Below are 43,518 nucleotides of genomic sequence, written 5' to 3'. Positions count from 1 at the left end.
AAGATTTTGACAGCGGTCGATACCGTTCGCAATACCACGAACGGCATGAGGGGAATAATACAAGGTCGGATTAGCGCGGCAACGCCGCGCGTAATCCGACGACATTGTTGATGCTTGCGGTGGTGTCGGCTTACGCGCTTCGCGCTAAGCCGACCTACGCTTAAATGACCCCTTGCGCCAGCATCGCATCGGCCACTTTGACGAAGCCGGCGATGTTCGCGCCATCGACGTAGCTGACCGTGCCGTCGGCGCGCGTGCCGTATTGCTTGCACGCCGCATGGATGCCTTGCATGATCTGCAGCAAACGTGCGTCGACTTCTTCGCGCGGCCAGGAAATGCGGGCCGCGTTCTGGCTCATTTCCAGGCCGGAAGTGGCCACGCCGCCCGCATTGCTGGCCTTGCCCGGCGCGTACAGCACGCCGGCCGCCTCGAAGGCTTTGGCTGCCTCGATAGTGGTAGGCATGTTGGCCCCTTCGGCCACGCATTGCACGCCATTGGCGATGAGCAGGCGCGCATCGGCGATATCGAGTTCATTTTGCGTGGCGCAGGGCAGGGCGATGTCGACCGGCACATGCCATGGCGACACGCCCGCTTCGAAGCGCACGCCCGTGCGTTCTGCGTAATCGCTGACCCGGCCATACAGATGGTTCTTGACCTCCATCAGGATGGCCAGCTTTCCCGGCGTAAAACCGTCTTCGTCGATGACGGTGCCGCTGGAATCGGAGACGGTGATGACTTTCGCGCCCATGGCCATGGCTTTTTCCACCGCGTACTGCGCCACGTTGCCGGAGCCGGAAACGGACACGCGCATGCCTTCGAACGAGCGGCCCCGCGTCTTCAGCATTTCTTGCGCAAAATACACGGTGCCGTAGCCCGTCGCTTCCGGCCGCATCAGCGAACCGCCGAAGCTGGCGCCCTTGCCCGTAAACACGCAGTCGGCGCGGTTGCTGAGCTTTTTCATCATGCCGGCCATATAGCCCACTTCGCGCCCGCCCACGCCGATGTCGCCGGCCGGCACGTCCGTATCCGCACCCACGTGACGGAACAGTTCGCTGACAAACGCCTGGCAGAAGCGCATCACTTCGCCCGGGCTCTTGCCCTTCGGATCGAAATCGGCGCCGCCCTTGCCGCCGCCCATGGGTAACGTGGTCAGCGCATTCTTGAACGTCTGTTCGAAGGCAAGGAATTTCAGCACGGACAGGGTGACGGAAGGGTGGAAGCGGATGCCGCCCTTGTATGGCCCGATGGCCATGCTGTGCTGGATGCGGTAGCCGCGGTTGACTTGCACCTGCCCATGGTCATCGACCCACGACACGCGGAACATCACCACGCGCTCCGGCTCGATCAAGCGTTCCAGCAAGCCTTGTTCCGCGTATTTCGGGTGCTGTTCCAGGAACGGCCACAAGCTCTCCATGACTTCGGTGACGGCTTGCAGAAACTCGGGCTGACCTGGATTGCGTGCGGCGACATGCTGGACATACTCGTGAGCAGATGCGTATTTCATCAGAATTCCATGGAGGTAATCGGTTATTTGGGCAACTATCATCGCAGATTTCGCACAAAAATGGTGCAGAAATTTGGTTTTGAGGGGTTTCTGCTACATTGTGGGGAGTTTTCAGGACACTGCGGCCGATGCGAGCAGTAAACGACAACGCCAGCCCGAAGGCTGGCGTTGTCGTTGCAAGCTTGGCTGGTCAAGCCGGGATGGGCATCACCCCGCCATGCTGCGCAGGATCAAGCCCGTGATGTAGGCGCCATAGGTGCCCAGCGCGTAGCCGAGCACGGCCAGCAGGACGCCCACGGGGGCCAGGGCCGGGTGGAAGGCGCTGGCGATGACGGGGGCCGAGGCGGCGCCGCCGATGTTCGCTTGCGATCCGACGGCCATGAAGAACAGGGGCGCGCGGATCAGCTTGGCGACGAGCAGCATCAGGCCGCCGTGCACGGCGATCCAGATCAGGCCCAACAGGAACAGGAAAGGTTTGTCGAACAGGGCTTTCAAGTCCATGTGCATGCCGATGGTGGCCACCAGCACGTACAGCATGGCCGAGCCGATGGTCGAGGCGCCCGCGCCTTCCAGGCTACGCGCCCGGCTAAAACTCAGCAGCAGGCCGAAGGTGGTGGCGAGCACGACGATCCAGAAGAAGTTCGACGTCAGGCTGTAATCCTGCAGGCGCCATTCTGCCGGCAGGGTGGTGATCCAGCTGATGATGGGGCCGGCCAGGAAGTGCGACAGGCCCGTCACGCCCAGGCCCACGCCGAGGATGATCATGATGTCGGTCAGATTGGCGACGCGCGCGTGCTGGGCACGGTAGCTTTCGATGCTGTCCTTGAGCGCATTGATGGCGGTCAAATCGGCGCCCGTCCAGCGGTCGAAGGCGCCCGCGCGGCCGGCCAGGAACAGCAGCACGGCCGTCCAGACGTTGGCCACCAGCACGTCGACGGCGACGAACTGGCCGAACAGGGTGGCGTCCACTTCAAACACTTCCTTCATGGCCGCCTGGTTGGCGCCGCCGCCTATCCACGAGCCGGCGACAGTGGTCATGCCGCGCCAGGTGTCGCCCGCCACCGTTTCCGGGTGGATCAAACGCACGGCTTCGAACGAGACGAGGGCGCCCAGCATGACGCCCAGCGTTCCCGTGAGGAACATGATGATGGCCTTGGGGCCGAGGCGGATAATGCCGCCGAAATCGATGGCCACGCACAGCAGCACCAGCGCGCTGGGCAGCAGGTAGTCGCGCGCCACGGCGTACAGGCCGGAGGCGTTGCCGTCGATGATGCCAAAGGTGTTGAGCAGCGCCGGGATCAGGTAGCACATCAGCAGCGACGGGATATAGGTATAAAACTTTTTCCAGAAGCCGTTGGCGCGGGAGGCGGTCCAGAAGACGCCCCCCAGGGTCATGGCGAGCAGGCCGAGGACGACGGCGTCATTGGTGATCAGGGCAGAGGTGGCAGGTGGCATCGGGGATTCCGGTGAACGTGTCAGGGATGCCCGGGATGCCGATCAGGCCCCCGGGCGCAGGGTGGCCGTATCGTATAGCAATGTTGAAGCCTAAACAAATTATTTAGGCGCTAGCAATCGAAACTTCTCTTGTCAAATCAAACACTTGCTGACTGGTTTGCCGATGCCGCCGCCAGACTGGCGGTTACAAATAGCGCGCCAGCAAGGCTTTATTTAGCGCCCCGTCGAGTTCGATGCGCACGAAGTGGCCGCTGCCGGGCGCCACCTGGATTTCGCTGCCGTCGTCGGCCAGCATGCGGGTAATAGTGAAGTCGCGGTTGCCGCCCGGATGCAGGGCTTCGATGCGGTCGCCCACGGCAAAGCGGTTTTTCACGTCCACCCTGGCCCAGCCGTCCGTCACGTCCAGCACGTCGCCCACGTACTGGCTGCGGTCCGCTTCCGACGCGCCGCGCATGTAGTTCTGGTGCGTCTGCGTGTGGTGGCGTTGATAAAAACCGTCCGTGTAGCCGCGGTTGGCCAGGCCTTGCAGCTGTCCCAGCAGGCTGATATCGAAGGGGCGGCCCGCCACCGCGTCGTCGATGGCCTGGCGGTAGACTTGCGCCGTGCGCGCCGCGTAGTACAGCGACTTGGTGCGGCCTTCGACCTTCAGCGAATCGACGCCGATCTTGACCAGGCGCTCGATGTGTTCGACGGCGCGCAAGTCCTTCGAATTCATGATGTAGGTGCCGTGCTCGTCTTCGAGTATCGGCATCAGCTGGCCCGGCCGCTGCGCTTCTTCGATGAAGTAGGGCTGGTCGGCCAGCGGGTGGCGCGGCTGCTGGTGCAGGGCGGAAAAGGCATTGTTGTCCGCCTCGGCCAGCGCCTGATGAAATTCCAGCGGCACTACCTGCATGCCGCCCAGGTCGCCGCTGGCGTCTTCGGCGGCATTTTTCACCTTGTAATCCCAGCGGCAGGAATTCGTGCACGTGCCCTGGTTCGGGTCGCGGTGGTTGAAATAGCCGGACAGCAGGCAGCGGCCCGAATAGGCGATGCACAAGGCGCCATGGACGAACACTTCGAGTTCCATTTCCGGGCAGCGCTGGCGGATTTCCTCGATCTCGTCGAGCGACAGTTCGCGCGACAGGATCACGCGCGTCAATCCCATGCGGTGCCAGAACTTCACGTCGGCCCAGTTGACGGCATTCGCCTGCACCGATAAGTGCACGGGAATCTCCGGCCACTTGTCGCGCACCATCATGATCAGGCCCGGATCGGCCATGATCAGGGCGTCGGGGCGCATGGCGATCACCGGTTCCATGTCGCGCAAATACGTCTTCAGCTTGGCGTTGTGGGCGAAGATATTGCTGGCGACAAAGAATTGCTTGCCCCGCGCATGCGCGCCATCAATGCCCTCCTGCAAGGCTTGCAAGGTCGAAAAATCGTTATTGCGCACGCGCAAGCTGTAGCGCGGCTGGCCCGCGTAGACGGCGTCGGCGCCATAGTCGAAGGCGGCATGCATCTTGGCCAGGGAGCCGGCAGGCAGGAGGAGTTCGGGAGCGTGGCGCATGGGATGGGCAAAGCCGGCGATTGTAGGCGGGCTGGCGCCAGATTGCCTTGCCTTGGGTCAAGGGATTGACATCCGATACCCGGCAACGTCAGACGTAAGGCGTGCCCGCCAACGCTGCCTTCAGGCCGACATGCCCCTGGTCCACCAAGGACAGAAAGCAGGTCTTGGCCAGCTGTGTGTCGCCATGCTGGCGGAAGTGCCGGTGCGCTTCGATCAGGGCCGTGCTCCAGGTGGCCAGCAGCAGGCTGGCCGCCAGCCGGGCCTGGGGATCGTGCGCGTCGCGCCCCGTGCTGTCGGTCAGCGCCGTTGCCACCACTTGCGCCAACTCGTCGCGGATCGCCCGCGCCCGCGCTTTCAGGGTCTCGCTGGCCTCGATGGTGGCAATAAAACCCTGGCCGGCGGCGGAAAACGTGACGTAGGGACTGTCTTCCCGTACCAGGCGGTGCGCCAGCAGGCACAGCGTTTCGACCGGGGGCACCATGGGATCGCGCTGGCGCAAGGCGGCGCGCAGCAGTTCGCGTCCCTCTTCCTCGCGGTCGAAGAACATGTCTTCCTTGCGGGGGAAGTGGTTGAACACCGTCATGCGTCCCACGCTGGCAGCCGCCGCGATCTCGTCCACCGTCACCTGCTCGAAGCCGCGCACGAAAAACAAGCGCGTGGCGGCATTCGAGATGGCTTGCCGGGTGGCAAGGCGTTTGCGGGAGCGGAGGTCGGAAGGAATCGTCATGTTGCCCCGATCATACACGAAGTGTACTGAGTACAGATAAGGCTTGATGGTGCAGCCAGGCTGGGCGTACTATTTATGTACTGAGTACATATTTAGATTGAGTATATGAAAATAGCCATTCCGGCGACAGCGCTGCCTGTCATCTTTGCCACCGTCGTGCTCGATGCCATCGGCATCGGCCTGGTCTTCCCCATCTTGCCCGCGTTGCTGCGCGACGTCACGCGTGCCGATAACGTGGCGGCGTACATCGGCATCATGACGGCCCTGTATGCGTTGATGCAGTTCATCTTTGCGCCCGTGCTGGGCGCGCTGAGCGACCGCCTGGGGCGGCGCCCCGTGCTGCTGCTTTCGCTGGCGGGCGCGGCCGTCAATTACCTGTTCCTCGCGTTTGCGCCCAGCCTGTGGATGCTGCTGCTGGGGCGCGCCATTGCGGGCTTGACGAGCGCCAATGTGTCCGTGGCCACGGCCTACATCACCGATATTTCTCCCGAGGAAACGCGGGCGCGCCGTTTCGGCTTGCTCAACGCCATGTTCGGCGCCGGCTTCATCATCGGCCCCGTTCTGGGCGGCGCGCTGGGCGATTACGGGCTGCGCCTGCCGTTCATGACGGCGGCCATCTTGAATGCCGGCAACCTGCTGCTGGCGTTGCTGACGTTGCCAGAATCACGTCGGCCCACGGGCGAAAAAATCGACCTGGCGGCATTGAATCCATTGCGCCCGCTGCGCTGGGTGTTATCGCAGAAAAGCTTGCTGCCGATCACCGCCATCTTCTTTACCTTCAGCGCGGCGGGCGAGGTGTATGGCGTGTGCTGGGCGCTGTGGGGCCACGATGCGTTCGAATGGAACGGGCTGTGGATCGGCCTGTCGCTGGGCGCGTTTGGCGTGTGCCAGGCGCTGGCCCAGGCTTTTCTGCCCGGCCCGGCCGTGAAACTGCTGGGCGAGCGCGCCACCATCCTGGCGGGCGCGGCGTGCGCCTGCGTGGCCCTGGTCGTCATGGCCTTCGCCACCCGCAGCTGGATGATCTTCGCCATCATGCCCGTGTTCGCCCTGGGCGGCATCGGCGCGCCGGCCCTGCAGTCGCTGGCCACGCGGCAAGTTGCCGAGGACAGGCAAGGCCAATTTCAGGGCGTGCTGGCCTCGTCCGTGAGCCTGGCATCCGTGCTGTGTCCGCTGGTATTTTCCAGCATTTATTTTGGCGTCAGGGCGTACTGGCCCGGCGCCGTCTGGCTGTCGGTGATCGTCGTGTATGCGGCACTGGTGCCGCTCGTGCTGGGCTTGTCGTTGGACTCGACCACGCCGGCGTCATCGCGGGGATAGGCGTCCGGCGTTTCGTGCGCTGCGGCGGGCGCAAAATCGTCTACCTGGATCAAGCCGTCGACCAGGCGCGCATATTCCAGCAAGCTATTGTGCTCCTGGCAGTTGACGTTGCCTGTGGCCTTGGCCGCTGCCAGCCACGGCTGCATGGCGGACAGGCTTTGCGGCAGGTGCCGCAGGGCCGCGCCTTCGGGCGTGTCCTTCAGGCGTTTTTCGATGTGCAAAACCTCGGGCAGCAAGGCCAGCGCCCGCTCGGCGCAGGCGACGGGATCGTTGCCCTCGCTGGCGACATGGCCGTCGGCCAGCAGGCGTTCGCGGTCGGCGCCCGGCGTTTGCAGGGCCAGCGCCACTTCGCTGCCCAGCTCGTCGGACGGCGGGCGGTGGGGCAGGCCGAACGGGAACAGCAAGGTGCGCAGCAGCACGGCCAGCACGCGCGCGGGGAAATTGTCGAGCACGCCCGTCAAGCCCTGTTGCGCCTTGACCAGCGCATCCTGCAGCGACCAGTGCACGTAGGGCAGGTCGGCCTCGGGCCGGCCATCGTCCTCGTAGCGCTTCAGCACCGCGGAGCACAAATACAGCTGCGCCAGCACGTCGCCCAATCTGGCGGACAGCCGCTCGCGGCGCTTGAGTTCGCCACCAAGCACGAACATCGACATATCCGTCATGACGGCAAACGCCGTCGACAGCCGCGTCAGGGCGCGGTAGTAGGGCGCCAGTGCCGGGGCGCCGGCGTCGGGCACGGCCGCCAGGCGCGCGCCGCCCAGTCCGTACCACAAGCCCCTGGCCACGTTGCCCAGCACAAAGCCCACATGGCCGAAGAAGGCCGCATCGAAATCGCGCAAGGCCTTGCGGCCGTCGCTTTCGTTGACGGCGGCCATTTCCCTCAGTACATATGGATGCGCGCGGATGGCGCCCTGGCCGAAGATGATCAGGCTGCGCGTGAGGATGTTGGCCCCTTCGACGGTGATCGCGATGGGGATTTGCTGGTAGGCGCTGGCGAGGAAATTGTTCGGACCCACGCAGATGCCCTTGCCGCCGAGAATGTCCATGCCGTCGTTGACGAGCGCGCGGCCCCGTTCCGTCACATGGTATTTGACGATGGCGGAAATGACGGCCGGCTTCTCGCCCAGGTCGACGGCATGCGCGGCCAGGGTGCGGGCCGCATCCATCAGGTACAGGTTGGCGCCCATGCGGGCCAGCGCTTCCTGCACCCCTTCGAACTTGCCGATGGGCATGTTGAACTGGCGCCGCACGGCCGCATACGCGCCGGTGCCGCGCACGGCCATCTTGCCCATTCCCACGCTGGACGAGGGCAGCGAGATGGCGCGTCCGGCCGCCAGGCATTCCATCAGCATGCGCCATCCTTTCCCCACTTGCGCCTGGCCGCCGATGACCCAGTCGATAGGGATAAAGACATCGTTGCCGGACGTGGGGCCGTTCTGGAAGGCGGCGTTCAAGGGATGGTGGCGGCGGCCGATCAGCACGCCGTCGTGGCTGGCGGGGATCAGGGCGCAGGTGATGCCCGGCGTATCGTTGTCGGATAGCAAGTGGTCGGGGTCGCTGGTCTGGAAAGCCAGCCCCAGCAAGGTCGCCACGGGCGCCAGGGTGATGTAGCGCTTGTTCCACGTGAGGCGGAAACCCAGGGTGGGGCGACCTTCATGCATGCCCATGCACACGACGCCCAGGTCGGGGATGGCGGCCGCGTCGGAGCCCGCATACGGGCTGGTCAGGGCAAAGCAGGGAATCTCGGTGCCGGCAGCCAATCGCGGCAAGTAATGGTTTTTCTGTTCCTCGGTGCCGTAGTGCAACAACAACTCGGCCGGTCCCAGCGAATTGGGCACCATCACGGTCACGGCCAGCGCCGAGCAGCGGCTCGACAGTTTCATCACCACCTGCGAATGCATGTAGGCGGAGAACTGTTTGCCGCCGTATTGCTTGGGAATGATCATGCCGAGGAAACCCTGGCTTTTCATGTAGGCCCAGGCTTGCGGTGGCAAATCCTGCGCCTGTTGGGTTTCCCAGTCGTCGACCAGTTCGCACAAGCGCTCGACGTCATGGTCAAGAAAATGGCGCTCTTCGGCGCTGAGCGTGGCGCGGCCATAGCCCAGCAATTTTGTCCAGTCGGGCTTGCCGGAAAACAGCTCGGCATCCCACCACGTGGTGCCCGCTTCGAGCGCGTCGCGTTCCGTGTCGGACATCGTCGGCAGGATGCGTTTGAACAGGGCCAGCAGGTGCGGGGTAATCAGTGCGCGGCGCACGGGGCCGGGCGCGAACAGTACAACCAGGCCCAGCAGGGCCACCATCAGTATGAGCGTCAGCATGCGATATCTCCCTGTGTCATGACGACAGGGTAGGCCGATGCGGCCGATGTGACTGTGCGGTACAGCGCATACGCAGCAACGCCAACCGCAAGGGTTGGCGTTGTGGCTGAACAAGGTTGTCGCCGATAGCCGGCGCTAACGGTATTAGCGTTGCGGGACGACGATCACCGTGTCGCCCGTCTTGCCCTTGGCGCCGTCGTCGCCTTTGGCGCCATCGTTGCCTTGTGCACCGGTAGCGCCCTTGGCGCCATCGTATCCGGCGGCGCCGCTGTCGCCGGTCTGGCCCGTGGCGCCGGTGGCACCGGTCGCGCCGGCAGGGGCTTCAGCGCCCTTGGCGCCCGTGGCGCCGGCAGGACCAGGCGCGCCGGCAGGGCCGGGAACGACTTGGACGACGGTCGGTGCGGGTGGCGCTTCGCGCTGGCAAGCGGTCAGGGCGAGGGTAGAGGCGAGCGCGAGCAATATCAGGGTAGGTTTCATGATGCATCCTTTGGCAGTGAGCCGTAATGTACGGAACGGCTCGACGGCGTCGGGCGCGAGTTTCGCATGGCGGTGTGGCGGGGAGAGCTGACCAGCCGACCCGTCAGCCGTGTCGCGCAGGGCGCTGGCGGCGGGAGGGAAAGTGATGGTCTGCCTGCAGCATGGGCCCTTGGGCGGCTGCAGTCCGTTCGTTTGCGTACATAGCGGCGGGGTGGGGTGGAGGTTTTGTGCAAGGCAAACAAAAAAGCCAACCCGGAGGTTGGCTGAGGATGTTCAGAGCGGGCTGGCAGCTCCCTGATTGACCGTCTGGTGCTGCCTGGCGCGCTTATTTAACGGTGAAACTTTTGTCGTAGCCACCATTCGTACTTGTATATCCTAATGTGTCACGGAACGCTGTCCAGCCAACCGTCCAGGAGCCGGCTTTGGCGCCTGCGGGTATCGTCACCGTTGAACTGAAAGTAGCATGCTTCGCGTCGCCGGATGCCAGCACCCATTTGCTGTCGATGCGGGTGCCGCCGATATCGGCGCTGTTGTACCAATAGGGATTGGGCAGGGCGTTGAGATTGATCCCGGTGGCATCTGTCACGGTGACGGTGGTCGTCACCAGTTGACTTGTCTGCGAGACGTCAACGATGGCGGGGGTGACAGTGATGGCAGAAACGGCGGGCCCTGACGTGTCGCTGAGCCCATTGCTTTGCACGGTGAAACCCTGGCTGTAGCCGCCATTCGTACTCGTATATCCTAATGTGTCACGGAACGCTGTCCAGCCAACCGTCCAGGAGCCGGCTTTGGCGCCTGCGGGTATCGTCACCGTCGAACTGAACGTAGCATGCTTCGCGTCGCCGGATGCCAGCACCCATTTGCTGTCGATGCGGGTACCGCCGATATCGGCGCTGTTGTACCAATAGGGATTGGGCAGGGCGTTGAGATTGATCCCGGTGGCATCTGTCACGGTGACGGTGGTCGTCACCAGTTGACTTGTCTGGGAGACATCAACGGTGGTGGGATTGACGGTGATGGCTGACACGGTGGGACCCGATGTGTCGCTGAGTTCATTACTTTGCACGGTGAAACCCTGGCTGTAGCCGCCATTTGTACTCGTATAGTCTAATACGTCACGGAAGGCGAGCGAGCCGACCAGCCATTCGCCTGCTTTGGCGCCTGCGGGGATCGTCACCGTCGAACTGAAGGTGGCATGCTTCGCGTCGCCGGACGCCAGTTTCCATTGGCTGTTGATGCGGGTGCCGCCGATGTCGGCGACGTTGTACCAATGGGGGGCGGGCAGGGCGTTGAGATTGACGCCGGTGGCATCTGTCACGCTGACGGTGGCCGTCACCTGTTGACTTGTCTGCGAGACGTCAATGATGGCGGGGGTGACAGTGATGGCCGACACGTTGGGGCCGGAGTTGTCGACGGCGCTGGCGGTGACAGTAACAGTTGCGTCCGCACTGCTCGCCTTGCCATCGTTGACGATGAGTTTAGCTACATACAAACCGGTGGTATCGGCGGTAAAGGTGCTCTTGGCCGAGCTGGCGGAAGACAAGGAGGCCTTGCTGTTCGCCGGTTTTGTCGTCAGCTCCCAGGCAAAAGTCAAGACATCGCCATTGGCGTCCGAACTGGCGCTGCCATCGAGTTCCACCACACTGCCGGACAAGACATTTTGCGCGTAGCCTGCGTTCGCCACCGGCGCCGCATTGGCTACACTGGCCGTAATACTGACCGCTGCCGCGTTGCTGCTGACCTTGCCGTCGTTGACGATGATGCTGGCAACATAGGTGCCGGCCACATCCGCCGTAAAAGTGGGTCTGACGGAGGTCGGCGACGACAAGCTTGCCGTACTGCCTGCCGGTCTGGATTGCAGGGTCCATGCATAGCTGAGCGTACGGCCGGCATCGGCCGAACTGGCGCTGCCATCGAGCGTGACTACAGTCCCCGTCACCACGCTTTGTAGCGGTCCCGCCTGGGCGACAGGGGGGACGGCAGCAATATCGGCGATGATTTGCTTGATGGCGTCTGTATTGGTGATCTTGGCCAGCGCGGTGACGACCTGGGTGAGCCGGGCGGCGTTGATTTTTACTCTGAGCGCATCCAGAAGCCTGTCCTGCGCATCGCCGCCGGCCGGGTTGCCCTGTGTCGCGGCTTTCAATGGCGTGGCAAGGAAATCAACGAGGGGGCTCGTGTCGACGACACCGTTGAGTACCGTCCCCACATCAGCCTGCGCTGCCTTCACTGCAGTGGGAGTGACCTTGTTGTTGGCAATCGTGGCGTCAAACGCGGCAAAGAAGACCGTCGGTTCGCTCCCCAGTACCCGCGCCGTCAGCATTTCGGTTAGTGGCGTTATGTTGGCAGTGGCGGCGCTGCCGTTTCCCAGCACGAGCGTGTGTAATTTTGAGCCATCCGCCGGATCGGTGATCTGGAGCAGGCACGGTAGGTTGCCGCCGGCTACGGCAAGGCTGTAGCTGCCGTCAGCCAGCGTCGTGGCGTTGCCGGTGCCTGTCTGGCATTTGGCAGTAATAGTGGCGCCAGCAATGGCCTTCCCCGTTGCGGCAGTGCCGTTGACTGTTAGACTTGTTGGGGTGACAGGAACAGGTGACGAGCCACCACCGCCACCGCATGCAACGAGCATGCACGAACTAAGTACAGTTGCCAGTATCTTCATTGAATCTATCCATTTCTAATTTTTAAGTGATGCCTGTGCTTGCGTCGTACTGAAATGGCCTGGTGTGGCCAGAGTCAGGCTGCTGATGTAAATTATATATCTTTTGAGCAATATTGCTTGTTTCAAATCCAGCCGATGAATTTGACGAAGGCGTGCCCCGCCAGAGCGTTGGGCAAGCTATCGCTGTGCGTAACGCTGCGTGACTGGCGATGAGGCTGTAGCGAGAGCGAGCAACGCTGAAAAAAAAGCCAAGCCGAAGGCTGGCTTTTTGCTATGTAGTGCTGAATGGGTGCCAAGTACCGAATAAGCCTGCACTCTGATTTGAGGCGGTCGTCCTCCGCGGCGACGGAAGGCGTGGCGTGAATGAGCTTTAAGTCGACACGTTTGTATGGCGGAGCAAATAAACGCGAGCAAGGAGAAGAGCCGTCCGAAGTATGCTGGCCTACCGGACACCATGGATGGACCGGGGCAAAGACTTTTGAGCCGGTAAACAAAAAAGCCAACCCGAAGGTTGGCTTTTTGCTATGTACTGCTGAATTCTTGGTGGCCCGGGGCGGAATCGAACCACCGACACAAGGATTTTCAATCCTCTGCTCTACCGACTGAGCTACCAGGCCAAGGCGGCGAATTATAGCAGAAAGACTTTCCACCTGACCAGAGCTAGCTGTGTTCAAATGCAACAGATGGCCAAAACATGGTGTTTTGGCATCCTTGTATGAGCTGAAGGGATGTGGCGATGCGGCGACGTATTGGAGTGCAGGGCCTGGCGGCTGCAGGCTTGTTCAGTTTGTTTTGCGGTACGGCGCGGGCCGACGGGCTGGCCGATCTGAATGCGGCGCTGGCGCGCTTGCAGGGCCAGCTGCCCATCAAGGCGCAAGTGGAATCGAAAACCTGGCGCCGCGAGGGCGAGGGCAAGGCGGCGGAAGAGGATAGCGGCCAGGCGACAGTCACCGTCGAAGGCGGGCCGGCGGGCTTGCAAGTGCTCTACAGCAAGGATTTGCTGGCGAAAGTGGAGGCCGAGCAGCGCGCCAGGGTGAAGGATCCGAAGGTCAAGACGCCGATCGGCTTTGCGCTGGGGGAGATGAAGGCGGCGGAGTTGCGTTCCATGGTGTCGGCGGCCGATTCCCTGTCGCGCGAGATCGAGGAAGCCGTGTTCAGCGGGGAAAAGATCGATAGCTACAAGGGCAAGCCGGCGCGCCTGCTCAGCTTTACCTTGTCGCTCGACAAGGTGCCGGAGAAAGACCGCAAGTATGTGAAGAAGTTCGAAGGCGGCATCGAGGTGTGGATCGCCGCCGACGGCACGCCGCTGGCCAGCCATTTCCACTTTGATGTGAGCGGGCGCGCCTTTGTCGTCGTCAGCTTTACGCAAAAGACGGACGAGACGCGCCAGTATGGCGTCAGCGGCGACCATCTATTGTTGCTGCGCAAGGAAAGCAAGAATGCCACCTCGGGTGCGGGCGAGAAGGTGGAAAGCAAGATCGTCAAGACCTTGCAGCTGCAGTCCTGACTTGTTGCCGCATCACGCAAGCCGCTGATCCAGCGGCTTTTTTTACATCGCCGAGCTGCCGCCCATGGCGCTCTTTTGCAGCACGCAGCGTCCCGCCTCGCAGGTGGCGCCCGGGTCCGTGACGATGGAGCAGGTCGACATCATGCCGTCCGCCTGCTGCTGCTTGCGGCTGGCCTCGGCTTGCGCCTGGGCCAAGGCCTTGAGTTTTTTTCCGTCATTGTCCTTGCTGGACCAGGCCAGATAGCGCTCGGGACCGCCGCAGGCTTTGGCGCCGATGGCGATGGTTTGGCATTGCTGGGTGGAATCGCAGGCGGCGGCGCCCACTTCCGCCTGGATTTGCGCCAGCAAGCCGGCATTGCCGGGCGCGGGCGGCGCATCTTGTGCGGGGGCGCTGCCGCAGGCACTGGTGGCCAGCAGCAGGATGGCGGCGCACGCGGCGCGCAGGGCGGAGTAGGTAGGTGTATGCATGCCTTCATCATGTGCCACGCTTGCCCAAATGGCAAGCGCGATTCGCGCGCTGGACGATCCTTGACGCCGGTCATTTTCATTATCAAGCCGTCAAAGTTAATATAAATCAACATCCAATCAGCGATGGTCGGGTGGCGACCGGGCCGCCGCGCTGCATTCCCGCGCCGGCGTGCACCGCCGATTCGGGAATGCTTCCAGGAGTTAGACTATGCGCCGTACCCTCTCCCCCTTTGTCTTCATCGCCAGCCTCGCTTTCAGCGGCACGCTGCACGCCGCCAGCAAGGAGCCGATCCAGCCCATCACGGCCGCCAAGGTGGCCAATCCGGCCATGGTCGAACTGGGCAAGAAACTGTTTTTCGATCCGCGGCTGTCGCGTTCCGGATTTATTTCCTGTAATAGCTGCCATAACCTGAGCATGGGCGGCACGGATAACATCAAGACGTCGATCGGCCACAACTGGCAGCGCGGACCCATCAACTCACCAACGGTGCTCAATTCCAGCATGAACGTAGCGCAATTCTGGGATGGCCGCGCCAAGGATTTGCAGGAGCAGGCGGGCGGCCCCATCGCCAATCCGGGCGAGATGGCTTTTACGCACGAGCTGGCCATCGACGTGCTGGCCTCGATTCCCGCCTACCGCGCGGAATTCCGGCAAGTATTTGGCCAGGATAAATTGACCATCGAGCAAGTCACGCGCGCCATCGCCGCCTTCGAGGAAGTGCTGGTGACGCCCGGTTCGCGCTTCGACCAATGGCTGATGGGCAAGAAAAGCGCGCTGACGAAAGACGAACTGGCCGGCTACCAGCTGTTCAAATCCAGCGGCTGCATCGCCTGCCATAACGGCCCCGCCGTGGGCGGCAATACTTTCCAGAAGATGGGTGTGGTGGAACCGTACAAGACGGCGATGACGGCGCAAGGGCGCTCGGCCGTGACGGGCAAGGATGCCGACCGCTTCAACTTCAAGGTGCCGACCCTGCGCAACGTGGAATTGACGTATCCCTACTTCCACGATGGCGAAGCGGCCACCCTGACGCAGGCCGTCGATGTGATGGGCCGTTTACAGCTGGGCCGCACGTTTGCGCCCGATGAAAACGCGCAACTCGTCGCTTTCCTGAAAACACTCACGGGCAAGCAGCCGCACCTCGTGCTGCCGATCCTGCCGCCATCGAGCGACACGACGCCGCGGCCGGTGCCGTTTGACTGAGTGCTTGTGGTGGGTGTGGTGTCGGATTACGCCCTTGCGGGCTAATCCGACCTACACCTCAGCGAGTAGGTCGGATTAGCGGCGCAGCCGCGTAATCCGACATTTTTTGTTGATATCGCTTATTTCAACGTACGATTGAACAGCTGATAGATACGGCGGTACTGGTCATACCACGCTTCCGGCTGCACGAAGCCGTGGCGCTCCATCGGGTAGCTGGCCATTTCCCAGTTGTCCTTTTTGAGCTCGATCAAGCGCTGCGCCAGGCGCACGGAATCCTGGTAAAACACGTTGTCGTCGATCATGCCGTGGGCGATCAGGAGGTTGCCCGTCAGCTTGTCGGCATATTCGATCGGCGACGAGATTTTATACGCCTGCGGGTCGACGTCCGGCGTGTTCAGGATGTTGGCCGTGTACTCGTGGTTGTAGGTGGTCCAGTCCGTCACGGGACGCAGGGCGGCGCCCGACTTGAAGATTTCCGGGGCGCGCATCAGGGCCATCAGGCTCATGAAGCCGCCATAGCTGCCGCCATAGATGCCCACATTCTTGATGTCTCCCTGGTGCCGGGCTGCCAGCCAGTTGGCGCCATCGATGAAATCTTCCAGTTCCGGGTGGCCCATCTGCCGGTAGATGGCCGTGCGCCACGCGCTGCCGTAGCCGAGCGAGGCGCGGTAATCGACGTCGAGCACGATGTAACCCTGCTCCACCAGCAGGTTGTGGAACATCTGTTCGCGGAAGTACACGGGGTAGCGCTGCGTCACGTTTTGCAGGTAGCCGGCACCGTGCGCGAACATGACGATCGGGTAGCGCTTGCCCGCTTCCAGCTGCGCCGGGCGATACAGCTTGGCCCAGATGGGCGCCGCGCCATGCGTGGACGGCACTTGCACCAGTTCCGGCATGACCCAGTTGCGCGCCTTGAAGGCGTCGCTGCGCGTATCGGTCAGGATAGTCGCCTTGCCGCCAGAGACAGAAACCGTGGCCAGCTGGGCCGGCATATAGCTGGTCGAATAGCGCAGCAGCAGCTTGCCGCCATCGGGCGACAGGCCGAAGTTTTCCACGCCTTTCAGACTGGTGACTTCGCGCGCGCCGCCATCCTTGGCCGTGCTGGCACACACTTCATACGTGCCTGGCGCTTGCGGGTTGCACATAAAATAGGCGGTCTTGCCGTCGCGGCTCCATTCGACGGCGCTCACTTCCCATTGCCCGCTGGTCAAGGCGCGCGCGGGTGCGGTGCCCGTTTTCGTGTACAGGTGGGCGTAGCCGCTTTCCTCGGACAGATACCACAGGGTGGCATTGTCGGGCAGCCAGCCGAATTCCTCGGCGCGGCGGTTGACCCAGGCCGTGTCGCTGATGCGGTGCGCGGGCACGAGGGCGCCGTTGGCCAGGTCGACGGTGGCGAGCCAGCCGTCCTTGTTGTCGATGGCGCGCACGCGCACGGCCGCTTTGGAACCGTCATCGGTCCAGGCGATGCCGTCGCGCTGGGCGTCGACGCGCACGGCACGGTTGCCTTTCAGCGGCGGCAGCTTCTGTTCGGCGCGCAGGCTGGCCAGCGGGTCGGTGGCGATGCCGGGCAGGCTGTCGAACGGTATCTCGCGCACCTGGCCCGTGCGCAGGTCGGCGAGTTTCAGGCTTTGCGCGATCGGCATGTTGCGGCCCACGCGCGTGCGCTCGTCGTCCGCTTCCGGATAGCCCGTTTCCGTGACGTAGCGGGCCAGTTTGCCCAGCTTGCCCTTTTCGGCGGCCTTGTCTTGCGTGACGAACAGCAGCCAGCGGCCATCCGGCGACAGGGCACTGCCGGAAATCGTCACTTTGTCGCCCAGGTAGATCGGTTCCGGCGCACGCGTGGCGTCCAGGCGGCGCTCTTCGTGGCGGCGCTCGCGGCTCGCGTCGCGGTCGTCCTTCTGGCGCGCCAGGTTGACGATCAGGCGCAGCTGCAGCTCGCGCAGGGCGTCCGCTTCCGGCTTGGCGTCCGGGTCCTTGGCCGCGCGCAGCAGGGCGACGGGGGCGCTCAGGCGGTCGGCACGGCTCCAGCTGAACCAGTCGGTGCCGCTGCGGTACTGCACAGCGCCGCCGTCGGCGGAATACTGCGGGTCGCTGATGGCGGAGACGCCCCGCGTGATCTGGACCAGAGCGCCGTTTTTCAGGTCGCGCTCGAACAAGTCGCCGTTGCGCAGCAGGATGGCGCGCGTGCCGGCCCGGTTGACGACCATCTGCTGGCCATCGAGGTTCGCCAGTTGCGCATCGTCGACCTTCTTGCCGCTATTGAGTTTCGCATGCGCGCCAGATACGTGAAACGTGTCGCGCAGGGGCGAGCCGAGGCGTTTTTGTTTGTAGTAGAGCTGGCCGTTCCAGCCCCACCACGCCGCTTCGACGGGTGTGCCGATCCAGTCGGGATCGGCCATGGCCTGGTCCAGCGTGATCGGCGTGGGCGCGGTGGCAGAGGGGGCCGCGTTGGCGGCGGGCAGCAGAGATAGCAGCAGGAGCGGCAGCAGGGGAAGAACCAGACGCATCGGAGATCACTTTAACGAGAGGGGATGGTGAAGGTACAGGCTATGAGGCCGGTATTCTAGCGGAGGAGTTTCGTGCAGGAAATGTCGGAAAGCTAAGCTTGATGCCGGGCCAGCCAGACGAGAAAGTCATCGAGCGGCATCGGCCGCGCATACAGGAAGCCTTGCAAGCCGTCGCAATCGTGGGCGACGAGGAAGTCGGCCTGCTCCCGCGTTTCCACGCCTTCGGCCACGACGCGCAAGCCCAGGTGGCGCGCCATGGCCAGGATCGCCTGCACGATGGCCGTGTCGCGCGCATCGCGCGGCGTGTCGTCGATGAAGCGCTTGTCGATTTTGAGTTCGTACAGCGGCATCGAGGTCAGGTAGGCGAGACTGGAATAGCCGGTGCCGAAATCGTCGATGGAAAAGCGGATACCCAGGTCCGCCAGTTCGCGCATGCGCGCCAGCGAGGCGTCGCGCTGGTCGATCAGCAAGCCTTCCGTCAGTTCCAGGATCAGGGCGCCGGCCGGCGTGCCGTGTTCGGCCAGCGCCGCCTGCACGCGGGACGCGAAATCGGGCTGGCGAAACTGCGCCGGACTGACGTTCACGGACAGGGGGACGGGCCGGCCCGCTTGCGCCAGCAGGCTGGCGGCGCGGCACGCTTCGCGCAGGGCCCAGTGCCCGAGCTTGACGATCAGCCCAGATTCCTCGGCAATCGGAATGAAGATATCCGGCGCGATATGGCTGCCGTCCGCCTGCGGCCAGCGCATGAGCAATTCGGCGCCCGTCACCCGGCCATGGCGGTCGACCTGCGGCTGTAAGTGCATGCACAATTGCCCCAGGTCGAGGGCGCGCGCCAGCGCCCGTTCCAGGGTCAGGCGGCGCTCCACGCCCGCCTGCATGGCCGCTTCAAAGAAGGCGATGCCGTTGCGTCCTTCCGCCTTGGCGCGGTACATGGCGATGTCCGCTTCGCGCAGCAGGTCGTGCGCCTGCTGGCCCGCTTTCGGCAGCAGGGTCACGCCGATGCTGGCGCTGCAATGATAGGACTGCGCGCCGATCTCGAAGTCGCGCGCGATGGCGGCCCGGATTTTCTCGGCCACCTGGGCCGCCGCGCGGGCGGCGCTGTCCAGGTCATCGGCCAGGTGCGCCAGCAGCACGACGAATTCGTCGCCGCCGATGCGCGCCACCGTGTCGGCCTTGCGCATCAGCTGCGCCAGCCGTTCGCCCGCCAGGCGCAGCAGCGCGTCGCCCGTGGCGTGGCCGCGCGCGTCGTTGATGTGCTTGAAGTGATCGAGGTCGATGAACATCAGCGCGCTGATGGTCTGGTTGCGCGGCGCGGCGGCCAGCAGGTGGCCGATGCGGTCCGTCAGCAGGCGCCGGTTGGGCAAGCCCGTCAGCACGTCGTAGAAGGCCAGGCGGTGGATGTCCGCTTCCGATTTCTTGCGCTCGTCGATTTCCCGCTCGACAGCCACCCAGTGCGTCTGCCTGCCTTCCGCATCCGTGAACGGCACCAGTTCCGCTTCGACCCAGTACGCCTTGCCCGCCTTGTTGTAGTTCAGTAATTCCGCCCTGGCCGGCTGGGCACGGGCCATGGCGGCGGCGATGCGCGCCAGTTCGTCCGTATCGGTGGCGGGGCCTTGCTGGAACAGCAGGCTGCGGCCCAGCACCTCGGCGCGCGCATAGCCGCTGCTGCGCTCGAAGGCGTCATTGACGAAGATGATGCGCGTGGCCGATACCGTCCCGGCGCCGGGGGCGGGCGGGCCGTCCAGCACTTCGGCGATCATCACCATGTCGTTCAGGCGGGCCAGCGCCGTGGCCGTCAGGCGCAGCTCGGCGTTCAGCTGCGACAAGGCCTGGCTGCTGTCTTCCAGGTGGCGCAGCAGAAAGGCGCAGGACAGGGTCAGCACGGCGGCGATGAACAGGAAGTTCAGTGCCACGATCAGCGCGCGCAGCACGGGAGAGTCGGGCGTGCCCGGCAGGCGCAGGGCGACGTCGGGATGCAGACCGAGGAAAAAGATGGTCAGCGTGGTCAGGACCAGGGTCGACATGGCTGGCCGCATGCCCAGCAGCAGTGCCGCCAGCACGGGCATGAGCATCATGTAGATCTGGCTGACGGGACCGATTTTCAGCAGCAGGCCCACGCCCACCAGATAGGCGACGATGAGGAATTGCCACACGCGCCAGCGGTAGGGCATGGCGCGACTATGCCAGATGAGGCCGATCCAGCCGATGGCCAGCAAGTCGAGGACGACGATGGACCAGATCGCCTCGCTCGCGGCCAGCAGCGCGCTGGGAATGGCCGTGACGATGCCAAGCAGCAGCACCACCTGCAACAGGCGGGTAAAGACCAGGCCGCGCCAGTGCGCGAGATCGCTCGATATCGCCACGCTGCCATCCTTCCCCTGGGGTAAGCTGCCGCCGCGCCGTGCATTACTGCTGAGTAAATATTACGCGCTATCAATCCTCTTGTCATCTTGATCATTAATCATGATTGCCGGCGTTCCGCGTGGCTGCCTCATTCATCGGCCCTTTGGCGGGGATGGTCATTCTGCCCTGGGCGCCGCGCCGTTTGATGGGAGCAAAAAAAAGCCAGCCTGTCGGCTGGCGCTGTGGGGTGAAGCGCACACGGGCGCTTCGAAGCGGCGCTTATTTCTTGGGCGCGCTCAGGCATTCTTTCATGAACGCCTTGCGCGCGTCGCCCTTCATGTCCTTGGCGTCGACATTGCACGCCTTCATCTTGTTTTGCTGCGTCATGGCCGGCGCCGGCTTGGCGCTCAGGCATTCCTTCATGAAGGTTTTGCGTTCATCGCCTTTCTTGCCGGCGGCATCCGCATTGCAGGTGGTCATTTTCGACTGTTGCGCCGTCTTGGCGACGGGCGCCGCTTCCGGTGCGGCGGCAAAGGCGGTGCTGGCAAACGCGGCGGCGATGCAGAGGGCGATTAATTGTTTCATGGCAAATCCTTTAGACGCAAACGATGGAAGGGGCATGCAACCGGCTGGAAACTGCCGATATGCAGAACGTAACTAACTATATGACATTTATCAACAAAATTTCCACTCGAGTGTGTCTTTTTGTTACTGTCCGGCGCCAGGCCCCCGCCGGCTGGCCCGGGCAGCCATGTTGCGGCGGCAGCGGCCCCGTTTTTTGCTATGCTAGCGTCTTTCCACCGGCCGATGCCGCTGCCTTGGCCGGCGCACACTCATTACGGAGTAGTTATGGTCTCGTTGCAAGAGCAGTTTTTAAAGGCCGGCCTGGTCGACAAAAAGAAGGTCAAATTGGCCAACCAGGACAAGAGCAAGCAAAAAAAGGACGAGCGCAAGAGCGGCACGCAAAGCGTCGACGAGGTGCGCCTGGCCGCGCTCGAGACCCAGCGCAAGAACGCGGAACGCGCGCGCGAACTGAACGCCCAGCGCGACGCGGCCGCGAACCAGAAAGCCATCGTGGCGCAAATCGCGCAAATGGTGCAAAAGAACCGCCAGAGCAAGGGTAACAACGGCGACGTGCCGTATAACTTCACGTTCAACAACAAGATCGAGCGCATCTACGTGACGGCCGCCGTGCAAGCCCACCTGGTGGCGGGCCGTCTGGTGATCGTCTGCCTGGGCGGCGCCGTGGAGCTGGTGCCGCGCATCATCGCCGACAAGATCGCCGAACGCGACCCCGCCATCGTCGTGCGCGTGAAGCAGGCCAGCACGCAAGTGGACGAGGACGATCCGTACGCGGCGTTCCAGATTCCGGATGATTTGATGTGGTAAGAGGGCGATTGCCCGGTGCCGACGGTACCGGACTGGCGTAACTGCGGGCCGGAAACGGCCCGTTTTTATGTGGACTACAAACAAAAACGCCACCCGAAGGTGGCGTTTTTGAACGTGAAACGAATTCTTGGTGGCCCGGGGCGGAATCGAACCACCGACACAAGGATTTTCAATCCTCTGCTCTACCGACTGAGCTACCAGGCCAAGGTGGCGAATTATAGCAGACCAAAACGGGAATGCAAGAGCCGGCTGCGACTTTTCCTGCATTTCCAGGATTCGCACTCCATTACTTGCGCATGGGTCAAATATGATTTGATGTAAACGGTATTTTTCTCAATAAAGGAAGGGCGCATAGTGTGGCCATCGTTACTGACTTGAGAGGATTACCGCATGCACGCCATTACCCAACACACCGCCATCCCTGAAATCGGTCTGGGCACCTTCCGCCTGCAGGGCCAGGTCGTCATCGATTCCGTCACGACGGGCCTCGACGTCGGCTACCGCCATATCGACACGGCGCAAATCTACGGCAATGAAGCCGACGTGGGCCAGGCGATCGCGGCCAGCGCCGTCCCGCGCGACGAGTTGTTCGTCACCACCAAGATATGGATCGACAATCTGCAGCGCGACAAGCTGATTCCCAGTTTAAAAGACAGCCTGCACAAGCTGCAGCTGGAGCAGCTGGATTTGACGCTGATCCACTGGCCGTCGCCGCAGGACGCGATTCCCGTGGCCGAGTACATGGCGGCGCTGGCGCAGGCCAAGGCGCAAGGGCTGACCAAGGCCATCGGCGTATCGAATTTCACGAATGCGCAGCTGCGGCAAGCCATCGATACGGTGGGCGCGGCGGAAATCGCCACGCAGCAGGTCGAGATCCACCCCTTCCTGCAAAACCGCAAGGTCATCGAGTTCGCGCGCAGCCAGGGCATCCACATCACGGCCTACATGCCGCTCGCGTACGGTAAGGTGGTCGTCGATCCGGTCATCATGGCGATTGCGGCCAGACACGGCGTGACGTCGGCGCAGGTGGCTCTGAGCTGGTCGCTGCAGCAGGGCTTTGCCGTGATTCCGTCGTCGACGAAGCGCGCCAACCTGGAAGCGAACCTGCATTTCCAGCGCATCACCCTGTCGCCGGACGAGATGGCGCAGATGGCGACTCTGGAACGGGGCGAGCGCCTGGCCAACCCGGACGGCCTGGCGCCGCAGTGGGATTGAGATGGGCGCCATGACGAAGCTGGGGCAGGGCGGTTTCAGTATCGGCCTGGAACTGCCGCTCGATAATGACTGGTCGTCCACGGGACGCCAGGCGCATGCGGCCTGCGGCCGCGTGCCGGGCGAGCCGGACATGCAACAGCATGCGGCGCTGGCAAAGCTGGCCGACCGCCTGGGTTTCCGGGCCCTGTGGCTGCGCGACGTGCCCCTGTACGATCCGTCGTTCGGCGACGCGGCCCAGGTCTTCGAGGTATTTACGTATCTGGGCTACCTGGCCGGCATCACCGAGAACATCTTGCTGGGCACGGCCGCCGTGGTGCTGCCGCTGCGCGAACCGGTGCTGACTTTAAAAGCGGCGGCCAGCGTCGACCAGTTGAGCGGCGGGCGTTTGCTGCTGGGCGTGGCCAGCGGCGACCGGCCCGTCGAGTATCCCGTCTTCGGCCGCGATTTCGCGCAGCGCGGTGAGGCTTTTCGCGAGCAGGTGGCCATGCTGCGCGACTGGGGAGATATACGCCTGTCGCCCGGCATCCGTCTGCTGCCCAAGCCGGCCGCACCGTTGCCGCTGCTGGTAGCGGGGCTGGCGCAGCAATCGCCGGCCTGGATAGGCGCGCAGATGGACGGCTGGCTCGCCTATCCGGGCACGCCGGAAGACCATGCGCGGCGTGCGGCGCAATGGCGGGCCGTGGCCGGGGACGACAAGCCGTATGTCAGCTTCATCCACCTGGACCTGGACGACGATCCGACCTTGCCGCTGCAGCGTTTCCGCTTCGGCGGGCGCACGGGGCGCGATGGCCTGATCGCCGAGCTGCACGCCATGCGCGCGGCCGGCGTGCGGCATATTGGCCTGCAGCTGCGGCAGAACCGCCGCCCGCTGGCCGAGACGATGCAGGAGATCGGCGAATACGTGCTGCCCGTGTTTCATGGCGCCGCTTGACCTGGGGCATGCGTTCTGTACTTCCTGACTAGCTGAAACGGGGGCAGCAAACGCTATAATGACCGCATGAACAGTCCCACTCCCCCCACCATGCGGCGCTTCATGCATAGCCACAGCGACGTTTGCATCGTCGGCAACGGCGCCATCGCGAAAACCACGGCGCTGGCGTTTGCCCAGGCAGGACAAAGCGTCACCCTGTTATCCCCGGTGAGCCCTCCGGCGCCCACCGTCAAGCCGGTCGAAGCCAGCTGGGATGTGCGCGTGTATGCGCTCAATCACACGGCGCACCAGTTGCTGTCGTCGCTGAAGGTGTGGGGCGCCCTGGAGGCCGACAGGGTGGCGCCCGTCGATGCCATGCTGGTCAACGGCGACGGCGCGCAGGCGGGCGGACTCGGTTTCGACGCCTACGGCGCCCATGTGGGCGCACTGGCGTGGATCATCGAAGACCGCAACCTGGGCCAGGCGCTGGACGCCGCCCTGAAATTCGCGCCGAACGTCAGCGTGCTGCAGGGCCGCGCCAGCCGCCTGGAATGGACGAACGACTCGGCCATCGTGCACCTCGACGGCGGCGACACCATCACTTGCGCGCTGGTCGTGGGCGCCGACGGCGCCCAGTCGTGGGTGCGGGGCCAGTGCGACATCGGTCTCGATTACCGCTCCTACGGCCAGCGCGGCGTGGTCAGCAACTTCGCCTGCGAAAAGCCGCACCATGGCGCGGCCCACCAGTGGTTTAGGGGCAGCGAAGGCATCGTCGCGCTGCTGCCGCTGCCGGGCGAGCGCGTCTCTCTCGTCTGGTCGGCGCCCGATGCGCTGGCCGATACCTTGATGGCCGAACCGGCCGACGCCCTGGCCGCGCGCCTGGCCGCGTATTGCCACGACAAACTAGGTAAACTCACGCCGCTGCAGCCGGAGCTGGTGCGCGCGTTTCCTCTGACCCTGATGCGCCCGCACGCCATGGTCGCGCCGCGCGTGGCCCTGGTGGGCGACGCCGCCCACGTGGTGCACCCGATGGCCGGCCACGGCATGAATCTGGGTTTTGCCGACGTGGCGCAGCTGGTCAAGACGATCGGCGAACGCGAAGCGCACCGCGGCATCGGCGACGAGCGCGTGCTGGCGCGCTATGCGCGCGCGCGCAAGGAAGACGTGCTGTTGATGCAGCTGGCGACCGACGGCCTGGCGCGGTTATTCGGCGCCGATCTGGAGCCGTTGCGCGTGGTTCGCAATTTGGGATTAAACTTGCTGGATAAATTACCGGCCCTGAAGCGAAAAATGATCTCGCACGCATTGGGACATCCGTAAATATCAGCGTATCTTAAGATATCGCCGGATAATGGCAGCAGTGAAAATTCAAGGTCGCCGCAGCTGGTCTGCGGCGATCGTTTTGTCGAAGAGATAACGACGCCGGTCCAGAGGCCAGTCCCGCCGGGCGTTTCAAGTGGAGAAGTGATAGTGATCAAAATGAGCAGAATCGCATTGGTACTGGCCTCGGGCCTGATGATGTCGTGCGCCGGCGCGGAAACGCCGACGGAAGCGAGCATCAAAAAGCTGATCGAGCCGCGCCTGGGCGAAGGCGCCAAGGTGGACTCGGTCAAGGAAACCCCGTACGGCGGCCTGTACGAAGTGCGCACGGGCGGCGACATCCTGTACACGGACAAATCCGCGCAATACCTGTTCGTCGGCCACGTCTTCGACGCCAAGACGTCGCAGGACCTGACCAAGGTGCGCCTGGACGAAGTCAATCGCATCAAGTTCTCGGACTTGCCGCTCGATTCGGCCATGAAAACCGTCAAGGGCAATGGCAAGCGCGTGATCGCCGTGTTCGAAGATCCGAACTGCGGCTACTGCAAGCGCTTCCGCCAGAACGCGCTGAAGGAAATCGACAACGTCACCGTCTACACCTTCATGTACAACATCCTGTCGCCGGACTCCATCGTCAAGTCGCGCAATGTCTGGTGCGCGCCGGACCGCAACAAGGCCTGGGATGACTGGATGTTGAACGGCAAGGCGCCAGCCACGGTCGCCGCCACTTGCGCCAACCCGCACGAAAAAATCCTGGCCCTGGGCCAGCAATTGCGCGTCTCGGGCACGCCAGCCATCTTCTTTTCCGACGGCAGCCGCATTCCGGGCGCGGTCGATGCGAAGACGCTGGAACAGAAATTCTCGACCATTAAGTAATCCGGGCTGTCGCCAGGAAGGCTGGACGGCGCGCCCTCGCAAGGCGCGCTTTTTTTTGCGTTTTTTTCCGCTGTCGTATCATCAAGTGTAGTTCGTAGACGCCATAACAATCCAAAAAAGGGGAAGCAGCAGATGATTACCTTGAATATCAACGGACGCGACACGCAAGTCGACGCCGATCCTTCCACGCCCATCTTGTGGGCGCTGCGCGATAACCTGAACATGACGGGCACCAAGTTCGGTTGCGGCGCGGCCCTGTGCGGCGCCTGCACGGTGCACCTCGACGGCCAGCCGATCCGCTCGTGCATCACGCCCATTTCATCTGTGGGCGCGCAAAAGATCACCACCATCGAAGCGATGGAAAACGACCAGGTGGGCAAGGCCGTGCAGGCGGCATGGGTGCGCCACGACGTGCCGCAATGCGGCTACTGTCAAAGCGGCCAGGTGATGAGCGCCACGGCGCTGCTGCGCACGAACAAGGCGCCCAGCGATGCCGACATCGACGGCGCCATGAGCGGCAATATCTGCCGCTGCGGCACCTATCAACGGATCCGCGCAGCCATCAAGGACGCGGCCAAGACCCTGGCCTGAGGAGAGCGACATGCGTATCGAATGGTTGAATCAGGAAGCATTGCAGCATGGCGCAGTGACCTTGGGCACGGCGCTGGCATCGGCGCCGGTGGCCGATGGCGTCTCGCGGCGTGGATTCATGAAGGCCGGCGCGGCGGCGGGCGGCGGTTTGATGCTGGGATTTTTCCTGCCCGGCGCAGGCAAGCTGGCGCAGGCGGCCGATGCCGCTCCCGCCAAGCCCGTGTATGCGCCGAACGCCTTTTTGCACATCGCCCCCGATAACACGGTGACGGTGCAGGTGAACCGGCTCGAATTCGGCCAGGGCGTGCAAACGAGCTTGCCCATGCTGATCGCCGAGGAACTCGACGCCGACTGGAGCCTGGTGCATGGCGCACTGGCGCCGGCCGGCGAGCAGTACAAGGATGCCGCCTATGGCATGCAGATGACGGGCGGCTCGGGCAGCATCGCCCATTCGTTTACGCAGTACCGCGAAATCGGCGCCAAGGCGCGCGCCATGCTGGTGGGCGCCGCCGCCGCGCAGTGGAAAGTCAATCCCGACCAGGTACGGGCCGCCAAGGGCGTGCTGTATGGCCCCGGCGGACAAAAGGCGACGTATGGCGAGTTTGCCGACGCGGCCATGCGCCAGCCCTTGCCCGCCACCGTCAAGCTGAAGGACCCGCGCGAATTTTCCATCATCGGCAAACCCGTGAAACGCCTGGACGCGGCCGCCAAGTCCACGGGAAAACAGCAGTTCGGCATCGACTTCAAGCCGCCCGGCGCGAAAGTGGCCATGGTGGCGCGCCCGCCCGTGTTTGGCGCGAAGGTGGCGAAATTCGACGCCAGCAAGGCGAAAGCCATCAAGGGCGTGCTGGAGGTGCTGGAAGTGAAAACCGACCGTGGCGGCAGCGGCGTGGCCGTCATCGCCGACGGCTACTGGCCCGCCAAGCAGGGACGCGATGCGCTGGTGATCGAGTGGGATACGAGCGCCGTGGAAAAGGTCAGCAGCGACAAGCAGCTGGCCGCTTTCAAGGCGCTGGCCAGGACGCCGGGCACGGTGGCGCGCGCATTCGATGTCGCCGCACTGGCCAAGGCGCCGAAGAAGATCGAAGCCGTCTACGAATTCCCCTATCTGGCGCACGCGCCGATGGAGCCGCTCAATTGCGTGGTCGACCTGCAGGCCGACAAATGCACGATGTGGGTCGGTTCGCAATTCCAGACGGGCGACCAGGCGGCGATTGCCGCTACTTCCGGCCTGAAACCGGAGCAGGTGACCCTGCACACGATGATGGCGGGCGGCGGCTTCGGCCGGCGCGCCGTGCCCTCGTCCGACTACGTGGTCGAAGCCGTCAACGTCGCCAAGGCGTACCGGGCTGCGGGCAAGAGCGGTCCATTAAAGCTGATGTGGAGCCGCGAGGATGACATCAAGGGCGGCTACTACCGGCCGTCGCATGTGCACCGCGCGCAGATCGGCCTCGACGCCAAGGGCAAGATACTCGCCTGGGACCACACCATCGTGGGCCAGTCCATCATGGCCGGCACGCCGTTCGAAGCGTTCATGGTGAAAAATGGCGTCGACGGCACCATGGTCGAAGGCATGGGCGAGCCGTACACCTTGCCGATGAAGCTGTCCGTGCATACGGCCAAGGCGAACGTGCCCGTGCTGTGGTGGCGCTCCGTCGGCTCGACGCATACGGCCTTCGTCATGGAAACGCTGATCGACGAAGCGGCGCACGTGGCGAAGATGGATCCCGTCGCCTACCGCAAGCAGCTGATCGACGCCAAGCACACGCGCCACATCGCCGCGCTGGACCTGGCCGTGGCCAAGTCCGGCTATGGCAAGAAGAAGCTGCCGAAAGGGCAGGCCTGGGGCGTGGCCATGCACGAGTCGTTCAACTCTGTCGTCGCCTACGTGGTGACGGCCTCCGTGGTGGAGGGGGCGCCCAAGCTGCACCAGGTATGGGCGGGCGTGCATTGCAACCTGGCCGTCAACCCCTTGACGATCGAGGCGCAAGTGCAGGGCGCCGCGCTGATGGCGCTGGGCATGACCATCCCCGGCGCGGCCATCACGCTCAAGGATGGCGTGGTGGAGCAGCAGAACTTCGGCGACTACCCAGTGCCGCGCATGCCCGACATGCCTGTGATCGAGGTGCACCTGGTGCCGTCGGGCGATGCGCCGACGGGCATGGGCGAACCGGGCGTGCCGCCGCTGGCGCCCGCGTTTGCCAACGCGCTGTTCGCCCTGACGGGCAAGCGCCTGCGCAAGCTGCCGTTCGACCTGGCGGCCGCATGACGGCAGCGGCTTTTTGAGTACGGTCGGCATCTTGCTGGCAGCCGGAAGGGGACGCAGGTTCGACCCTTCCGGCGTACAGAACAAATTATTGCAACCGCTGGCCGAAGGCCCGCATGCGGGCTTGCCCGTGGTAGTGGCAGCGGCCAAGAACATGCTGGCGGCCTTGCCGCGCGTGCTGGCCGTGGTGCGCGCCGACGATACGCAGGTGGCGCGCGTGCTCGGCGCGCTCGGCTGCGAGGTACGCGTCTGCCATGACGCCGACACGGGCATGGCCGCCTCGCTCACCTGCGCCATCGATCACGTGCGCGGCGCGCCGGGTTGGCTGATCGCCCTGGGCGACATGCCTTTCGTGGAAGCGGCTACAATCGCCGCCTTGTCGCAAGCCGTCGGCGATGGTGCGCACATCGCCGTGCCCGTGTTCCAGGGACGGCGCGGCAATCCTGTCGCATTCAGCGCCTTTCACTTGCCGCTGCTGCTGGCGCTCGATGGCGACCAGGGCGCGCGCAGCATCGTCAACAGCCATGCCGTATGCGAAGTGACAGTGGACGACGGCGGCATCTTGCGCGATATTGATACCCCTGACGATTTGTCGCCGGTGCCTGGCGCGCCCGGGCGATTGTAGAACATCCATGCCAGACACGAGGAAAACATGAAGAAAGCACCGATTCAAAAAATCACCGCCAAGGCGGGAGCCAAGGCAAGCGGCAAAGCCACAAGCAAAGCCGCGGCGAAAACCGCAGTGAAAACCACGCCGGCCGCCGGCATTATCTACAGCATCGCCGCCGCTGATCTGGCTGGCCACATGTTCAAGGTGACGTTGACCGTCAAGTCGCCAGCCGCCATCGGCCAGGTATTTGCCTTGCCGGCCTGGATACCGGGCAGCTACATGATCCGCGAATTTTCGCGCAACATCGTCAGCATCCGCGCCGAGTCCGAGGGCAAGGCCGTGGCGCTGACCAAACTGGACAAGCATTCGTGGCAAGCCGCCCCGTGCAAGGGTCCATTGACGGTCGAATACGACGTCTACGCCTGGGACCTGTCCGTGCGCGCCGCCCACCTGGACCAGAATCACGGCTTCTTCAACGGCACCAGCGTGTTTTTGCGCGTGCTGGGCCAGGAATCCGACGCCCATGAAGTGCATATCGTGCAGCCCAAGGATGCGGCCTGCAAGACCTGGCGAGTCGCCACCACCCTGCCGGAACTGAAGGCCAAGCGCTACGGCTTCGGCAGCTACCAGGCGGCCAACTACGATGAGCTGATCGACCATCCGGTGGAAATGGGCGACTTCGCGCTGGCCACCTTCACCGCATATGGCGTGCCGCACGATATCGTCGTCACGGGCAAGGTGCCGAACCTGGACTTGCCCCGTTTGTGCCGCGACCTGAAAGCCATCTGCGAAACGCAGATCGCCTTCTTCGAGCCGAAGACGAAGAAAGCGCCGATGGACCGCTATGTGTTCATGACCATGGCCGTCGGCGACGGTTACGGCGGCCTCGAACACCGCGCCTCGACGGCGCTGATCTGCGCGCGCGCCGACCTGCCGACGACGGCCTCCAACAGCACGGAAATCGGCGACGGCTACCTGAAATTCCTGGGCCTGTGCAGCCACGAGTACTTCCACACCTGGAACGTCAAGCGCATCAAGCCGGCCGCCTTCGCGCCGTACAACCTGCAGGCGGAAAGCTATTCGCCGCTGCTGTGGCTCTTCGAAGGCTTCACCAGCTATTACGACGACCTGATGCTGGTGCGCGCTGGCCTGATCGACGAGGCGGCCTATTTCAAATTGCTGGGCAAGACCGTCAACAGCGTGCTGCGCGGCAGCGGACGCACCAAGCAAAGCGTGGCCGATTCGAGCTTCGACGCCTGGGGCAAGTACTATCGCCAGGATGAAAACGCACCGAACGCCATCGTCAGCTACTACACCAAGGGTTCGCTGATCGCGCTGGCTTTCGATTTGACTTTGCGCAGCAAGACGAATGGCGCAAAATCGCTGGACGACGTGATGCAGGCGCTGTGGCAGCGCTACGGCCGCGATTTCTACAAGGGTAAAGCGCGCGGCGTGACGCCGGCCGAAGTCGAAACCCTGTTCGACGAGGTTTCAGGCACGCGCATGAAACCGTTCTTCGAGCGCTACATCCGCGGCACGGACGACGTGCCGCTGGCGCGCCTGCTGGCGCCGTTCGGCGTGAAATACAGCGACGCGCGCAAGGCGGAAAAGGCCAGCCTGGACGTCAACCTGGGCCGCGACGGCAACGACGCCAGATTGGCGCAGGTGCACCAGGGCGGCGCCGCCCACGTGGCGGGCCTGTCGGCGGGCGACGTGCTGGTGGCCGTCGATGGCTTGCGCGTAACGGGCAACCCGGCGAACCTGGACACCTTGCTGGGCCGCTATGCCGTCGGTGCCAAAGTGACGGTGCACGCCTTCCGCCGCGACGAGCTGATGACATTCACCGCCGTGCTGCAGGGTGACCGCGTGCCCGGTGTCAGCTTGACCCTGCTGCCGGCGCCCAAGAAGGCCACGGGGCCGAAGCGTCCTAGCGCGGCATGATGCTGTTTGTCATGCAGTAAGACAGAAAACCGGCCTCACTGGCCGGTTTTCTATTTCAGGCAGCAATGTCTCAATGTAACGCCTCCCCTGAAATTGGCGTATTGCCATCATATTTACTGCAAATGAACTAATTTTTCTTTAACTAAACTAAAATTGCCGAACTGATTCTTTTCGACCGCGCCCAACGTGCAAACCCTCGATCCTCGAACGATTATGCTGATGACGACCCTGATGTGCGGGGCGATGAGCGTCGTCATGTTCTCGGTGTACCGCAGTTTCCGGCGCGAGGTGCATGGCCTCGGACATTGGGCGGCCGGTTTGCTGCTGCTGGTGTGCGCGTCCCTGCTGTTCGGCACCCGCGAAGTGCTGCCGCCGGCATTGTCCATAATCGCGGCCAATGCGGCGCTGGTGGCCGGCATCGGCCTGTCGATGCTGGGCACGGAGAAATTCTTTGGCCTGGCGCCCAGTCGCCGTGCCTATCTGCTGATACTTGTCCTGGCCATCGCCGGCAATTGCTGGTGGCTGCTGGCGCACCCCGACTTCTCGGCGCGCGTGGCGCTCTTCTCCCTGCTGGTCTTCCTGTTTTATGCGCGCCAGGTGCAACTGGTATGGCGCCATGGCGAGCGCCATTTCTCGAGTTTGTTCTTTGGCGCGCTGATGCTGCTGCAAGCGGTCGTGGTGCTGGTGCGCGGCGTGTCGGCCTTGCTGCATGGCGGCGCCAGCGTGAACCTGACGGTGGCAGGCACGCCGGCCGGCATCTATCTGGCGGTTGCCAATTTCATGGCGCTGCTGCTGACGGTGGGCTTCATGACGGTGGCGACCCGGCGTCTGCAGCAGATACTGGAGCGCCGCTCGACCCATGATCCGCTGACGCAGGTGCTGAACCGGCGCGGCTTTGGCGACGCCTATGCGCGCGAAATCGGCAATCTGCGGCGCCGCCGTTTGCCGCTGACACTGCTCAGCATCGACCTCGATTACTTCAAATTGATCAATGACCGCCACGGTCACGCGGTGGGCGACCAGGTGCTGGCGCATGTGGCCGCCGTTATCAAAGGCGCCCTGCGCGAATCGGATTGCGTGGCGCGTTTCGGCGGCGAGGAGTTCGTCGTGCTGATGCCGGATATGCCGGTGCATAACGCGCTGGGCGTGGCCGAACGCATCCGCGCCTTGCTGCGCGAGCCCAGTCATGCGGGGCTGCCACCGTGTACGGTCAGCATCGGCGTCGCTTGCCAGGCATCGGTGGTGGAAGGGCTGGAACAGTTGCTGTCGCGCGCCGATGCGGCCCTGTACCTGGCCAAGGAGCGGGGACGCGACCGCATCGAACTCGATGCTTGTGCGTTTACTGAGGACCGGACAATGTCCGCAGCTGGAAGCGGTACTGGTCGTTGAAGAGGAAAGTTTCGGAAAAATCGAAGGTGCGGGCGTGGCGGCGCATCAGGTGTGCGGCCGGCGGAAAGAGGACCTGCACGCGCCGCACGGCGGCCAGCGCGGCGGCCGATGCTTCGCTGTCGCGCGAACGGTGCACGTGCACGCTTTTCAGTTCGCCATCGGGACCCACGCTCAGGTCGAGCACGACGATGGCCGGCAGCATGGGCGGCAGGCGCCCGCTGAACGTGTATTCTGCGTTGGCCGCCATGATCTGCTGCGCCACCAGCGACTTGTAGACGTCGATGCTGGCGGCAAGCTGTATCGCGGCCGGCGTGCGGGGCATGCGCTCCGCTGGCGGGGGCGCAGTCTGGCAAGCCGACAGCAGGGCAGCAGTGGCAAGGACGGTGATCGCGTGTCTCATGTCTGCCAGACTACCATGGTTTAACTGAACAGGCGTTCCAGCTCCACGCCGGGGTCGGGTGCGCGCATGAACGCTTCGCCCACGAGGAAGCTGTGGATGTGCGCATCGCGCATGCGTTGCACGTCGGCCGTGCTGTGGATGCCCGATTCCGTGATGATCAATTTGTCCTGCGGGATGCGCGGCAAGAGATTGATGGTCGTGTCGAGCGACGTTTCGAACGTGCGCAGGTTGCGGTTGTTGATGCCGATCAGCGCGCTCTTGAGCTTGAGCGCCGCCGTCAGTTCTTCGCCGTCGTGGCTTTCGATCAGCACGCCCATGCCCAGTTCGTGGGCGCACGCTTCCATCTCCGCCATCAGGCCATGGTCGAGCGCCGCGACGATCAGGAGGATGCAGTCGGCGCCCATGGCGCGCGCTTCATAGATCTGGTACATGTCGACCATGAAATCCTTGCGCAGCACGGGAATGGCGCAGGCGGCGCGCGCCTGCTGCAGATAATCCACGGATCCCTGGAAGAACTGTTCGTCCGTCAGCACGGACAGGCAGGCCGCGCCATGCGCCGCATAGCTGGCGGCGATGTCTGCCGGACGGAAGTCGGCGCGGATCACGCCTTTCGACGGTGACGCCTTTTTGACTTCGGCGATGATGCCGGGCTTGCCGGCGGCGATGTGCTGGCGCAGGCTCGCTTCAAAGCCGCGCAGGCCGGCACGCAGGGCGCTGTCGCTTTCCACGTCGCCGCGCAGGCTGGCCAGGCTGCGGCGGGCTTTGGCCTTGGCCACTTCATCGGCTTTTACGGCCAGGATTTTATCGAGTATGTCGGACATGATGGTCGCTATTCTATCAAGGAGGGCGGAGAGCTTACGCTTGCGGCGGGGTGCCCAGCTGCTGCGTCACGCGCACGAATTGGTCGAGTTTCGCCAGCGCGGCGCCCGAACTGACGGCGGTGCGCGCACGCGCCAGGCCGTCTTCGATCGAGCTGGCCACGCCGGCCGCGTACAACGCCGTGCCCGCATTCAGGGCCACAATGTCGGCGGCGGCACCAGGCTCGCCGCGCAGCGCTTCCATCATCTTCGCTTTTGATTCGATGGAATCGGCCACCTTCAGATTGCGGCTGGCGATCATCGACATGCCGAAGTCTTCGGGATGGATTTCATATTCGCGGATCTCGCCGTTGATCAATTCGCCCACCATGGTGGCGGCGCCCAGCGACACTTCATCCATATTGTCGCGGCCATATACGACGATCGCATGCTGTGCGCCCAGGCGCTGCAGCACACGCACCTGGATGCCGACCAGGTCGGCGTGGAACACGCCCATCAGGATGTTCGGCGCGCCGGCGGGATTGGTCAGGGGACCGAGGATATTGAAGATCGTGCGCACGCCCAGCTCCTTGCGCACGGGCGCCGCATGCTTCATGGCCGCGTGGTGGTTCGGCGCGTACATGAAGCCGATGCCCGTTTGCGCGATCGACTGGGCGATCTGCTCGGGCTGCAGGTTGATGTTGACGCCCAAGGAATCGAGCACGTCGGCGCTGCCGGACGAGGACGACACGCTGCGCCCGCCGTGCTTGGCCACGCGGGCGCCCGCCGCCGCCGCCACGAACATCGAGGCGGTGGAAATATTGAACGTGTGCGCGCCGTCGCCGCCCGTGCCGACGATGTCGAGCAGGTTGGTGGTGTCGGCCATGGGCACCTTGGTGGAAAACTCGCGCATCACTTGCGCGGCGGCGGCGATTTCGCCGATGGTTTCCTTTTTCACGCGCAAGCCCATGGTGAGGGCCGCGATCATGGTGGGCGACATTTCGCCGGACATGATCTGGCGGAACAGGTACAGCATTTCGTCGTGAAAGATCTCGCGGTGTTCGATGCAGCGCAGCAGGGCTTCTTGTGGGGTGATCGGCATGATGCTTCCTTCTTCAATGATGGCGCAGGAGGACACTGATGGCACGCCGGGGCGTGCGCATGGGATCAGCGCTCGAGGAAATTCTTCAGCAGGGCGTGGCCGTGCTCCGAGAGGATCGATTCAGGGTGGAATTGCACGCCCTCGATATCGTATTCCCGGTGGCGCACGCCCATGATTTCGCCGTCGTCCGTCCACGCCGTCACTTCCAGGCAGGAAGGCAGCGAGGCGCGTTCGATCGCCAAAGAGTGGTAGCGGATCACTGTGAAGGGGCTGGGAATGTCCTTGAAGACGCCCACGCCCGTATGCGCGATGAGGGAAGTTTTGCCATGCATGACCTGCTTGGCGCGGATGACCTTGCCGCCAAACGCATCGCCGATGGCCTGGTGGCCCAGGCATACGCCCAGTATCGGCTTCTTGCCGGCGAAGTGTTTCAGTACTTCCACCGAAATGCCCGCCTGTGCCGGCGCTTTCGGGCCGGGCGAGATGCAGATGCGGTCCGGGTTCAGCGCCTCGATCTGTGCGATCGTGATTTCATCGTTGCGGTAGACCCGCACGTCTTCACCCAGCTCGCCGAAATACTGCACGATGTTGTAGGTGAAGGAGTCGTAGTTGTCGATCATCAGCAGCATCTTAAAACCCTCCATCCAGGCCATCTTGCACTTGTTCGGCGGCACGCAGTACGGCGCGCGCCTTGTTTTCAGTTTCCTGCCATTCCATTTCGGGGATGGAGTCGGCCACGATGCCGGCCGCGGCCTGCACATACAGCATGCCGTCCTTGACCACGCCCGTGCGGATGGCGATCGCCACGTCCATTTCGCCGCCAAACGACAGGTAGCCGCAGGCGCCGCCATAGATGCCGCGCTTGGTGATTTCCAGTTCGTCGATCACTTCCATGGCGCGCACTTTCGGCGCGCCCGTCAGGGTGCCGGCGGGGAAGGTCGCGCGCAGCACGTCCAGGTTCGACAAGCCCTCCTTGAGGGTGCCTTCCACGTTCGAGACGATGTGCTGCACATGCGAATACTTTTCGATGACCATGCGGTCGGTGACTTGCACGCTGCCCGTTTCGGCGATGCGGCCGATGTCGTTGCGCGCCAGGTCGATCAGCATCACGTGCTCGGCGATTTCTTTCGGATCGGCCAGCAGCTCGGCCGACAACTCGGCGTCGCGCTCGGGCGTGGCGCCGCGCGGACGCGTGCCGGCAATCGGACGCAAGGTGACTTTCTTGCCGCCGTCCGCCGTCTTCTCGTTGCGCACCAGGATTTCCGGCGAGGCGCCGATGATCTGCATGTCGCCGAAATTATAGAAGTACATATACGGCGATGGATTGAGCGAACGCAAGGCGCGGTACAGGGTCAGCGGCGAATCGACATACGGCTTGCGGATGCGCTGGCCGATCTGCACCTGCATCAGGTCGCCCGCCATCACGTATTCATGCGCCTTGGCGACCGCCTTCAGGTAGTCTTCCTTGGAAAAATCGCGGATGGTTTCCGTGCGCACGGAAGCGCTGGTGACGGGCGCATCGACACCGCGGCGCAGCATCATGCGCAAGTCCTTCAGGCGCTGCTGTGCTTTCGAAAACGATTCGGGCTGCGTCGTGTCGGCGTAGACGATCAGGTAGAGTTTACCGGACAGGTTGTCGATGACGGCCAGTTCTTCCGTCACCATCAGCTGGATGTCGGGCAGCTTCAAGTCATCTTTCGGCGCGCCGCCGGCCAGTTTTTTCTCGATGTGGCGCACGGTGTCGTAGCCGAAGTAGCCGGCCAGGCCGCCGCAGAAGCGCGGCATGCCGGGGCGCAGGGCGACCTTGAAGCGCGACTGGAACTGTTCGATGAAGTCGAGCGGATTGCCTTCGTGTTCTTCGATCACGCTGCCGTTCTTGACGATTTCGGTGCGTCTGCCGTAGCTGCGCAACACGGTCGTGGCGGGCAAGCCGATGAAGGAGTAGCGGCCGAAGCGTTCGCCGCCGACGACGGATTCGAGCAGGAAGGTGTTCTTGCCACCGTGTTGGGCCTGTGCCAGTTTCAGGTACAGGGTGAGCGGGGTTTCCAGGTCGGCGAACGCTTCCGCGATCAGGGGGATGCGGTTGTAGCCTTGCTGGCCCAGCGATTTGAATTCGAGTTCGGTCATGTTTCTCTCCATGCCGTCAGGGTATGAGTGTGCATAGTGCACAAACCCTGCGGTGGGTTATCAAAAAACTTGCCGGTACATGGAACTTGCGCAAGAGGCGCAAAGGACGCGTGTGCAGCCGGCAGCAATCGTAACGGCTCGGCCCTTAAGCCTGCCAGGATTGCCAGCGTCGCCAAAGCCAGGCCTCAATCGAGCCGGTTTGGGTGACATTGTGTTTTTTGATGAGAAACGTGTTCACGATATGGTGTTGGGTTTGGTCAGTATGCCGCTTAGTTTTGCATGCCAATAAAACGTGCTGCTTCGAGCAGTGTCTTTACTATACCATCGGAATCGGTATCGTGTATAGAGTGTCCGTGATTGTAGCCATACGGTACCGTCAATACGGGGCAAGCCGCAGCCCTGGCCGCTTGCGCGTCATTCGAGGAGTCGCCGATGGCCACCACTTTGGCGGGCGGCAGGTCGAAGTCCGCGCACACTTGCAGCAGCGGCATCGGGTGCGGTTTTTTCTTCGGCAGCGAATCGCCGCCGTAGACGATCTCGAAATACTGGTCGAGGTTTTTCAGTTTCAGCAGGGGCAGGGCGAAGGCGATGGGTTTGTTGGTGACGCAGGCCAGGCGCAAGCCCGCCGCCTGCATCGCCGCCAGCCCCGCTTCCACGTCCGGATACAGGGTGCTGAACTGGCCGTTGATGGCCAGGTAGTGGCGCTGGTAACCGTCCATCGCCTGCTCGAAATGCTGTTCCACGCCGGCCGAGTCGAAGTCGAGGGCCAGCACGGTGCGGATCAGGTTTTCCGAGCCTTTGCCCACCATCAGCTTGATGGCCTCGGCGCTGATGGGGGCCAGGTCCAGTTCAGCGCGCATGCCATTGATGGCGACATGAAAATCGGGCACGGTGTCGAGCATCGTGCCATCGAGGTCGATGATGGCGGCGCGCACGCCGGCCAGTACGTGGTCTTTCACCGTGCCCGCTTGCATCAGGCGCCCGCCACTTTGGCCAATTCTGCGCGCATGGCGTCGATGACGGCCTTGTAGTCGGGCTTGCCGAAGATGGCCGAGCCGGCGACGAAGGTGTCGGCGCCTGCTGCTGCGGCGGCGGCGATGTTGTCGATCTTGATGCCGCCATCGACTTCCAGCATGATGTCACGGCCCGATTCGTCGATCATGCGGCGCGCTTCGGCGATTTTCTTCAGCGCTTGCGGGATGAAGGACTGGCCGCCGAAGCCCGGGTTGACCGACATGATCAGGATGATGTCGATCTTGTCCATCACGTGTTCCAGGTAGTGCAGCGGCGTGCCCGGGTTGAAGACCAGGCCCGATTTGCAGCCATTGTCGCGGATCAGCTGCAAGGAACGGTCGACGTGATCCGACGCTTCCGGGTGAAAGGTGATGATGTTCGCGCCAGCCTTGGCGAAATCCGGGATAATGCGATCGACAGGCTTGACCATCAGGTGGACGTCGATGGGCACTTGCACGTGCGGGCGGATCGCTTCGCACACCAGCGGGCCGATGGTCAGGTTCGGCACATAATGGTTATCCATCACGTCGAAGTGGATGATGTCGGCGCCGGCGGTAACGACGTTGCGCACTTCCTCGCCGAGGCGGGCAAAGTCGGCGGACAGGATGCTGGGAGCGATACGGAATGTTGTCATGGTGGCTAAAGGCTGAGAGTAGAAAATGCGAAGATGCGCTATTTTACGCTTGACGCCGGTACCATGCTTCATTGAAGGACCGTGAAACACAGAATACGCATCGCGCGATGGTCAATGCGTCGCGCGCGACACACAATACGACTGGCAATGTCTGAATAGGAATGACGATGGCGACTTATGAATTTACGGTAACGGTCAAGACGCAATATCTGCCCGAACAATCGGCACCGGACCAGGGGCGGCACGTGTTCAGTTACACGATCCGCGTCGTCAATACGGGCACGGCTGGCGCGCAACTGATTTCGCGCCACTGGCTTATTACGGATGCGAACAACAAGGTGGAAGAGGTGCGCGGTCTGGGCGCCGTCGGCCACCAGCCGCTGCTGCAGCCGGGCGAGCAGTTCGAATACACGAGCGGCACCATGCTGGGCACGCCGCAAGGCTCGATGCGCGGCGAATACTTTTGCGTGGCAGAAGACGGCCATCAGTTCGAAGCTTTGATTCCCGAGTTCGTGCTGTCGGTGCCGCGCACCCTGCATTGACGCAACGCCGGGGGGCTTGGCCCCTTATTTCAGTTTTTCGGTGCTGTCCTGTTCTTCGCTGAGTTGCTGGCGTGCCGGTGGCGCGGGTTTTTTACCCGAATACATGGTCCACCAGACTATAAATGCCAGCAAGAAGAACGCCACCAGCGCCTCTATCATCAAGATCCACATACGCACCCCTATGTTATTTACCCGCAGCTTAGTATTTACCCGCCGTCTGTTGACACGCGGTAGTCTACCCGTTTCCATCGGCGCCGTCGCGCTCGCGCTGTCCGCCTGTACCACGCCATCGGCGCCACCGGCCGCCGCCGGCGGCAAGGCGCCGCCCATCGCGCCGACCGTCGTCAGGCCCGTGCCCGCCAAGCCGGCCGACGCCAAGGATGCCGCGGATGTGGCAGCGCCCACCTTTGTGCCCGCCAAGTTCGCCGCCTTGCCTGGCTGGGCCCGCGACGACATGCGCGCCGCCTGGCCAGCCTTCATGGCTTCGTGCGGCGTGCTGGTCAAGCGTCCGGACTGGAAGGAATCGTGCACGATCGCGCGCCAGGTGAATGCCGACAGCGACAAGGCCATCCGTCTGTTCTTCGAGACCTTCTTTGTGCCCAATCAAGTCATTACGGCCGATGGTGCCAGCACGGGCCTCGTCACCGGCTACTACGAGCCGCTGCTGCACGGCGCGCGCAAGCGCGGCGGTCCATACCAGACGCCGCTGTACAAGGTGCCTGACGACCTGGTCTCGGTGGACTTGGCCGGCGTGTATCCGGAACTGAAGAACATGCGCCTGCGGGGCAAGCTGGTCGGCAAGAAGGTGATCCCGTACGCGACCCGTGCCGACATCGAGCGCGCCACGTCCGTCACGGGCAAGGAATTGCTGTGGGTGGATGACGAAGTCGAGGCGTTCTTCCTGCAAGTGCAGGGTTCCGGGCGCGTGCAGCTGACCGATACGCAGGAAACCGTGCGCGTGGCATATGCGGATCAAAACGGCCACCCCTACAAGTCGATTGGCCGCTACCTGGTCGACAAGGGCGAGCTGACCCTGAGCCAGGCATCGGCGCAGGGGATCAAGGCGTGGATTGCCGGCCACCCGACGCGCAAGGATGAATTGTTCAACGCTAACCCCAGCTATGTCTTCTTCAAGGAAGAGCGTTTGCCCGATCCGAAAGTGGGGCCGAAGGGTGCGCTGGGCGTGCCGTTGACGCCGCAGCGCTCGGTGGCCGTCGATTCGCGCTTCCTGCCGCTGGGCGCGCCCGTGTTTTTGTCCACCACGCAAGCCAATAGCGAGATTCCCATGCAGCGCCTGGTGATGGCGCAGGATACGGGCGGCGCCATTCGCGGGCCGATCCGGGTCGATTATTTCTTTGGCTTTGGCGCGGAAGCAGCCGAGAATGCGGGCCGCATGAAGCAGAGCGGCGCCGTGTGGGTGTTGTTGCCGAAGCAGGCGCCGGCGCGCTGAGTTGCTGCGCGCGACGCCGGGGTAGCGATGGTCTGGCTTAACGCAGAACCATGACCGGCAAATGCGTATGCGCGAGCACTTTTTGCGTTTCGCTGCCCACGAACAGCTTGTTCAAGCCCTTGCGGCCATGCGAGGCCATCAGGATGATGTCGCAATGGTAGGTTTGCGCCGCATTGACGATTTCGTCGTGCGGGCTCGGTGACACTACCACCACGCCTTCGAAAGGCACGCCGGCGGCGCGCGCCGCTTCGCCGATCTTGTCGATGGCGCGTTGCGAAGCTTCCTGCATCTGCTGTTCATACAGGCTGGCGTCGAGCACGATGCCTCCGTCGGCCATCGGCGAGAACGGGAAAGGCTGCACCACGCTGATGGCGACCAGCTTGGCCTTGTTCAATTGGGCAAAGGCGAGGGCCGTCTCGGCGGCTTTGTCGGACAACGGCGAGCCGTCGGTGGGAAATAAGATGGTGTTAAACATGGCGTGCTCCTCAAGTGATGTAAGACAGCTTATGGATTTATATCAATTAAAACCTTGATGTAAATCAAACCTCACAGGCTTTGGCATGAATAGTGTCGCCAAGGCAATCTTTCTGCAGTGTATGCCCGTTCCTCGCTTCAGGTGCGCACGCTACGCAGCGGCGTGCCCCACACCATGGCGACCGTCAACGCAATGCTGCCTGCCGCGATGCAGGCCAGGCCATTGCGCACGCCAAAATGTTCCGCTACCCAGCCGGCGGCCAGCGCGCCCAGCGGCGCCGTCGCCACCGTCAGGAAGCGCATGGTCGATGTCATGCGGCCCAGCATGGGATCGGGCGTGACTTTCTGGCGCAAGCCCAGGTAGGGAATAAAGAACAGCATCACGCCGCAATCGAAAAAGAACATCAATATGGCATAGGCCACGGCGCTGGCGGCCGCGCTGCCGAACAGCGCGGCGGGAATCGTTGGCGTCAGGGCAAAACAGAGCGAAGTCGATGCCAGGCCGATCAGGATGGTGCGGCCGGCGCCATAGCGCATCGTCAAGGGCTTGACGATGAAGGCGCTGAGCAGGACGCCGGCGCCGCCGAGCATCTGCGTCATGCCCAGCACGCCCGGGCTCATGCCCAGGTCGCGTGTGGCGAACAGCACCGTCAAGGCCATGCTGGCGTAAAACAGGAAGTGCCAGATGCCGGCGCCCCAGGCCAGCGCGCGCAGCAGCGGTTCGCGCCAGACGAACAGCAAGCCGTCGGCGATGTCGCGCAAGGCGTGCTTGTCGGAGGGGGCCGGCCGTGGGTCGCGCACGCTCATGGCGCGCAAATTGAAAACGGAAATCAAGTATCCGCAGGCCGTGCACAGGATGGCGACGGGCGCCGACAGCATTTGCACCAGCACGCCGGCCAGGCCGGGGCCGATCAGGCGCGAAGCCGATTCCGTGGCGGCAAATTTCGATTGCGCATTGATCAAGCCATCGCGGCCCACGAGGAAAGTCAGAAACACCTGTTCGGCGCCGCCGCCGACGACGAAGCCCGTGCCGATGATGAACCCCACTATATATAACCATGGCATCGACAGCACGCCGCACCAGTAAGCGACGGCCACGCTGGCCAGGGCCAGGCCGGACATGCTTTCGCTGAACAGCATGATCGGGTGCTTGCTGCGCCTGTCCAGCAGCACGCCGACGGGCAAGCCGAACAGGGCGAACGGCAGCGCCTGCAGCGCGACCAGTACGCCCATCTGTTCCGGCGTCGCATGCAGCAGCAGTACCGCGCAAAGGGGCAGGGCCAGCGAGGTGATCTGGGCGCCGAAGCAATTGAGGCCGTTGCTGAACCACAGGCGGCGGAAATTGACGCTGGCGGCGCTGCCGTCGCCGCGCAGATAGCGGGTGCAGTACTGGAAGAAGGAGGAGAAAATACGCTGCTCGATAAAGGTGATCAGGCTCACAATAATAGCAGCGCACCTGCCGCGCCGCTGCCGTTAGCCGCTACAATCGTTGCACCGTTCATCGAGAGGAGACACTATGCAATACGAAGACTTGATCATCGACATCCAGGACAAAGTGGCGATCATCCGCCTGAACCGCCCCAAGGCCTTGAACGCCTTGAACGACAATATGATGAATGAGCTGGGCCACGCCTTGCTGAAATTCGACGGCGACGAGAATATCGGCTGTATCGTGCTCACGGGCAGCGAAAAAGCGTTTGCCGCCGGCGCCGATATCGCCGCCATGGCCGATTACACGTATCCCGATACCTTTACTCAGGGTTACATCAGCCGCAACTGGGAGCATATCTTGCGCGTGCGCAAACCGGTGGTGGGCGCGGTGGCCGGCTATGCGCTCGGTGGCGGCTGCGAACTGGCCATGATGTGCGATTTCCTGATCGCTGCCGACAGCGCCAAATTCGGCCAGCCCGAAATCAAGGTTGGCGTCACGCCGGGCGCGGGCGGTACGCAGCGCCTGCCGCGCGCCATCGGCAAGGCCAAGGCCATGGATCTGCTGCTGACGGCACGCACCATCGATGCCGCCGAGGCGGAACGCATCGGCCTGGTGTCGCGCGTCGTGCCGGCCGATAAGTTGCTGGAAGAAACGCTGGCTGCCGCCAAGACCATCGCCGCCATGCCGACCTCGGTGGCCATGATGATCAAGGATTGCGTCAACCGCGCCTTTGAAACGACCTTGACCGATGGCGTCGCCTATGAGCGCCGCTTGTTCCAGGCTGCCTTCGGCACGCCTGCACAAAAAGAAGGCATGCACGCTTTCCTGGAAAAGCGCTTGCCAAACTTCGACGGTCTTTGATATGATTCGCCTCCCCGATGAGACGCACTAGTTTGCGGCACAAAAGGGGCGGCCTTCCGGGGCTGGGTAGTAAAAAAGAAGGTTGACGAATTAGCCGAAACGCTTCATACTCTTCCTTCTTCGCAGCTGACAAACACAACGCTTTG

General features: G+C 63.3%; 36 protein-coding genes, 2 tRNA genes and 1 pseudogene. 16 read left to right on the top strand and 23 right to left on the bottom strand.

Features of this window, described 5'->3' with window-relative positions:
• Nucleotides 1-160 precede the first annotated feature (160 nt).
• From gdhA to IGS60_RS27500, 4 genes are all read right to left on the bottom strand, one after another.
• The gene (gdhA, locus tag IGS60_RS27515; protein ID WP_230506787.1) at nucleotides 161-1,504 is read right to left on the bottom strand and encodes an NADP-specific glutamate dehydrogenase; all 1,344 of its coding nucleotides are present in this window, start codon (nucleotides 1,502-1,504) and stop codon (nucleotides 161-163) included.
• Between the two features lie 207 nt (nucleotides 1,505-1,711).
• On the bottom strand, nucleotides 1,712-2,959 hold the full coding sequence (locus tag IGS60_RS27510) for a DUF819 domain-containing protein (RefSeq protein ID WP_230506786.1): 1,248 nt from the start codon (nucleotides 2,957-2,959) through the stop codon (nucleotides 1,712-1,714).
• Between the two features lie 184 nt (nucleotides 2,960-3,143).
• A complete protein-coding gene (gene yegQ / locus IGS60_RS27505) occupies nucleotides 3,144-4,505 on the bottom strand; it encodes a tRNA 5-hydroxyuridine modification protein YegQ (RefSeq protein WP_230506785.1) in 1,362 nt (453 codons plus the stop codon).
• Between the two features lie 88 nt (nucleotides 4,506-4,593).
• Nucleotides 4,594-5,232, bottom strand: a complete 639-nt coding sequence (locus tag IGS60_RS27500) for a TetR/AcrR family transcriptional regulator (RefSeq protein ID WP_230506784.1) — start codon at nucleotides 5,230-5,232, stop codon at nucleotides 4,594-4,596.
• Nucleotides 5,233-5,337: 105 nt separating this feature from the next.
• Here IGS60_RS27500 and IGS60_RS27495 point away from each other — a divergent pair.
• Nucleotides 5,338-6,450 (top strand): annotated as a pseudogene (locus IGS60_RS27495) (TCR/Tet family MFS transporter); the annotation flags it as partial.
• On the opposite strand, the gene IGS60_RS27490 reads toward IGS60_RS27495, so the two are convergent.
• The 4 genes from IGS60_RS27490 to IGS60_RS27475 all read right to left on the bottom strand — a co-directional run bounded on the left by IGS60_RS27490 (nucleotide 6,420) and on the right by IGS60_RS27475 (nucleotide 12,620).
• Nucleotides 6,420-8,867, bottom strand: a complete 2,448-nt coding sequence (locus tag IGS60_RS27490) for an acyl-CoA dehydrogenase (protein WP_230506783.1) — start codon at nucleotides 8,865-8,867, stop codon at nucleotides 6,420-6,422. The pseudogene IGS60_RS27495 and the gene IGS60_RS27490 sit on opposite strands and share 31 nt — an antisense overlap.
• A 144-nt stretch (nucleotides 8,868-9,011) precedes the next feature.
• Nucleotides 9,012-9,344: a hypothetical protein gene (locus IGS60_RS28425; protein ID WP_070217656.1), complete on the bottom strand. Its 333-nt coding sequence runs from the start codon at nucleotides 9,342-9,344 to the stop codon at nucleotides 9,012-9,014.
• 325 nt (nucleotides 9,345-9,669) lie between these two features.
• A complete protein-coding gene (locus IGS60_RS27480; RefSeq protein WP_230506782.1) occupies nucleotides 9,670-12,003 on the bottom strand; it encodes a PKD domain-containing protein in 2,334 nt (777 codons plus the stop codon).
• A gap of 541 nt (nucleotides 12,004-12,544) precedes the next feature.
• Nucleotides 12,545-12,620, bottom strand: a tRNA-Phe gene (locus IGS60_RS27475).
• A gap of 119 nt (nucleotides 12,621-12,739) precedes the next feature.
• Here IGS60_RS27475 and IGS60_RS27470 point away from each other — a divergent pair.
• Complete coding sequence (locus tag IGS60_RS27470) at nucleotides 12,740-13,510, top strand: hypothetical protein (RefSeq protein WP_230506781.1); 771 nt, start codon at nucleotides 12,740-12,742, stop codon at nucleotides 13,508-13,510.
• A 42-nt stretch (nucleotides 13,511-13,552) separates the two neighbouring features.
• Here IGS60_RS27470 and IGS60_RS27465 read toward each other — a convergent pair whose 3' ends face one another.
• Nucleotides 13,553-13,978 carry a hypothetical protein gene (locus IGS60_RS27465; protein ID WP_070292443.1) on the bottom strand — a complete coding sequence of 142 codons (426 nt, stop codon included), beginning with the start codon at nucleotides 13,976-13,978 and terminating at the stop codon, nucleotides 13,553-13,555.
• Nucleotides 13,979-14,186: 208 nt separating this feature from the next.
• Here IGS60_RS27465 and IGS60_RS27460 point away from each other — a divergent pair, with 208 nt between their 5' ends.
• The gene (locus IGS60_RS27460) at nucleotides 14,187-15,182 is read left to right on the top strand and encodes a cytochrome-c peroxidase (RefSeq protein ID WP_121668405.1); all 996 of its coding nucleotides are present in this window, start codon (nucleotides 14,187-14,189) and stop codon (nucleotides 15,180-15,182) included.
• Between the two features lie 119 nt (nucleotides 15,183-15,301).
• On the opposite strand, the gene IGS60_RS27455 is transcribed toward IGS60_RS27460, so the two are convergent.
• From IGS60_RS27455 to IGS60_RS27445, 3 genes are all read right to left on the bottom strand, one after another.
• Nucleotides 15,302-17,689 carry a S9 family peptidase gene (locus IGS60_RS27455; protein ID WP_230506780.1) on the bottom strand — a complete coding sequence of 796 codons (2,388 nt, stop codon included), beginning with the start codon at nucleotides 17,687-17,689 and terminating at the stop codon, nucleotides 15,302-15,304.
• Between the two features lie 92 nt (nucleotides 17,690-17,781).
• Nucleotides 17,782-20,052 (bottom strand): EAL domain-containing protein, encoded by a 2,271-nt coding sequence (locus IGS60_RS27450; RefSeq protein WP_230506779.1) that lies wholly within the window; start codon nucleotides 20,050-20,052, stop codon nucleotides 17,782-17,784.
• A 259-nt stretch (nucleotides 20,053-20,311) separates the two neighbouring features.
• Nucleotides 20,312-20,617, bottom strand: coding sequence for a PsiF family protein (locus tag IGS60_RS27445; protein ID WP_046682222.1), 306 nt, complete (start codon nucleotides 20,615-20,617; stop codon nucleotides 20,312-20,314).
• Nucleotides 20,618-20,881: 264 nt separating this feature from the next.
• Here IGS60_RS27445 and IGS60_RS27440 point away from each other — a divergent pair, with 264 nt between their 5' ends.
• Entirely contained in the window at nucleotides 20,882-21,421 is a 540-nt protein-coding gene (locus IGS60_RS27440; RefSeq protein ID WP_070223805.1) for a DUF2058 domain-containing protein, read from the top strand.
• 128 nt (nucleotides 21,422-21,549) lie between these two features.
• On the opposite strand, the gene IGS60_RS27435 is transcribed toward IGS60_RS27440, so the two are convergent.
• Nucleotides 21,550-21,625: transfer RNA gene (locus IGS60_RS27435), tRNA-Phe, on the bottom strand.
• 186 nt (nucleotides 21,626-21,811) lie between these two features.
• Between IGS60_RS27435 and dkgB the strand changes: the two genes are divergently transcribed.
• From dkgB to IGS60_RS27390, 9 genes are all read left to right on the top strand, one after another.
• Nucleotides 21,812-22,636: a 2,5-didehydrogluconate reductase DkgB gene (gene dkgB / locus IGS60_RS27430; RefSeq protein WP_230506778.1), complete on the top strand. Its 825-nt coding sequence runs from the start codon at nucleotides 21,812-21,814 to the stop codon at nucleotides 22,634-22,636.
• Between the two features lies 1 nt (nucleotide 22,637).
• On the top strand, nucleotides 22,638-23,567 hold the full coding sequence (locus IGS60_RS27425; RefSeq protein WP_230506777.1) for an LLM class oxidoreductase: 930 nt from the start codon (nucleotides 22,638-22,640) through the stop codon (nucleotides 23,565-23,567).
• Nucleotides 23,568-23,633: 66 nt separating this feature from the next.
• Nucleotides 23,634-24,866, top strand: coding sequence for an FAD-dependent monooxygenase (locus IGS60_RS27420; protein WP_230506776.1), 1,233 nt, complete (start codon nucleotides 23,634-23,636; stop codon nucleotides 24,864-24,866).
• A gap of 159 nt (nucleotides 24,867-25,025) precedes the next feature.
• Entirely contained in the window at nucleotides 25,026-25,742 is a 717-nt protein-coding gene (locus IGS60_RS27415; RefSeq protein ID WP_230506775.1) for a DsbC family protein, read from the top strand.
• A gap of 132 nt (nucleotides 25,743-25,874) precedes the next feature.
• A complete protein-coding gene (locus tag IGS60_RS27410) occupies nucleotides 25,875-26,333 on the top strand; it encodes a (2Fe-2S)-binding protein (protein WP_034753534.1) in 459 nt (152 codons plus the stop codon).
• A 10-nt stretch (nucleotides 26,334-26,343) separates the two neighbouring features.
• Complete coding sequence (locus tag IGS60_RS27405) at nucleotides 26,344-28,602, top strand: xanthine dehydrogenase family protein molybdopterin-binding subunit (RefSeq protein ID WP_230506774.1); 2,259 nt, start codon at nucleotides 26,344-26,346, stop codon at nucleotides 28,600-28,602.
• A gap of 13 nt (nucleotides 28,603-28,615) precedes the next feature.
• Nucleotides 28,616-29,224: an NTP transferase domain-containing protein gene (locus IGS60_RS27400; RefSeq protein WP_230506773.1), complete on the top strand. Its 609-nt coding sequence runs from the start codon at nucleotides 28,616-28,618 to the stop codon at nucleotides 29,222-29,224.
• Nucleotides 29,225-29,251: 27 nt separating this feature from the next.
• Nucleotides 29,252-31,150 (top strand): M61 family metallopeptidase, encoded by a 1,899-nt coding sequence (locus IGS60_RS27395; RefSeq protein ID WP_268994222.1) that lies wholly within the window; start codon nucleotides 29,252-29,254, stop codon nucleotides 31,148-31,150.
• A 219-nt stretch (nucleotides 31,151-31,369) separates the two neighbouring features.
• Nucleotides 31,370-32,539 (top strand): GGDEF domain-containing protein, encoded by a 1,170-nt coding sequence (locus IGS60_RS27390; RefSeq protein ID WP_230506772.1) that lies wholly within the window; start codon nucleotides 31,370-31,372, stop codon nucleotides 32,537-32,539.
• On the opposite strand, the gene IGS60_RS27385 is transcribed toward IGS60_RS27390, so the two are convergent.
• The 7 genes from IGS60_RS27385 to rpe form a co-directional block, all read right to left on the bottom strand.
• Nucleotides 32,490-32,939, bottom strand: coding sequence for a hypothetical protein (locus tag IGS60_RS27385; RefSeq protein ID WP_230506771.1), 450 nt, complete (start codon nucleotides 32,937-32,939; stop codon nucleotides 32,490-32,492). The two genes, IGS60_RS27390 and IGS60_RS27385, sit on opposite strands and share 50 nt — an antisense overlap.
• A 20-nt stretch (nucleotides 32,940-32,959) precedes the next feature.
• Complete coding sequence (gene trpC, locus IGS60_RS27380) at nucleotides 32,960-33,760, bottom strand: indole-3-glycerol phosphate synthase TrpC (protein WP_070223789.1); 801 nt, start codon at nucleotides 33,758-33,760, stop codon at nucleotides 32,960-32,962.
• A 34-nt stretch (nucleotides 33,761-33,794) separates the two neighbouring features.
• A complete protein-coding gene (gene trpD / locus IGS60_RS27375; protein WP_070223787.1) occupies nucleotides 33,795-34,838 on the bottom strand; it encodes an anthranilate phosphoribosyltransferase in 1,044 nt (347 codons plus the stop codon).
• A 65-nt stretch (nucleotides 34,839-34,903) separates the two neighbouring features.
• Entirely contained in the window at nucleotides 34,904-35,467 is a 564-nt protein-coding gene (locus tag IGS60_RS27370) for an aminodeoxychorismate/anthranilate synthase component II (protein ID WP_070223786.1), read from the bottom strand.
• A 1-nt stretch (nucleotide 35,468) separates the two neighbouring features.
• Nucleotides 35,469-36,965 carry an anthranilate synthase component I gene (gene trpE / locus IGS60_RS27365; RefSeq protein WP_230506770.1) on the bottom strand — a complete coding sequence of 499 codons (1,497 nt, stop codon included), beginning with the start codon at nucleotides 36,963-36,965 and terminating at the stop codon, nucleotides 35,469-35,471.
• 269 nt (nucleotides 36,966-37,234) lie between these two features.
• Nucleotides 37,235-37,939 carry a phosphoglycolate phosphatase gene (locus tag IGS60_RS27360; protein ID WP_230506769.1) on the bottom strand — a complete coding sequence of 235 codons (705 nt, stop codon included), beginning with the start codon at nucleotides 37,937-37,939 and terminating at the stop codon, nucleotides 37,235-37,237.
• Nucleotides 37,939-38,613, bottom strand: a complete 675-nt coding sequence (rpe, locus tag IGS60_RS27355; protein WP_086145604.1) for a ribulose-phosphate 3-epimerase — start codon at nucleotides 38,611-38,613, stop codon at nucleotides 37,939-37,941. The genes IGS60_RS27360 and rpe overlap by 1 nt, the downstream gene beginning before the upstream one ends.
• Nucleotides 38,614-38,780: 167 nt before the next feature.
• Here rpe and apaG point away from each other — a divergent pair, with 167 nt between their 5' ends.
• Nucleotides 38,781-39,155, top strand: coding sequence for a Co2+/Mg2+ efflux protein ApaG (apaG, locus tag IGS60_RS27350; RefSeq protein ID WP_070223779.1), 375 nt, complete (start codon nucleotides 38,781-38,783; stop codon nucleotides 39,153-39,155).
• Nucleotides 39,156-39,179: 24 nt separating this feature from the next.
• Here the strand turns inward: apaG and IGS60_RS27345 are convergent, their stop codons facing one another.
• Nucleotides 39,180-39,326, bottom strand: coding sequence for a hypothetical protein (locus IGS60_RS27345; protein WP_175444843.1), 147 nt, complete (start codon nucleotides 39,324-39,326; stop codon nucleotides 39,180-39,182).
• A gap of 283 nt (nucleotides 39,327-39,609) precedes the next feature.
• On the opposite strand from IGS60_RS27345, the gene IGS60_RS27340 reads away from it, so the two are divergent.
• The gene (locus IGS60_RS27340; protein ID WP_227742165.1) at nucleotides 39,610-40,605 is read left to right on the top strand and encodes a murein transglycosylase A; all 996 of its coding nucleotides are present in this window, start codon (nucleotides 39,610-39,612) and stop codon (nucleotides 40,603-40,605) included.
• A gap of 37 nt (nucleotides 40,606-40,642) precedes the next feature.
• Here IGS60_RS27340 and IGS60_RS27335 read toward each other — a convergent pair whose 3' ends face one another.
• Both IGS60_RS27335 and IGS60_RS27330 read right to left on the bottom strand, forming a co-directional pair.
• Complete coding sequence (locus IGS60_RS27335; protein WP_230506768.1) at nucleotides 40,643-41,080, bottom strand: universal stress protein; 438 nt, start codon at nucleotides 41,078-41,080, stop codon at nucleotides 40,643-40,645.
• A 137-nt stretch (nucleotides 41,081-41,217) separates the two neighbouring features.
• Complete coding sequence (locus IGS60_RS27330; protein WP_230506767.1) at nucleotides 41,218-42,519, bottom strand: MFS transporter; 1,302 nt, start codon at nucleotides 42,517-42,519, stop codon at nucleotides 41,218-41,220.
• A 76-nt stretch (nucleotides 42,520-42,595) separates the two neighbouring features.
• On the opposite strand from IGS60_RS27330, the gene IGS60_RS27325 reads away from it, so the two are divergent.
• Nucleotides 42,596-43,372, top strand: a complete 777-nt coding sequence (locus IGS60_RS27325; protein WP_230506766.1) for an enoyl-CoA hydratase — start codon at nucleotides 42,596-42,598, stop codon at nucleotides 43,370-43,372.
• The last annotated feature ends 146 nt before the right edge of the window (nucleotides 43,373-43,518 follow it).

Origin of the sequence: Janthinobacterium sp. FW305-128 (assembly GCF_020858135.1) — a bacterium.
In the GTDB taxonomy this organism is placed as follows: domain Bacteria; phylum Pseudomonadota; class Gammaproteobacteria; order Burkholderiales; family Burkholderiaceae_D; genus Janthinobacterium.
The sequence above is the reverse complement of the archived record's forward strand: the minus strand, read 5'-3'. Positions and strand labels throughout refer to the sequence as shown.

What these genes read in the sequence shown, in the direction of transcription:
- gdhA (WP_230506787.1), bottom strand. Translation starts at nt 1,504, where the DNA reads ATGAAATACGCATCTGCTCACGAGTATGTCCAGCATGTCGCCGCACGC.
- IGS60_RS27510 (WP_230506786.1), bottom strand. Translation starts at nt 2,959, where the DNA reads ATGCCACCTGCCACCTCTGCCCTGATCACCAATGACGCCGTCGTCCTC.
- yegQ (WP_230506785.1), bottom strand. Translation starts at nt 4,505, where the DNA reads ATGCGCCACGCTCCCGAACTCCTCCTGCCTGCCGGCTCCCTGGCCAAG.
- IGS60_RS27500 (WP_230506784.1), bottom strand. Translation starts at nt 5,232, where the DNA reads ATGACGATTCCTTCCGACCTCCGCTCCCGCAAACGCCTTGCCACCCGG.
- IGS60_RS27490 (WP_230506783.1), bottom strand. Translation starts at nt 8,867, where the DNA reads ATGCTGACGCTCATACTGATGGTGGCCCTGCTGGGCCTGGTTGTACTG.
- IGS60_RS28425 (WP_070217656.1), bottom strand. Translation starts at nt 9,344, where the DNA reads ATGAAACCTACCCTGATATTGCTCGCGCTCGCCTCTACCCTCGCCCTG.
- IGS60_RS27480 (WP_230506782.1), bottom strand. Translation starts at nt 12,003, where the DNA reads ATGAAGATACTGGCAACTGTACTTAGTTCGTGCATGCTCGTTGCATGC.
- IGS60_RS27470 (WP_230506781.1), top strand. Translation starts at nt 12,740, where the DNA reads ATGCGGCGACGTATTGGAGTGCAGGGCCTGGCGGCTGCAGGCTTGTTC.
- IGS60_RS27465 (WP_070292443.1), bottom strand. Translation starts at nt 13,978, where the DNA reads ATGCATACACCTACCTACTCCGCCCTGCGCGCCGCGTGCGCCGCCATC.
- IGS60_RS27460 (WP_121668405.1), top strand. Translation starts at nt 14,187, where the DNA reads ATGCGCCGTACCCTCTCCCCCTTTGTCTTCATCGCCAGCCTCGCTTTC.
- IGS60_RS27455 (WP_230506780.1), bottom strand. Translation starts at nt 17,689, where the DNA reads ATGCGTCTGGTTCTTCCCCTGCTGCCGCTCCTGCTGCTATCTCTGCTG.
- IGS60_RS27445 (WP_046682222.1), bottom strand. Translation starts at nt 20,617, where the DNA reads ATGAAACAATTAATCGCCCTCTGCATCGCCGCCGCGTTTGCCAGCACC.
- IGS60_RS27440 (WP_070223805.1), top strand. Translation starts at nt 20,882, where the DNA reads ATGGTCTCGTTGCAAGAGCAGTTTTTAAAGGCCGGCCTGGTCGACAAA.
- dkgB (WP_230506778.1), top strand. Translation starts at nt 21,812, where the DNA reads ATGCACGCCATTACCCAACACACCGCCATCCCTGAAATCGGTCTGGGC.
- IGS60_RS27425 (WP_230506777.1), top strand. Translation starts at nt 22,638, where the DNA reads ATGGGCGCCATGACGAAGCTGGGGCAGGGCGGTTTCAGTATCGGCCTG.
- IGS60_RS27420 (WP_230506776.1), top strand. Translation starts at nt 23,634, where the DNA reads ATGAACAGTCCCACTCCCCCCACCATGCGGCGCTTCATGCATAGCCAC.
- IGS60_RS27415 (WP_230506775.1), top strand. Translation starts at nt 25,026, where the DNA reads ATGAGCAGAATCGCATTGGTACTGGCCTCGGGCCTGATGATGTCGTGC.
- IGS60_RS27410 (WP_034753534.1), top strand. Translation starts at nt 25,875, where the DNA reads ATGATTACCTTGAATATCAACGGACGCGACACGCAAGTCGACGCCGAT.
- IGS60_RS27405 (WP_230506774.1), top strand. Translation starts at nt 26,344, where the DNA reads ATGCGTATCGAATGGTTGAATCAGGAAGCATTGCAGCATGGCGCAGTG.
- IGS60_RS27395 (WP_268994222.1), top strand. Translation starts at nt 29,252, where the DNA reads ATGAAGAAAGCACCGATTCAAAAAATCACCGCCAAGGCGGGAGCCAAG.
- IGS60_RS27390 (WP_230506772.1), top strand. Translation starts at nt 31,370, where the DNA reads ATGACGACCCTGATGTGCGGGGCGATGAGCGTCGTCATGTTCTCGGTG.
- IGS60_RS27385 (WP_230506771.1), bottom strand. Translation starts at nt 32,939, where the DNA reads ATGAGACACGCGATCACCGTCCTTGCCACTGCTGCCCTGCTGTCGGCT.
- trpC (WP_070223789.1), bottom strand. Translation starts at nt 33,760, where the DNA reads ATGTCCGACATACTCGATAAAATCCTGGCCGTAAAAGCCGATGAAGTG.
- trpD (WP_070223787.1), bottom strand. Translation starts at nt 34,838, where the DNA reads ATGCCGATCACCCCACAAGAAGCCCTGCTGCGCTGCATCGAACACCGC.
- IGS60_RS27370 (WP_070223786.1), bottom strand. Translation starts at nt 35,467, where the DNA reads ATGCTGCTGATGATCGACAACTACGACTCCTTCACCTACAACATCGTG.
- trpE (WP_230506770.1), bottom strand. Translation starts at nt 36,965, where the DNA reads ATGACCGAACTCGAATTCAAATCGCTGGGCCAGCAAGGCTACAACCGC.
- IGS60_RS27360 (WP_230506769.1), bottom strand. Translation starts at nt 37,939, where the DNA reads ATGCAAGCGGGCACGGTGAAAGACCACGTACTGGCCGGCGTGCGCGCC.
- rpe (WP_086145604.1), bottom strand. Translation starts at nt 38,613, where the DNA reads ATGACAACATTCCGTATCGCTCCCAGCATCCTGTCCGCCGACTTTGCC.
- apaG (WP_070223779.1), top strand. Translation starts at nt 38,781, where the DNA reads ATGGCGACTTATGAATTTACGGTAACGGTCAAGACGCAATATCTGCCC.
- IGS60_RS27345 (WP_175444843.1), bottom strand. Translation starts at nt 39,326, where the DNA reads ATGTGGATCTTGATGATAGAGGCGCTGGTGGCGTTCTTCTTGCTGGCA.
- IGS60_RS27340 (WP_227742165.1), top strand. Translation starts at nt 39,610, where the DNA reads ATGCGCGCCGCCTGGCCAGCCTTCATGGCTTCGTGCGGCGTGCTGGTC.
- IGS60_RS27335 (WP_230506768.1), bottom strand. Translation starts at nt 41,080, where the DNA reads ATGTTTAACACCATCTTATTTCCCACCGACGGCTCGCCGTTGTCCGAC.
- IGS60_RS27325 (WP_230506766.1), top strand. Translation starts at nt 42,596, where the DNA reads ATGCAATACGAAGACTTGATCATCGACATCCAGGACAAAGTGGCGATC.